48 protein-coding genes, 4 tRNA genes and 2 pseudogenes (1 of these 54 running past the window's edge) are annotated in these 49,180 nt (G+C 66.2%); 43 read left to right on the top strand and 11 right to left on the bottom strand.

The window, feature by feature from the left end:
• Positions 1 to 160: 160 nt before the first annotated feature.
• Positions 161 to 276, top strand: a pseudogene (locus tag ABIC66_RS24290) (hypothetical protein); the annotation flags it as partial.
• A 13-nt stretch (positions 277 to 289) separates the two neighbouring features.
• Here the strand turns inward: ABIC66_RS24290 and parE are convergent.
• The 3 genes from parE to ABIC66_RS20635 all read right to left on the bottom strand — a co-directional run bounded on the left by parE (position 290) and on the right by ABIC66_RS20635 (position 5,373).
• The gene (gene parE / locus ABIC66_RS20645; RefSeq protein WP_354072677.1) at positions 290 to 2,398 is read right to left on the bottom strand and encodes a DNA topoisomerase IV subunit B; all 2,109 of its coding nucleotides are present in this window, start codon (positions 2,396 to 2,398) and stop codon (positions 290 to 292) included.
• 108 nt (positions 2,399 to 2,506) lie between these two features.
• Complete coding sequence (locus tag ABIC66_RS20640; protein ID WP_354072675.1) at positions 2,507 to 3,874, bottom strand: amidohydrolase family protein; 1,368 nt, start codon at positions 3,872 to 3,874, stop codon at positions 2,507 to 2,509.
• Complete coding sequence (locus ABIC66_RS20635; RefSeq protein WP_354072673.1) at positions 3,874 to 5,373, bottom strand: amidohydrolase; 1,500 nt, start codon at positions 5,371 to 5,373, stop codon at positions 3,874 to 3,876. Before ABIC66_RS20635 ends, ABIC66_RS20640 begins: the two co-directional genes overlap by 1 nt.
• Before the next feature lie 162 nt (positions 5,374 to 5,535).
• On the opposite strand from ABIC66_RS20635, the gene ABIC66_RS20630 reads away from it, so the two are divergent.
• Positions 5,536 to 5,895 (top strand): Kazal-type serine protease inhibitor family protein, encoded by a 360-nt coding sequence (locus ABIC66_RS20630; protein WP_354072672.1) that lies wholly within the window; start codon positions 5,536 to 5,538, stop codon positions 5,893 to 5,895.
• Here ABIC66_RS20630 and ABIC66_RS20625 read toward each other — a convergent pair.
• Entirely contained in the window at positions 5,892 to 6,608 is a 717-nt protein-coding gene (locus ABIC66_RS20625) for a hypothetical protein (RefSeq protein ID WP_354072670.1), read from the bottom strand. The two genes, ABIC66_RS20630 and ABIC66_RS20625, sit on opposite strands and share 4 nt — an antisense overlap.
• A 96-nt stretch (positions 6,609 to 6,704) precedes the next feature.
• Between ABIC66_RS20625 and ABIC66_RS20620 the strand changes: the two genes are divergently transcribed.
• On the top strand, positions 6,705 to 7,601 hold the full coding sequence (locus tag ABIC66_RS20620) for a LysR family transcriptional regulator (RefSeq protein WP_354072668.1): 897 nt from the start codon (positions 6,705 to 6,707) through the stop codon (positions 7,599 to 7,601).
• On the top strand, positions 7,598 to 7,990 hold the full coding sequence (locus tag ABIC66_RS20615; protein ID WP_354072666.1) for a putative quinol monooxygenase: 393 nt from the start codon (positions 7,598 to 7,600) through the stop codon (positions 7,988 to 7,990). The genes ABIC66_RS20620 and ABIC66_RS20615 overlap by 4 nt, the downstream gene beginning before the upstream one ends.
• Positions 7,991 to 8,052: 62 nt before the next feature.
• Here the strand turns inward: ABIC66_RS20615 and ABIC66_RS20610 are convergent, their stop codons facing one another.
• The 3 genes from ABIC66_RS20610 to ABIC66_RS20600 all read right to left on the bottom strand — a co-directional run bounded on the left by ABIC66_RS20610 (position 8,053) and on the right by ABIC66_RS20600 (position 12,327).
• Positions 8,053 to 10,233 (bottom strand): TonB-dependent receptor, encoded by a 2,181-nt coding sequence (locus tag ABIC66_RS20610; RefSeq protein WP_354072664.1) that lies wholly within the window; start codon positions 10,231 to 10,233, stop codon positions 8,053 to 8,055.
• 300 nt (positions 10,234 to 10,533) lie between these two features.
• Positions 10,534 to 11,943 (bottom strand): type I glutamate--ammonia ligase, encoded by a 1,410-nt coding sequence (glnA, locus tag ABIC66_RS20605; RefSeq protein ID WP_354072662.1) that lies wholly within the window; start codon positions 11,941 to 11,943, stop codon positions 10,534 to 10,536.
• A gap of 45 nt (positions 11,944 to 11,988) precedes the next feature.
• Complete coding sequence (locus ABIC66_RS20600; RefSeq protein WP_099535744.1) at positions 11,989 to 12,327, bottom strand: P-II family nitrogen regulator; 339 nt, start codon at positions 12,325 to 12,327, stop codon at positions 11,989 to 11,991.
• 249 nt (positions 12,328 to 12,576) lie between these two features.
• On the opposite strand from ABIC66_RS20600, the gene ABIC66_RS20595 reads away from it, so the two are divergent.
• The 6 genes from ABIC66_RS20595 to ABIC66_RS20570 all read left to right on the top strand — a co-directional run bounded on the left by ABIC66_RS20595 (position 12,577) and on the right by ABIC66_RS20570 (position 18,652).
• The gene (locus ABIC66_RS20595; protein ID WP_354072660.1) at positions 12,577 to 14,115 is read left to right on the top strand and encodes an acetyl-CoA acetyltransferase; all 1,539 of its coding nucleotides are present in this window, start codon (positions 12,577 to 12,579) and stop codon (positions 14,113 to 14,115) included.
• A 5-nt stretch (positions 14,116 to 14,120) separates the two neighbouring features.
• Complete coding sequence (locus tag ABIC66_RS20590) at positions 14,121 to 14,690, top strand: histidine phosphatase family protein (protein ID WP_354072658.1); 570 nt, start codon at positions 14,121 to 14,123, stop codon at positions 14,688 to 14,690.
• A gap of 10 nt (positions 14,691 to 14,700) precedes the next feature.
• On the top strand, positions 14,701 to 16,152 hold the full coding sequence (locus tag ABIC66_RS20585; protein WP_354072656.1) for an NAD(P)H-hydrate dehydratase: 1,452 nt from the start codon (positions 14,701 to 14,703) through the stop codon (positions 16,150 to 16,152).
• Positions 16,153 to 16,196: 44 nt separating this feature from the next.
• Positions 16,197 to 16,281 (top strand) — tRNA-Leu (locus ABIC66_RS20580).
• 189 nt (positions 16,282 to 16,470) lie between these two features.
• Positions 16,471 to 17,829, top strand: coding sequence for a trigger factor (gene tig / locus ABIC66_RS20575; protein WP_354072654.1), 1,359 nt, complete (start codon positions 16,471 to 16,473; stop codon positions 17,827 to 17,829).
• A 184-nt stretch (positions 17,830 to 18,013) separates the two neighbouring features.
• Positions 18,014 to 18,652, top strand: a complete 639-nt coding sequence (locus ABIC66_RS20570; RefSeq protein ID WP_354072652.1) for an ATP-dependent Clp protease proteolytic subunit — start codon at positions 18,014 to 18,016, stop codon at positions 18,650 to 18,652.
• An 81-nt stretch (positions 18,653 to 18,733) separates the two neighbouring features.
• Here ABIC66_RS20570 and ABIC66_RS20565 read toward each other — a convergent pair whose 3' ends face one another.
• Positions 18,734 to 19,408 (bottom strand): HAD-IB family hydrolase, encoded by a 675-nt coding sequence (locus ABIC66_RS20565; protein ID WP_354072650.1) that lies wholly within the window; start codon positions 19,406 to 19,408, stop codon positions 18,734 to 18,736.
• A 338-nt stretch (positions 19,409 to 19,746) separates the two neighbouring features.
• Here ABIC66_RS20565 and clpX point away from each other — a divergent pair, with 338 nt between their 5' ends.
• The 7 genes from clpX (at position 19,747) to ABIC66_RS20530 (ending at position 27,429) form a co-directional block, all read left to right on the top strand.
• Positions 19,747 to 21,009 carry an ATP-dependent Clp protease ATP-binding subunit ClpX gene (clpX, locus tag ABIC66_RS20560; protein ID WP_354072648.1) on the top strand — a complete coding sequence of 421 codons (1,263 nt, stop codon included), beginning with the start codon at positions 19,747 to 19,749 and terminating at the stop codon, positions 21,007 to 21,009.
• A 395-nt stretch (positions 21,010 to 21,404) separates the two neighbouring features.
• On the top strand, positions 21,405 to 23,804 hold the full coding sequence (gene lon / locus ABIC66_RS20555) for an endopeptidase La (protein WP_354072646.1): 2,400 nt from the start codon (positions 21,405 to 21,407) through the stop codon (positions 23,802 to 23,804).
• Positions 23,805 to 23,948: 144 nt separating this feature from the next.
• Positions 23,949 to 24,227, top strand: coding sequence for an HU family DNA-binding protein (locus tag ABIC66_RS20550; protein WP_013079364.1), 279 nt, complete (start codon positions 23,949 to 23,951; stop codon positions 24,225 to 24,227).
• A 219-nt stretch (positions 24,228 to 24,446) separates the two neighbouring features.
• A tRNA-Val gene (locus tag ABIC66_RS20545) sits at positions 24,447 to 24,521 on the top strand.
• Positions 24,522 to 24,618: 97 nt separating this feature from the next.
• The gene (locus ABIC66_RS20540) at positions 24,619 to 24,987 is read left to right on the top strand and encodes a GFA family protein (RefSeq protein ID WP_354072644.1); all 369 of its coding nucleotides are present in this window, start codon (positions 24,619 to 24,621) and stop codon (positions 24,985 to 24,987) included.
• Between the two features lie 74 nt (positions 24,988 to 25,061).
• The gene (locus ABIC66_RS20535) at positions 25,062 to 25,949 is read left to right on the top strand and encodes an SPFH domain-containing protein (RefSeq protein ID WP_354072643.1); all 888 of its coding nucleotides are present in this window, start codon (positions 25,062 to 25,064) and stop codon (positions 25,947 to 25,949) included.
• Between the two features lie 268 nt (positions 25,950 to 26,217).
• Entirely contained in the window at positions 26,218 to 27,429 is a 1,212-nt protein-coding gene (locus ABIC66_RS20530) for a glycosyltransferase family 4 protein (protein WP_502910381.1), read from the top strand.
• On the opposite strand, the gene ABIC66_RS20525 is transcribed toward ABIC66_RS20530, so the two are convergent.
• From ABIC66_RS20525 to ABIC66_RS20515, 3 genes are all read right to left on the bottom strand, one after another.
• Entirely contained in the window at positions 27,426 to 28,418 is a 993-nt protein-coding gene (locus ABIC66_RS20525; RefSeq protein ID WP_354072641.1) for an LLM class flavin-dependent oxidoreductase, read from the bottom strand. The two genes, ABIC66_RS20530 and ABIC66_RS20525, sit on opposite strands and share 4 nt — an antisense overlap.
• An 82-nt stretch (positions 28,419 to 28,500) precedes the next feature.
• A tRNA-Asp gene (locus ABIC66_RS20520) sits at positions 28,501 to 28,577 on the bottom strand.
• Between the two features lie 65 nt (positions 28,578 to 28,642).
• Positions 28,643 to 28,719, bottom strand: a tRNA-Asp gene (locus ABIC66_RS20515).
• Between the two features lie 312 nt (positions 28,720 to 29,031).
• Here ABIC66_RS20515 and ABIC66_RS20510 point away from each other — a divergent pair.
• The 26 genes and pseudogenes from ABIC66_RS20510 to proS form a co-directional block, all read left to right on the top strand.
• Positions 29,032 to 29,409, top strand: a complete 378-nt coding sequence (locus tag ABIC66_RS20510) for an NADH-quinone oxidoreductase subunit A (RefSeq protein ID WP_354072640.1) — start codon at positions 29,032 to 29,034, stop codon at positions 29,407 to 29,409.
• Complete coding sequence (locus ABIC66_RS20505; protein ID WP_354072638.1) at positions 29,379 to 29,981, top strand: NuoB/complex I 20 kDa subunit family protein; 603 nt, start codon at positions 29,379 to 29,381, stop codon at positions 29,979 to 29,981. The genes ABIC66_RS20510 and ABIC66_RS20505 overlap by 31 nt, the downstream gene beginning before the upstream one ends.
• The gene (locus ABIC66_RS20500; RefSeq protein ID WP_354072637.1) at positions 29,978 to 30,592 is read left to right on the top strand and encodes an NADH-quinone oxidoreductase subunit C; all 615 of its coding nucleotides are present in this window, start codon (positions 29,978 to 29,980) and stop codon (positions 30,590 to 30,592) included. The genes ABIC66_RS20505 and ABIC66_RS20500 overlap by 4 nt, the downstream gene beginning before the upstream one ends.
• A gap of 1 nt (position 30,593) precedes the next feature.
• Positions 30,594 to 31,844 (top strand): NADH-quinone oxidoreductase subunit D, encoded by a 1,251-nt coding sequence (locus ABIC66_RS20495; RefSeq protein ID WP_354072636.1) that lies wholly within the window; start codon positions 30,594 to 30,596, stop codon positions 31,842 to 31,844.
• Positions 31,841 to 32,173 (top strand): nuclear transport factor 2 family protein, encoded by a 333-nt coding sequence (locus ABIC66_RS20490; RefSeq protein ID WP_354072634.1) that lies wholly within the window; start codon positions 31,841 to 31,843, stop codon positions 32,171 to 32,173. Before ABIC66_RS20495 ends, ABIC66_RS20490 begins: the two co-directional genes overlap by 4 nt.
• On the top strand, positions 32,170 to 32,859 hold the full coding sequence (nuoE, locus tag ABIC66_RS20485) for an NADH-quinone oxidoreductase subunit NuoE (RefSeq protein WP_354072632.1): 690 nt from the start codon (positions 32,170 to 32,172) through the stop codon (positions 32,857 to 32,859). The genes ABIC66_RS20490 and nuoE overlap by 4 nt, the downstream gene beginning before the upstream one ends.
• Before the next feature lies 1 nt (position 32,860).
• Entirely contained in the window at positions 32,861 to 33,085 is a 225-nt protein-coding gene (locus ABIC66_RS20480; protein ID WP_354072631.1) for a hypothetical protein, read from the top strand.
• Positions 33,082 to 33,348, top strand: a complete 267-nt coding sequence (locus tag ABIC66_RS20475) for a hypothetical protein (protein WP_354072629.1) — start codon at positions 33,082 to 33,084, stop codon at positions 33,346 to 33,348. The genes ABIC66_RS20480 and ABIC66_RS20475 overlap by 4 nt, the downstream gene beginning before the upstream one ends.
• A gap of 3 nt (positions 33,349 to 33,351) precedes the next feature.
• The gene (gene nuoF / locus ABIC66_RS20470; protein WP_125158561.1) at positions 33,352 to 34,671 is read left to right on the top strand and encodes an NADH-quinone oxidoreductase subunit NuoF; all 1,320 of its coding nucleotides are present in this window, start codon (positions 33,352 to 33,354) and stop codon (positions 34,669 to 34,671) included.
• 5 nt (positions 34,672 to 34,676) lie between these two features.
• Positions 34,677 to 36,737, top strand: coding sequence for an NADH-quinone oxidoreductase subunit NuoG (nuoG, locus tag ABIC66_RS20465; RefSeq protein WP_354072627.1), 2,061 nt, complete (start codon positions 34,677 to 34,679; stop codon positions 36,735 to 36,737).
• 3 nt (positions 36,738 to 36,740) lie between these two features.
• Entirely contained in the window at positions 36,741 to 37,799 is a 1,059-nt protein-coding gene (gene nuoH / locus ABIC66_RS20460) for an NADH-quinone oxidoreductase subunit NuoH (protein ID WP_502910380.1), read from the top strand.
• The gene (locus tag ABIC66_RS20455; RefSeq protein WP_354072625.1) at positions 37,799 to 38,035 is read left to right on the top strand and encodes a hypothetical protein; all 237 of its coding nucleotides are present in this window, start codon (positions 37,799 to 37,801) and stop codon (positions 38,033 to 38,035) included. The genes nuoH and ABIC66_RS20455 overlap by 1 nt, the downstream gene beginning before the upstream one ends.
• The gene (locus tag ABIC66_RS20450) at positions 38,032 to 38,256 is read left to right on the top strand and encodes a hypothetical protein (protein WP_354072623.1); all 225 of its coding nucleotides are present in this window, start codon (positions 38,032 to 38,034) and stop codon (positions 38,254 to 38,256) included. Before ABIC66_RS20455 ends, ABIC66_RS20450 begins: the two co-directional genes overlap by 4 nt.
• A gap of 10 nt (positions 38,257 to 38,266) precedes the next feature.
• Positions 38,267 to 38,758 carry an NADH-quinone oxidoreductase subunit NuoI gene (gene nuoI / locus ABIC66_RS20445; protein WP_354072622.1) on the top strand — a complete coding sequence of 164 codons (492 nt, stop codon included), beginning with the start codon at positions 38,267 to 38,269 and terminating at the stop codon, positions 38,756 to 38,758.
• Positions 38,759 to 38,841: 83 nt separating this feature from the next.
• Entirely contained in the window at positions 38,842 to 39,459 is a 618-nt protein-coding gene (locus tag ABIC66_RS20440) for an NADH-quinone oxidoreductase subunit J (RefSeq protein WP_354072620.1), read from the top strand.
• A complete protein-coding gene (gene nuoK / locus ABIC66_RS20435; protein ID WP_172271469.1) occupies positions 39,456 to 39,761 on the top strand; it encodes an NADH-quinone oxidoreductase subunit NuoK in 306 nt (101 codons plus the stop codon). Before ABIC66_RS20440 ends, nuoK begins: the two co-directional genes overlap by 4 nt.
• Positions 39,762 to 39,769: 8 nt before the next feature.
• Entirely contained in the window at positions 39,770 to 41,842 is a 2,073-nt protein-coding gene (gene nuoL, locus ABIC66_RS20430; RefSeq protein WP_354072618.1) for an NADH-quinone oxidoreductase subunit L, read from the top strand.
• Positions 41,839 to 43,341 carry an NADH-quinone oxidoreductase subunit M gene (locus tag ABIC66_RS20425; RefSeq protein ID WP_354072617.1) on the top strand — a complete coding sequence of 501 codons (1,503 nt, stop codon included), beginning with the start codon at positions 41,839 to 41,841 and terminating at the stop codon, positions 43,339 to 43,341. Before nuoL ends, ABIC66_RS20425 begins: the two co-directional genes overlap by 4 nt.
• A gap of 7 nt (positions 43,342 to 43,348) precedes the next feature.
• Positions 43,349 to 44,794 (top strand): NADH-quinone oxidoreductase subunit NuoN, encoded by a 1,446-nt coding sequence (gene nuoN, locus ABIC66_RS20420; RefSeq protein ID WP_354072615.1) that lies wholly within the window; start codon positions 43,349 to 43,351, stop codon positions 44,792 to 44,794.
• Position 44,795: 1 nt separating this feature from the next.
• Positions 44,796 to 45,551: a biotin--[acetyl-CoA-carboxylase] ligase gene (locus ABIC66_RS20415; protein WP_354072613.1), complete on the top strand. Its 756-nt coding sequence runs from the start codon at positions 44,796 to 44,798 to the stop codon at positions 45,549 to 45,551.
• The gene (locus tag ABIC66_RS20410; RefSeq protein ID WP_354072611.1) at positions 45,548 to 46,333 is read left to right on the top strand and encodes a type III pantothenate kinase; all 786 of its coding nucleotides are present in this window, start codon (positions 45,548 to 45,550) and stop codon (positions 46,331 to 46,333) included. The genes ABIC66_RS20415 and ABIC66_RS20410 overlap by 4 nt, the downstream gene beginning before the upstream one ends.
• Positions 46,333 to 48,012: a ribonuclease J gene (locus tag ABIC66_RS20405; protein WP_354072609.1), complete on the top strand. Its 1,680-nt coding sequence runs from the start codon at positions 46,333 to 46,335 to the stop codon at positions 48,010 to 48,012. The genes ABIC66_RS20410 and ABIC66_RS20405 overlap by 1 nt, the downstream gene beginning before the upstream one ends.
• A gap of 110 nt (positions 48,013 to 48,122) precedes the next feature.
• The gene (mce, locus tag ABIC66_RS20400; RefSeq protein ID WP_354072607.1) at positions 48,123 to 48,554 is read left to right on the top strand and encodes a methylmalonyl-CoA epimerase; all 432 of its coding nucleotides are present in this window, start codon (positions 48,123 to 48,125) and stop codon (positions 48,552 to 48,554) included.
• 1 nt (position 48,555) lies between these two features.
• Entirely contained in the window at positions 48,556 to 48,816 is a 261-nt protein-coding gene (locus ABIC66_RS20395) for a DUF1467 family protein (RefSeq protein WP_354072605.1), read from the top strand.
• Between the two features lie 75 nt (positions 48,817 to 48,891).
• A pseudogene (locus ABIC66_RS24285) lies at positions 48,892 to 49,043 on the top strand (hypothetical protein); the annotation flags it as partial.
• Between the two features lie 98 nt (positions 49,044 to 49,141).
• A protein-coding gene (proS, locus tag ABIC66_RS20390; protein WP_354072603.1) for a proline--tRNA ligase crosses the window boundary here: on the top strand, positions 49,142 to 49,180 show its 5' end (the start). 1,290 nt of this gene lie beyond the right edge of the window; only the first 39 of its 1,329 coding nucleotides appear in the window; the start codon lies at positions 49,142 to 49,144; its stop codon lies beyond the right edge, outside the window.

Here is a 49,180-nt window from a genome sequence, read left to right as displayed (position 1 = left end):
TGGGGTCCCGAGCTGAAATACGCTCACGCCCCCCATCCTCACGGGCAAGAACAGCCTGGCGGAGCGGTCGTCCGAGCCGAAACGTAAAATCAAACCCACGGTCTCCGGGTTCGCCCGGCCGCTCCGTCGCCTCCCCACACACCTTCAGCGGCCAGGCCGCGTGAAGCCGATGTCCCTTGCCCCCACCTGGCCGCTTCGCGGCCGTCCGCCCCCGGAGGGGGCGGAAGGAACGACCGTCTTCCCCCTCCGGGGGAGGAGCGCGCAGCGCGGAGGGGGCCAGTGGCCGGACCTACAGATCCAGATCCGCCGACGCGAACTCGGCGTTTTCCTGGATGAAGCGGAAGCGCAGCTCGGGTTTGCGGCCCATCAGGGTCTCGACCAGGTTTTCCACCGCCTCTTCCGAGCGCGGCAGGGTCACGCGGGCCAGGGTGCGCTTCTTGGGGTCCATGGTGGTCTCCTTCAGCTGGGAGGCCATCATCTCGCCCAGGCCCTTGAAGCGGCCGATCTCGGGCTTCTTGCCCTTGAACACCGTGGCCAGCAGCTCGTCCTTGTGGGCGTCGTCGCGGGCGTATTCGCTCTTGCCGCCGTGGGCGATGCGGTACAGCGGCGGCAGGGCCAGATAGAGGTGACCCTGGCGGATCACGTCCGGCATGGTCCGGTAGAAGAAGGTGATCAGCAGGCTGGCGATGTGGGCGCCGTCGACGTCGGCGTCGGTCATGATGATGATGCGGTCGTAGCGGAGGTCTTCCTCGCGATACTTGTTCCCGCCCTGGGCCCCCAGGGCCAGCATCAGGTCCGACAGCTCCTTGTTGGCGGTGAACTTCTCGCCGCTGGCCGAGGCCACGTTCAGGATCTTGCCGCGCAGGGGCAGGATGGCCTGGTACTTGCGGTCGCGGGCCTGCTTGGCCGAGCCGCCGGCGCTGTCGCCTTCGACGATGAACAGCTCGGCGCCGTCGACCGCGCCGCCGGCGCAGTCGGCCAGCTTGCCGGGCAGGCGCAGCTTGCGGGTCGCGGAAGCCCGGGTGACTTCCTTGTCCTTGCGGCGCTTGAGGCGCTCCTCGGCCCGCTCGATGACGAATTCCAGCAGGGCCTGGGCGTTCTTCGGGCTGGAGCTGAGCCACAGATCGAACGGGTCGCGCAGCGAGGCCTCGACGAAGCGCTGGGCCTCGGAGGTCGAGAGCTTTTCCTTGGTCTGGCCCTGGAATTCCGGGTTCTTGATGAACACCGAGATCAGGGCCCCAGCCTGGGCGACGACGTCGTCGGCGGTGATGATCGTCCCGCGCTTCTCGCCCTTCAGCTCGGCATAGGCCTTGAGGCCGCGGGTCAGGGCGGCGCGGAAGCCGCTCTCGTGGGTGCCGCCTTCGGGGGTGGGCACGGTGTTGCAGTACGACTGCATGAAGCCGTCGTGCTCGCCGAAGCCCTGCGGCGTCCAGGTCACGGCCCACTCCACGGCGCCCGCCTCGCCCTGGCGCTCGATGCGGCCGGAGAAGCTCTCGGGCGTGATCGTGGTCAGGCCCTTGGTGCGCTCGGCCAGGAAGTCGGCCAGGCCGTTGGGGAAGTGGAACGTGGCCTCGGGCGGGGTCTGGTCATGGATGCGGGACGGGTCGCAGGACCATTTGATCTGCACGCCGCGGAACAGATAGGCCTTGGAGCGGGCCATGCGGTACAGGCGCGCCGGCTTGAAGCCGACGCCCTCGCCGAAGATCTCGTCGTCGGGCTTGAAGCGCACCATGGTGCCCTTCTTGCGCGACGGGCCGACCTGCTGGATCGGGCCCAGCGGCTTGCCGCGCGAAAAGACCTGCAGGTGCTCGAAGCCGTCGCGCCAGACGGTGACCTCGACGCGCTCCGAGAGGGCGTTGACGACGCTGGCGCCGACGCCGTGCAGGCCGCCGGAGGTCTCATAGGCCTTGCCGGTGAACTTACCGCCGGCGTGCAGGACGGTCATGATGACCTCCAGAGCCGACTTGCCGGGATATTTCGGGTGCGGGTCCACGGGCATGCCGCGGCCGTCGTCCTTGACCGACAGGAAGCCGTCGGCGTCCAGCTTGACCTCGATGGTCTTGGCGAAGCCGGCCACGGCCTCGTCCATCGAGTTGTCGAGGACTTCGGCGAACAGGTGGTGCAGGGCCCGCTCGTCGGTGCCGCCGATGTACATACCCGGCCGCTTACGGACCGGCTCCAGGCCTTCCAGCACCTCGATGTCGGCGGCCGAGTACTCGCCGGGCGCGCTGGCTTTGGCGGGCGCCGGCGGCGGGGCGGCCTTGCTGGACGGCGGCGGCGGCGGGATCGGACGCGGCGTCGGTTCGACGTGCGGCTCCACGCTGGCCTGGAACGGCGCGGCGGGGACGGGCGCCAGGGCGTCGTCGTCGAACAGGGAGGGGGTCTTATCGGAGGACATCGGGGAGAGTCTTAGGCGATTCGAACGCGGGGGCCTCGTATGGCCTCGCGCGCTTCCCCTGAAAAGCGAAATCCGCCCCCAGCGAACTGGGGGCGGAGGCCGTGAAGCTTAGCGATAGGCCGGCGGATAGCCGCCGCCGTCGGTCTTGGCGTAGCGGTCGCGCAGCTGGGTCTGGCGGCTGTCCTGCGGCTGCTCGACGCCGCCGACGAAGACGTTCAGCGGCCAGCTGGTCGTCTCTAGCGGGTCGCCGTTCCAGACCACGACGTCGGCGATCTTGCCCACGTCCAGCGAGCCGATCTTGCCATCCTGGCCCCAGATCTTGGCCGGGACCAGGGTCACGGACGCCAGGCCGGCCGCGTAGGGCAGGCCGTTGGCGACCGCGAGGCCGGCGTTGAGACGCTCCTGGCGCAGGTTGTTGAAGTCCCGCGCCCCGTTGATCGCCACCGAAACCCCGGCGGCGTTCAGGCGGGCGGCGTTGTCGAGGCGCGAGCCCAGGGTCTCGAAGCTGCCCGGCAGGTCGTCCTGCGGATCGACGATGACCGGGACGCCGGCCTTCGCGATCTCGGGCGCGACCAGCCAGCCTTCCTCGACGCCTTCGAGGATGATCCTGACCTTCTCCTCGGCCGCCAGCTTCAGGGCCTGGCGGATGTCGGCGGCGCGGGAGACCCGGATCAGCAGGGGCGTCCTGCCCTGCACGACCGGGATCAGGGCCGCCAGGTCCAGGCGCGAGAGGCCGAAGTCGCGGGTCGCGCCCTGCTCGAAGGCGGCGCGGCGGCTGGCGAAGGCGCGGGCGTCCTCGAGGGCCGAGCGGATCAGGACCAGGTCCGCGCCGCGCGAGCCGCCGGCCGCCCGCGCGCCGCTCTCGCCCAGCGAGACGGTGACGGCCAGCTTGGAGGCCTCGACGATGTCGGTCGCCCCGGCCTTCAGGCGAATGAACGCCGCCTGGCCGCCGAACAGCGGCGGGTCGCCGTCGCCGCTCTTGCCGGCGGTCATCTCCTCGACCACGCCGTCGTCGGCGTGCTCGCTGGCCCCGCCGCCGGTCCCGGACAGGACAGGCGTGACGGCCGAGCTGGTGACGCCGCCGTCGCGAGCCAGGCCCAGGAAGGTCGAGGCCGGGTTGACGGCATAGCTGATGTCGAAAGCGGCGCTGAGCGCGCTGCCGGTGCCGTCGTCACGGGTCTCGCGGACGCCGCTGACCTCCGACGCGCCGAGGTTCGAGGACGGGGCCACGAGGCCGGGCGTGACGACGCCGCCCTTGGCGTCGACGACACGGGCGCCGGCCGGGACCGCGACGCTGGCGCCGACGGCGGCGATCTTGCCGTCCTTTATCACCAGGGTCCCGTTCGGGATCGCGGCGCTGGAGACGGGCTCGATGCGGGCGTTGACGATAGCGATCGTTTGCGATGCGCCCATTTGGGCCGCGGCGGGAAGGGCCAGCGCGCAGGCGGCGCTGGCGAGAAGCAGAGACCGGATCATCAGTTGAACGCTCCCTGGCCTGGCTGGCCGAGCTCGAAATCGGACTTGGGCTGGAAGCGCTTGTCCTGGCGGTCATAGATCAGCGCGCCGTCGATGAAGACCTTCTCGGCCTGGGCGTAGACGCTGAACGGGTCGCGGCTCCAGATCACCAGGTCGGCGGCCTTGCCGGGCTCGAGCGAGCCGGTCTTGTCGCCGATGCCCATGGCCTTGGCCGGGTTGGCGGTGATCCACTTGATCGCCTCGGCGCGAGGAATGACGTAGCCGAGCTTGGCGCCCGCCGTCATGGCGATGGCGGCTTCCTGGTTCAATCGCTGGGTCATGATCGGATCGTCGGAATGGATCACGACGCAGGCGCCGTTCTTCCACAGGATGGCGGCGTTGGCGTCGATGCCGTCCAGGCTTTCCATCTTGAAGCCGGTCCACGAGGCCCAAGTGGCCGAGCAGATGCCTTCCTTGGCCAGCAGGGGCGCGATCTTGTAGCTCTCGATCGCGTGGTGGAACATCGTGATCTTGTAGCCAAACTCCTTGGCGATATCGATCATCGTGGCTTCTTCGTCGGCCCGATAGCAGTGGTTCTGCACCAGGATCTCGCCCTTCAGGACGCCGGCCAGGGTCTCCAACTGCAGGTCGCGCTTGGGCGGATCAGCCTTCTCGCCCTTCTGCTGCTTGGCGCGGAAGTCGTCCCACTTGCGGGCGTAGTCGGCCGCGTCGATCCAGGCCTTGCGGTAGCCGAACACATTGCCCATCGCGGTCGAGGGCGAACGGCTCTTGCCGCCGTAAACGCGCTTGGGGTTCTCGCCGCAGGCCATCTTCAGGCCGTAAGGGGCGTCGGGGAACTTCATGCCCTGCGTGGTCAGGGCCGGCACGTTCTTCAAGGTCACCGAGCGACCGCCGAATAGGTTGGCCGAGCCGGGGAGGATCTGCAGCGTGGTGACGCCGCCGGCCCGGGCCCGGTTGAAGCCGGGATCCTGCGGCCAGACCGAGTGTTCGGCCCAGACCTGCGCGGTGTTCGGATCGGTGGCCTCGTTGCCGTCCGAGCGCGCCGAGACGCCGGGCGAGGGATAAACGCCGAGGTGGCTGTGGGCGTCGATGATGCCGGGGGTGATCCACTTGCCCTTGGCGTCGATCACCGCGACGTCGGCCGGGATCGGCGTGTCGGCGCCGCCGACGGCGGTGATCTTGCCGCCCGAGACGAAGACCACACCGTTCTCGATTTGCTGGCCGGTGGCGGTCAGGACCGTGGCGCCGACAAAGGCCGTGGGGCGCGACGGGAACGGCTGGTAGGTCGACGGGAAGCCCGTCGAGGCCTGGCCGTCCAGGCCCTTGGGCAGCGGCTTGGCCTCGGCCTTTTCCGCTGGCTTGCCGTCCTTTTGAGCCGGCGCGGCCGCCGTCTTGGCGGGACCGCCGGCCCCAGTCGTCGCGCAGGCCGAAAGCCCCAGCGCGAGCAGGCTCGCTGCCAATAGGGTAGGGGCAGCCGCCGCGTTACGCCATCTGATCATGAAAAACCCCGACTCTCGAAGAGGCGGGAAGGACAGACGAAAAGAACCGCGTTATCAAGTTAAACGGCGCGGCTTCGGCGCATTTGTCCGCAACTTCGTTGCGCGGCGCCGCGAACGCGGCCCGTGCGTTCAAAAGTCAGCCCTGCCTATCGGAGATCGTCCATGCGCCGTCTGCTCGCCTGCTTCGCCGTGATCCTGCTGACCGCGTGTAGCGCGCCGGGATCGACCGCGCCGGGACAGGGAACGCCGCCCGCTCAATCGCCGCGCACGCCGGTCGCCGAGGGCGGCATGTGCGGCGGCTTCGCGGGCTTCCAGTGCCAGGCGGGCCTGACCTGCCAGATGGAGGCGGGCGTCTGCGGCCGCGTCGCCGACGCCGCCGGCGTCTGCCGGAAGAAGCCCCAGGTCTGCCCGATGATCTACCAGCCGGTCTGCGGCTGCGACGGCAAGACCTACGGCAACGCCTGCCAGGCGGCGGGGGCCGGGGTCAGCGTCACCGCGCAAGGCGAATGCAAATCCCGCTAGGGCAGGCGGCTAAGCTTGGGTCGGTATGACCAAGTCTCGACCTCGGCGCTGTCGATCAGGGCGACGGCCTTTACAGCGCCAGGGCCGTAGGTCGCCGTCAGCAGGCCCGCGAGATCGCGCGGTCGGCCGGCGAGGTCCGCCCAGCCCTGGCGCGGAACCAGCAGCAGATAGCCGCCCGCCGGACCGCCGCTGACCAGCCGATACCAGGCGAGCGAAAGACGTCCTCGTTCTCCGCGCGTCAGAACAGCCTCGAACGCGGCGACCCTCGCAGGCGCGATCTGGACCGTATAGGCGTCGAGCATGGCGCTGGGCTCGCGCGCCTCCAACGTGCGGGCCGTGCTGACTTCGGGCCACAGTTCGAGCGTCGAATAGGTCCGCGCCTTGGCGAACGGCAGAACCTTGGCCTCCATGTCGGCGCCATCGCCGGCCGGATCGACGCGATGGTCCATGGCGGGGAACGGGATCCCGAAGGTTCCATCGACGAACACGCCCGTGCGCGGCCCACTGGTCACGTACCAGCCGTACCAGGGCAAGGTGTCGCCATGGGCGGCGTGCCAGCCCAGGTGCGCCATGTAGCCGGCCTCGAAGGCCTCCTGCTTTCCGCGATCCACGTCGTAGGCGAACAGGAAGGCGGCGGTCGGGCTTTGGGCGTGAACGGCGCCGGCCAGAGAAACGGCGCCGGCCAGGACGGTCCAGAAATGGCGATGCGACATGGGGTCCTCCTGGGGGCCTGCCATGGAAGAGCTAGCCGCGAACCGCGTTCGACGATATTTCGAACAAAGGGCTTCATCGTTCCGGATTTCGAAATCATGCGGCACGCGGATCTGCGTCGGGCGGCGGTGTTCCACGCGGTGGCCGCGGCGGGCGGCATCGCGGCCGCCAGTCCGCGCCTGGGCAAGTCGCCGCCGGCCATCCACCACGACCTCAAGCGTTTCGAAGCCGAGATCGGCCGGCCGCTGTTCGAACGGGCGGGCAGGGCGCTTCGCCTGACGCCGGCGGGCCAAGCCCTGTTCGAGTCTGTCGGACGGGCGCTGGACGAACTGGAGCGCACTCGCTGGCGGCTCAGCCAGGAAGATCCGACCCTTCGGCCGCTGCGGATCGCCACGGTCTCGGCCTTCGGGCGCTACCGGCTAGCGCCGGCGCTGCTGGCCGGGCTGCCGGCCGACCGCCCGCTGGAACTGACCTTCGGCACGCACGAGGCCGTGCTGGCGGCGGTGTCGAGCGGCGCGGCCGACCTGGGCGTCACCTACCGGCCGGTCACCGCCGCGCCGGTGCAGTCCAGACCGCTGGCGCAGGAGGAGATCGTCCTCGCGGTGGCCAAGCAAGCACGCGCGCCGGAGAACCTGGACGTGATCACGGCCACGGCCTTCGCCACCTACGACGAATACGAGTTCGTCTTCGGCCACTGGTTCGAGACCGTCTTTGGCCGTCAGCCCGACAGCTTACGTCGCCTGGATCACACCGGCGAGATCGAGGAGGCGATGGAAAGCTGCGCGGCGGGGCGCGGGGCGATCATCGCGCCGCTGGACCTCGTCGCGGCCCCGTCCTGGCGGGAGCGCGTGCGGGTCATCCGGCCGCTCGGCCTGCCGCTCTGTGTCAACACCCTGCACCTGCTGGGGCTTGGCGCGGCGCTGGCCTCGGCGGATGCTGACATGATCCGGTCGGCGCTTGGCGACAGTGCTCGACCAGAAGGAACCGGCCGATGACGGATACGATGATCGACCGACGCAACGCGCTGGCTGGCGGCATAGCGCTCGCCGCCGTCGCGTCCACGGTCCGAGCCCAGGAGAAGAGACCCATGTATGGACTGATCGGCCAAATGCTCGCCGCGCCCGGCAAGCGCGATGACCTGCTGGCGATCCTCGGCGAGGGCACGGAGGATATGCCGGGCTGCCTCAGTTACGTAATCGCCAAGGATCCGGCCAACGCCGACGCGCTGTGGATCACCGAGGTTTGGACCGACAAGGACGCCCATGCCGCGTCGCTGAAACTGCCGTCGGTTCAGGCGGCGATCGCCAAGGCCAGGCCGATCATCGCCGGTTTTCCTCAACACTTCGAGACCATCCCGGTCGGCGGTCACGGGCTGAAGAGCTAGGGCAAAAGAAAAGGCCGCGGATCGCTCCGCGGCCTTTCCCAGTCTTGGGATCCCGAAGGGTCTTAGAAGCGAGCGTCCAGCGAGACGCCGATGACGCGCGGTTCGTTGACGAAGGCGGTCAGGTTGTTGAAGTCGATCGCGCCCTTGATGTTGCTCTCGTTGGTGATGTTGCGAGCAAAGGCCGCGACTTCCCAGCCGCCTTCCTTGTTGGCGTAGCCCAGCTTCAGGCCGCCTTCGAAATCACCCTTCGAGTAGAACTCCTTCGACTGGTACAGGAACAGGTTCGTATAGCCCTGAACCTTCCAGTCGGTGAAGGCGAACAGCTCGCCCGAGGCCACCGGATAGGCGTAGCGCGCGGTGAAGTCGAAGGTGTACTTCGGCGCGTTCGGGAACGGGTTGCCGTCCACGAGGGCCTGGCCGGCGGCGTTCAGCTTGTCGGTGACGGTGCAGGCTGCGCAAGGCGCGACGGCCAGCGAGCTGTCCTTGATCTTGGTGTGGGCATAGCTGTAGCCGGCCGTGACGACGAAGTTCGGGGTGACCACGAACTCGCTGTCCAGTTCCAGGCCGTAGGCCTCGCCCTTCTTGGCGTTGATCAGGCGGTTGGAGTTGCTGCCGCCGCCGACGGCGCTGAACTGCGGATCGTCGATCGTATAGGCGAAGACCGCGCCGTTCAGACGGACGCGACGGTCCATCAGCTCGCTCTTCAGGCCCAGCTCATACGACATGATCGTCTCCGACTTGGCGGCCGAGGCCGGCGAGAAGAAGGCGATGTCGCGACCCTGGATCGACGGACCGCGGAAGCCCGAGGCGACCTTGGCGTAGACGCTGACGTCCTCGTCGACCTTGTAGAAGGCCGACAGGTCCCAGCTGACCTTGGAGTCCGAGACCGAGACGGGCGCCGCTGGGTTCGGGCCCGACACGACGTTCATGTCCTTGTCGTCGTCGGTATAGCGCAGGCCGCCGGTCAGGGTCAGCTGGTCGGTGACCTTGTACGAAGCCTGGCCGAACGCGGCCCACGCCTTGTTCTTCTGGCGCAGGGTGGTGGCCGGGGCGAAGAACGGGTTGGTGCGGATGTCATACTTGGTGTCGAAGTAGAAACCGCCGATCTGCCAGCTCAGCGGGCCGTCGGTGTCGCTGGCCAGGCGGACTTCCTGAGTCCACTGGAACAGGTTCTTGATGCCGTCCTGGGTGTCCGACTGGAACGGGATGAAGCCCGGACCGGTCGGGTTGCCGCCGTCGATGTCGCCGCGGCTGAAGCCGTGGGTGTTCTCGTAGGCGGTGATCGAGGTCAGCTTAGCGGCGCCGAAATCGTACTGAACGTTGGCCGACGCGCCGTAGCCCTTGTAGTTCTGCGGATTGTTGTCGCCGGCGTCGAAGTAGACGGTGTCGCGGTCGTAGTTGCCGTTGAGCTTGTTCGAGCCCTTGGTCAGGATGTTGGCGCGGAACACCGCGGCCGTGCCGTCCAGGTCGCGGCCGTGGACATTGAACAGGGCGCTCAGTTCGTCGGTCGGAGTGAACAGCACCTGCAGCCGGGCGGCGCGCTCGTCGAAGCCGCCCAGGGCGTCGTTCTTCTTGGTGTAGGCGTTGTCGATCCAGTTGTCGCGATGCTGGATCAGGAGCGAGGCGCGGGCGGCGACCTTGCCGGGGACGATGGCGCCGCCGACGCCGCCGTCGAAGGTCATCGTATTGTAGCTGCCGTAGGTGGCGCTGGCGCGACCCTTGAACTCTTCGCTCGGCTTGGCGGTGTCGAACTTGACGATGCCGGCCGTGGTGTTGCGGCCGAACAGCGTGCCTTGCGGGCCGCGCAGGACTTCGACGTGATCGAGGTCGTAGATCGGCGAGCTCTTCAGGACGACGTTCTCGAGGACGACTTCGTCCTGGATGATCGACACGGGCTGCGAGGCGGCCAGATCGAAGTCGGCGTTGCCCAGGCCGCGGATGTAGAAGCGCGGGGCGACGCGGCCGTTCGAGGATTCCGCGTACAGGCCCGGAGCCTTGGCCGAAAGGGCCAGGATGTCGTCGCCGGCGGCGAAGGTCGACTGCAAGCGCTCGCCGCTGATGGCGGCGACCGAGACCGGGACGTCCTGCAGGTTTTCACTGCGCTTCTGGGCGGTGATGATCACTTCGCCGACCTTGGTTTCCTGGGCGAAGGCGGCCGGCGCGACGGCCATGGCCGAGGCGAGGGCGGTCAGGCCGCACGAAACCGTGAGGGCGCGACGAAGGGAGCGGTTGAACTGGGGCATGGAGAGATCCTGTTGTGATCTAAAGCACCGCGTCGCCGAGTTCTGAGCAGGGGCGTTGGCGGCGATTCCGTTTGCGCTGCGATAGGCCAAGTTTCGGGCCCGCGGATATCTCGCGCCACGCGATTTCAGCCGGAGTGGGTCGATTACGTCGGTTATGTTGCGAACTTGCGACATTTTTGTTCAGTCGCTGCTCTTAAGTAATAAGTCATTCCCCAGTTTCGCGCTGGCTCTCTTGTGCGGTGCAACGAAAAAGGGCCGGAGATTGCTCTCCGGCCCTCGTCCTCACCTGAGATCAGGCGTTTAGCACTTGTAGTACATCTCGAATTCGACCGGGTGCGGGTGCAGCTGCAGGCGCATCACTTCTTCCATCTTCAGCTCGATGTAGCTGTCGATGAAGTCGTCGTCCATGACGCCACCGGCCTTCAGGAAGGCGCGGTCCTTGTCCAGGTTCTCCAGGGCTTCGCGCAGCGAGCCGCAGACTTCCGGGATCTTCTTCTGCTCGCGGGGCGGCAGGTCGTAGAGGTTCTTGTCGGCCGGACCGCCCGGGTCGATCTTGTTGATGATGCCGTCCAGGCCGGCCATCAACAGGGCGACGAAAGTCAGATAGGGGTTGCCCATCGGATCGGGGAAGCGGGCTTCCAGGCGCTTGGCCTTGGGCGAATCGACGTGCGGGATGCGGATCGAGGCCGAGCGGTTCCGCGAGCTGTAGGCCAGCTTCACCGGGGCTTCGTAGCCAGGCACCAGGCGCTTGTACGAGTTCGTCGTCGAGTTCGAGAACGCGTTGATCGCCTTGGCGTGCTTGATGATGCCGCCGATGTACCACAGGCACTCTTGCGACAGGCCGGCGTACTTGTCGCCGGCGAACAGCGGCTTGCCGTCCTGCCAGATCGACTGGTGCACGTGCATGCCCGAGCCGTTGTCGGCGAACATCGGCTTGGCCATGAAGGTGGCCGTCTTGCCGTAGGCCGCGGCGACGTTGTGGATGACGTACTTATACAGCTGCATCCGGTCGGCCATGGTGACCATGGTGTCGAACTTCAGGCCGAGTTCGTGCTGGGCCGGGGCCACCTCGTGGTGGTGCTTTTCCGGCTTCATGCCCAGCTCGCCCATGACGGCCAGCATTTCGCCGCGCAGGTCCTGGCAGCTGTCGACCGGGTTCACCGGGAAGTAGCCGCCCTTCGGGCCCGGACGGTGGCCCATGTTGCCTTCCGGATATTCCTTGGCCGAGTTCACCGGCAGTTCGCTGGAGTCGTACGAATAGCCGGTGTTGTTCGGCGCGGTCGACCAGCGGACGTCGTCGAAGATGAAGAACTCGGCTTCCGGACCGAAATAGACGGTGTCGCCCACGCCCGCCGACTTGAGATAGTTCAGCGCGGCCTTGGCGATCGAGCGCGGGTCGCGGTTGTAGGGGGTGCCGCTGTCGGGGTTCACGACGTCGCAGAACAGGGCCAGCGTGGTCTGCTGATAGAACGGATCGATGATCGCGCTCGACAGGTCCGGACGCAGCTTCATGTCCGACTCGTTGATGGCCTTCCAGCCGGCGATCGACGAGCCGTCGAACATCGTGCCGTCGTTCAGGAAGTCATCGTCGACCAGGTCGATGTCGAAGGTGACGTGCTGCATCTTACCGCGCACGTCGGTGAAGCGGACGTCGACGTACTTGACGTCCTTTTCCTTGATCAGGTTCAGGATATCTTTGGCGGTGGTCATTCCGTATCCCCTTTGTAGGCTCTCTTAAGTGTTAGACGAACCGGCCTAGACAGCGGCCGGGCCGTTTTCTCCGGTTCGGATGCGGATCACTTCCGCGATCTCCGAGACGAAAATCTTGCCGTCGCCGATGCGGCCCGTGCGGGCGGCGCGGGTGATGGCTTCCAGCGCGGGTTCCAGCTGGCTGTCCTCGACGACCACCTCCACCTTGATCTTGGGGAGGAAGTCCACGACGTACTCGGCGCCGCGATAGAGCTCGGTATGGCCCTTCTGGCGGCCATAACCCTTGGCTTCGAGCACGGTCATGCCCTGGACGCCCATGTCCTGCAGGGCCTCCTTCACCTCATCCAGCTTGAATGGCTTGATGATGGCTTCGATCTTCTTCATCGGTTCCACTTTCGGGCCCGTCGGCGGCGAACCGCCTTCACTGAGCGCGCAACCATCACGCCCTCCAAAGCGTCGCAAGCGAGGGCCTGCGACAAACCTGACCGAACGATTGAGTTCCGGGCATGTGTTCAAATTTTGAGCATCTGGCGCCCTTCAATCGTGCATTTTCGGAATGGCCGCCAAATGGCCTTGCGACGCGCCGTTTCGCGCCTACGATCGCGCCCAACGATCGTTTGAACGGGGGTGGATATGCGCGACGACACGCCGGTTTTGATCGGCGCGGGCCAATTCACGTATCGGGGTGAGACGGCGAATTCACCCTCTCCGCTGGAACTGCTGAAAGTTGCGGCGGAACGCGCGGCTCTAGATGCGGGCCTGAAGGGGGCGGTTCTTGCCGATCTCGACGCTTTGGCGGTCGTGGCGTTCAGCATCGACGCTCCGGGCGGGCTTTCGAAACTGCCGCTGCCCCGGCTGGCGGATCCGCCGGCCTCCCTGGCCAGGGCTGTTTCGGCCGCGCCGCGCTGGAATGTCTACACCGAAACCGGCGGCAACAGCCCGCAGCAGGCGGTGAACATCGTCTGCGAACGGATCGCCCACGGCGAGTCGGACCTGGCCCTGGTAGCAGGCGCGGAATTCCTGGGCTCGTTGATGAAGCGGCTGAAAGGCGGCCTGGGCTTCGACGGTTGGGGCGACGACCTGGACAGCACGCCAAAGCGTATCGGCGATCCACGCCCAGGCGTGACGCCGCAGGAGGCCACCCACGGGCTGGGCTACCCCGTCAACACCTATCCGCTGTTCGAGAACGCGTTGCGGGCGCGCGACGGGCGGTCGATCGAGGATCACCAGCGGCAATTGGGCCAACTCTTCGCGCCCTTTACCCGGATCGCCGCCGCCAACCCTTATGCCTGGTTTCCGATCGCGCGCTCGGCCGAAGACCTGGTCACGGTAACCGACCGCAATCGGATGGTCGGGTTTCCGTACCCGAAGTACCTCAACGCCATCATGGAGGTCGATCAATCGGCAGCCGTCCTGATCGCCAGCGTGCGCAAGGCGCGTGAGTTGGGCGTGCCGGAGGATCGCTGGGTGTTCCTGCACGGCTGCGCCGACGCCTCGGATCTCTGGTATCCCCTGGAGCGCCAGGACTATCACTCAAGCCCGGCCATGCGCCTGACCGGCGAGCGAGCGCTCACGATGGCCGGGATCGGTCTCGAGGACCTCGACCTGATCGACCTCTATTCGTGCTTCCCGTCGGCGGTGCGGATCGGGGCCGAAGAACTGGGCCTGGCGCTCGACGATCCGCGCGGCCTGACGGTGACCGGCGGCCTGCCGTATTTCGGCGGGCCAGGAAACAACTACGCCCTGCACGCCATCGCCGAGATGGTCGCGAGGTTGCGCGAGCGGCCAGACGCCTACGGTCTCTCGACCGCCAACGGCTGGTTCCTGACCAAGCAGTCGGTCGGGATCTATTCGACCAAGCCGATCGAAGGGAAATGGGAGCGGGAGCCGCCCTCGGTCATCCAGGCGAAGATCGACGCCCTGCCGCATCCCGAGATCGTCGAGCGACCGGGGGGCAGGGCGACGATCGAGACCTACACCGTCGTTCACGGCCGCGAAGGCGCGCGGATGGGAATCGTCATCGGTCGCGACGACCAGGGCCGCCGCTTCGTCGCCCAGACACCGGACGATCCCGCCGTGTTGCAAGACCTGGAAAGCCGCGAGGGCGTCGGACGGGTCGGCTCGGTCGGGCCGCATCCCGACGGCGTCCGCAACCTCTTCATCCCGGATTGAGCGCCATGAATAGAGTTCACGTCATCCGTCATGGCCGACCGGCCGCGACGTGGGGCGGCGAGGACGAGGATCCCGGCCTCGACGGTCTGGGGCTGGCCCAGGCGATGACGGTGGCTCGGGAGATCCTGGCGCTGCCTCAGGAGCAGCGGCCCACGCGGGTCGTCTCATCGCCTCTGCGCCGCTGCCGCGAGACGGCGGAGCCTCTGGCCGACGCCCTGGGCGTGACGATCGAGATCGATCCGCGGGTCGGCGAAATCCCGACACCCGCGGCGCTGTCCGCCGAGCAGCGACCCGAATGGCTGCGCCAGGCCTTCGGCGGTCGCTGGGACCAGGTGGTCGGCGATCTGGACTACGTCGCCTGGACGAACGCCGTGGCCGCGGCCCTACGAGAGCACGCCGGCGCGGCGGTGTTCAGCCATTTCGTGGCGCTGAACGCGGCGGTGTCCGTGGCCACGGGCGTGGCCGAGGTCATGGCCTTCCGGCCCGACCATTGCTCGCGCACCGTCTTCGAGGTCGACGACGACCGCTTGATCCTGATCGGCAAAGGACGCGAAGCTCAAAGCCAGGTGCTTTGAGAGAAACCCCGTGGCCCGAGAAATTCTGACCGTCGCCGAAATGGCCGCCGCCGATCGCGCCGCCGTCCTGCGCGGAACGCCGACGCCGGTCCTGATGGAGCGGGCCGGGGAGGCCGTGGCTCAAGCCGTGCGGGCGCGCTACGCGCGCCGTTCCGTGGTGATCTGGTGCGGGCCGGGTGACAACGGCGGCGACGGCTATGTCGCGGCGCGTCACCTACGCCGGCGCGGATGGCAGGTCGTGGTCGAGGCGGCCGCGCCGCCCGCCACGGACGCGGCCAAGTGGGCTGCGTCGCGGTGGAAGGGCGGGATCCAACCGCTATCGCAAGACCTATCGCCCAGCACACTCTATATAGATGCATTGTTTGGCGCGGGTCTGTCACGGCCTCTCGAAGGTGACGTCGCGCGCCTGGCCAAGGCTTGCCAGGCGCTGGCCCTGACCATCGTGGCGGTCGATACGCCGTCGGGTGTCCACGGCGATACCGGCCGAGCATTGGGCGACGCGGCCTTTGGGGCCGAGCTCACCGTGACCTTTCATCGCCGCAAGCGGGCCCATGTCCTGGCCGAAGGCCGTAAGGCCTGCGGCGAGATCGTTGTCGCCGACATCGGCCTGTGGCCCATCGACGGCGCGGATCTGTTCGAGAACGGTCCTGAGCTCTGGGGGCGACGCTTTCCTTGGCCAGCGTTCGACGCTCACAAGCACAGCCGGGGCCGGCTGAAGGTGGTCAGCGGCGAGGCTTGGAACACCGGCGCGGCGCGACTGTCCGCGCGAGGCGCGCTGCGGATCGGGGCGGGCGCGGTCACCGTGCTGTCGCCGCCGAACGCTCTGGCGGTGAATGCCGCCCACCTGGAGGCGGTGATGCTGGCGCCGTTCGAGTCGGACGCCGATCTGGCCACGGCCGCCGAACAGGCCGACGCCGTGATCATCGGACCGGCCGCTGGCGTGGGGGAGGGGACGGCCCGCAACCTGCAGGCCTTGGCGCGCACCGGAGCGGCCCTGGTCGTCGACGCCGACGCCCTGACCAGCTTTCGACACGATCCGGCGGCGCTGTTCGGCTGCCTCGACCGAGATGACGTACTGACGCCGCATCCGGGCGAGTTCGAGCGGATCTTTCCGGGCCTGCTGGCCCGCTCGCCAGAACGCATCGCCGCCGCGCGCGAGGCGGCCAGGCTGGCCGGCGCCGTTGTTTTGTTGAAGGGACCCGACACCGTGATCGCCGCGCCCGACGGCCGCGCCGCGGTGTCGTTGAATGGAACGCCATGGCTGGCCACGGCCGGCTCCGGCGACGTGTTGGCGGGCTTCATCGGCGGCCTGATCGCTCAGGGCATGGAAAGCTTCGAGGCCGCCTGCGCCGGGGCCTGGATCCACGCCGAGTGTGGCGCTCGCCACGGCCCCGGCCTGATCGCCGAGGATCTGCCAGGCCTGGCCCCGGCGGTGCTAGCGGAACTGCACGCGCGGCGCTGAGCGGACTTGCGCGACGGGATCGAAGTCCGTAAGCCCCGTCGCACGCGGATGTGGCGGAATTGGTAGACGCACTGGATTTAGGTTCCAGCGCCGCGAGGCGTGGAGGTTCGAGTCCTCTCATCCGCACCAGACAGCTCGTGACGGCCAGCCGAAGACTGGCCGTCACGAGTTTTACTTATCCCGCTCTTGGATGCTCGCGCACGTCGTGACATAAGGGCGCTCTTTCGCCGCCCCGGCCTCGCGGGCGGCGTCGATCTTTTGGACCCCAGGGCGGAGATCGGGCGCTTGGCGCCTCGACCCGAGAATTTAAGAATGTCGATGCAGATCGTTGAAAAGTCGGGCGAAGGCCTCAGCCGCGTTTTTGGCGTCACGGTGCCCGCGAGTGAACTGGCCACGCGCCTTGATGCGCGGATCGCCGAAGTCGCGCCGCAGATGAACGTGAAGGGCTTCCGCCCCGGCAAGGTGCCGACCGCCCACGTCCGTCGCCTGTACGGCAAGGCCCTGATGGGCGAAGTCGTCGAGCAGGCGCTCAACGAGACCACCCAGAAGGTCCTCGAGGAAAACAAGCTGCGTCCGGCCGGTCAGCCCGAGCTGAACCCGTCGTCGGACATGGACAAGGTCATCGCCGGCGGTGAAGACCTCGCCTTCGAACTGGCCGTCGAGGTGATGCCGGAATTCGAGCCGATCGACCCGACGTCGATCGAGCTGATCAAGCCGGTCTACAAGGTCACCGACGCCGAAGTCGACGAGTCGCTGGACGAGCTGGCCAAGCAGGCCCGCACTTACGAGCCGCGCACCGGCAAGAGCCTGAAGGCCAAGGACGGCGACCAGCTGCTGATCGACTTCGTCGGCACGATCGACGGCGTCGAGTTCGCCGGCGGCAAGGCCGAGGGCGCCGAATTGGTCCTGGGTTCGGGTCAGTTCATCCCGGGCTTCGAGGAACAGCTGGTCGGCGCCAAGCCGGGCGACGAGATCGTCGTCAAGGTGAAGTTCCCGGAAGAGTATCAAGCCAAGGATCTGGCCGGTAAGGACGCCGAGTTCGCCACCAAGGTGACCGAAGTCCGCGCGCCGGTCGACGGCAAGGCCGATGACGAGCTGGCCAAGCGTCTGGGTCTGTCGGACCTGGCCGCGCTGAAGGACCTGCTGCGTTCGAACCTGTCGGGCCGCTACGACAACAGCTCGCGCTTCAAGCTGAAGCGCGCTCTGCTGGACGTGCTGGACACCAAGCACGACTTCCCGCTGCCGCCGCGCATGGTCGACGCCGAGTTCGCCGGCATCTGGCAGCAGGTCGAGGCCGACAAGGCCCGTGGCGGCCTGCCGGCGGAAGACGCCGACAAGTCGGAAGACCAACTGAAGGACGAGTACCGCAAGATCGCCGAGCGCCGCGTGCGCCTGGGCCTGGTGCTCGCCGAGATCGGCCGCAAGAACGACGTGGTCGTGACCGACCAGGAACTGACCGACGCCATCATGCGCGAAGCTCGCCAATACGGCGCGCAAGCCCAGCAGGTGTTCGACATGTACCGCCAGCGCGCCGACCTGCAGGCCGCCCTGCGCGCCCCGATCTACGAAGACAAGGTCGTCGACCTGATCTTCGGCAAGGCCAAGGTCGAGGAAAAGGAAGTCTCCAAGGACGAGCTCCTGGAAGAAGACGACCTGCCGGAAGGCTACGGCGGCTAAGCGCGCTGAGGCCCTGACGAAACGAGGCGCGGTCCGAGAGGGCCGCGCCTTTTTCGTATCGCCACGAAACCGCCGGCTCCTTGCAACCTGTTAAGCGCCACGCGATATGCGAGAGCGACGGCGCGCCGGGGGCTGATTCGTTTTCGCGCGCCAAATACGCAAAGTGTCTAGGCACACGAAAAGGGTGATCCCCATGATGTACGATCCGATGGCGACCGCGATGAACCTGGTTCCGATGGTGGTCGAGCAGACCAGCCGCGGCGAGCGGGCCTTCGACATCTTCTCGCGCTTGCTGAAGGAGCGGATCATCTTCCTGACCGGTCCCGTCGAGGACGGCATGGCCAGCCTGATCTGCGCCCAGCTGCTGTTCCTGGAGTCGGAGAACCCCAAGAAAGAGATCGCCATGTACATCAACTCGCCGGGCGGCGTGGTGACGGCCGGTCTCGCGATCTACGACACCATGCAATACATCAAGAGCCCGGTCTCGACGGTGTGCATGGGCATGGCCGCTTCGATGGGCAGCCTGCTGCTGTGCGCCGGCGCCGCCGGCCAGCGCATCAGCCTGCCCAACTCGCGCATCATGGTGCACCAGCCGTCGGGCGGCTTCCGCGGCCAGGCCTCGGACATCGAGCGTCACGCCGAGGACATCATCAAGACCAAGCGCCGCCTGAACGAGATCTATGTCAAGCATTGCGGCCGCACCTATGAAGAGGTCGAGCGCACGCTCGACCGCGACCACTTCATGAGCGCCGAAGAGGCCAAGGCCTGGGGTCTGATCGACCACATCAACGAAAGCCGTGACGGTCCGGACATCGCCGAATAAGGCGAAGCTTCGCTAAACGAGAAAGCCGCCGATCTGGAATCGGCGGCTTTTTTCTTGCCTGTTCGCGTGCGGCAAATCGACTCAGGTCGCCGGCTTGCCCCGGAAGATGCGATAGCCCTTCTCGTCAGCTATCGCGAGCATCTCGGTGTCCCCCGAGGTGTCGCCATAGGCGGCCGTCAGGTGGACATCGGGGCCGAACACCTCGCGCAAGCGCGCGACCTTTTCCTTGGCCCGGCAGTTGTTTCCGTCGAGGCCGCCTAGGATGCGGCCGTCCTCCGAGCACATCAGACGCGTGCCGATCAGCAGGTCCGCGCCCAGCCCGCGCGCGAACGGCGCGACGGTGATCTCAGGCGAGGCCGTGACGATGACCAGCTTGGCGCCCTTGGCCCGCCAACCGCGCCAGACGGCTAGGGCGTCGGGCCGCAGCAGGGACGGGGCGAAAGCCTCGGCGAAGGCCCGGGCGTCGGTCTCGATCTGGCTGACGCTGGCGCCCTTCATGAACTCGCGAACCGCGGCGGCCTTGAGTTTCGCGCGGTTGCGATCGAACACGTAGGTGATCAGGGCGGGGGTCAGGCGGATGACGCCGCGCGTCCATTTGCGGGGCCCCGCGCGCCACTTCAGGAACGCGTTGAAGCTGTCCTTGACGGTCAGGGTGCCGTCGAAATCGAAGGCCACCAGGGCGGGTTCATGGCCCATGTCGCCGGTCATCGGACGCGACGCGCTCAAACCCATCGCCATCAACGAACGCTTCGCCATAGACCTTCCATGCGAGCCGCGCGACGCGTGCTCTTTCCCTACGAATCTCCGTTCGGTAATACGGTCTTCCCGCCGTCGCCGTAAGGGCCAAGACGTCCAGCGCTTGCGCCCGAGCGCCAATCGCCCAATTTAGATGACGAGGTCATGACACGATCGGGCGCGTTCGAGCGTTTGAGGCGGGAAAGGCGCCGCCAAGGCTTGTGAACCGAGCCCGGATCGGGGAATGTCAAGGATTAGACAACTCCCGGCGTATATCCTGTCTGCTTCGGTGGCGGTGTATGCGCTCGGAGGGGCGTCGCGGCGTTAAGCCGTAAGTCGCCATAGTGTGAGAAGCGATCATGACGAAAGCCGCGAGCGGCGACACGAAAAGCACTCTCTACTGTTCTTTCTGCGGAAAGAGCCAACATGAGGTGCGCAAGCTCATCGCGGGACCGACGGTGTTCATTTGTGATGAATGCGTCGAGCTCTGCATGGATATCATTCGCGAAGAGCACAAGATCGCTTTCGTGAAGTCCAAGGACGGCGTCCCGACGCCGCGCGAGATCTGCGAAGTTCTGGACGATTACGTGATCGGCCAAGGTCACGCCAAGAAGGTGCTCGCGGTCGCGGTGCACAATCACTACAAGCGCCTGAACCACGCCTCGAAGAACAACGACGTCGAGCTGGCCAAGTCGAACATCCTGCTGGTCGGTCCGACCGGCACCGGCAAGACGCTGCTGGCCCAGACGCTGGCTCGAATCATCGACGTGCCGTTCACGATGGCCGACGCCACGACCCTGACCGAAGCCGGTTACGTCGGCGAAGATGTCGAGAACATCGTGCTGAAGCTGCTGCAAGCCGCCGACTACAACGTCGAGCGCGCCCAGCGCGGCATCGTCTACATCGACGAAATCGACAAGATCAGCCGCAAGTCCGACAACCCGTCGATCACCCGCGACGTGTCGGGCGAAGGCGTGCAGCAGGCCCTGCTGAAGATCATGGAGGGCACGGTCGCCTCCGTGCCGCCGCAGGGCGGGCGCAAGCATCCGCAACAGGAGTTTCTGCAGGTCGACACGACGAACATCCTGTTCATCTGCGGTGGCGCGTTCGCCGGCCTCGAGAAAATCATCTCGGCGCGCGGCGCGGCCAAGTCGATCGGCTTCGGCGCCAAGGTCACCGATCCGGAGGAGCGCCGCACTGGCGAGATCTTGCGGAACGTCGAGCCCGACGACCTGCAGCGCTTCGGTCTGATCCCGGAATTCATCGGCCGTCTGCCGGTGGTCGCGACCCTGGAGGATCTTGACGAGACCGCCCTGGTGAAGATCCTGACCGAGCCGAAGAACGCCTTCGTCAAGCAGTACCAGCGCCTGTTCGAGATGGAGAACATCGGCCTGACCTTCACCGAGGACGCCCTGCACCAAGTCGCAAAGAAGGCCATCGCCCGCAAGACCGGCGCGCGGGGTCTGCGGTCGATCATGGAAGGCATCCTGCTGGAGACCATGTTCGAACTGCCCAACTACGAGGGCGTCGAGGAAGTGGTGGTCAATGCCGAGGTCGTCGAAGGCCGGGCTCAACCTCTGCTGATCTATGCCGAAAAGAAGGGCGGGGCGGCTTCGGCCTAAACCGGAGCTACACCGCGAAAATCGGGGCGCGCCTTTGAACGAAGGCGCGCCTTTTTCGTGGATAAGCCGGTTTCGTAAAGCCGCGAGACGACCAGTGAGGCTTCGGCGCCACGGCCAGCTTGAGCGAGCGAAAGGCCTGGAAAGCCCGGGGCTTGGATGAACCTGCCCTAGCTTCGGCATTCGGGGGCATATCCACTTCAGCTTTACCGGCCACGCGCGACTTGTCGCCGCTGTGAGGCGAGCGCGCTTGAACCGTGTTGTAAAACGTCCACATAAATAACGACCATTCGCCCAGTCCCGGGCGGACGGGTCGTTCGACTCAGGCGCATCGTCTGATGTTACGGCGGCCCGCATGGCCGAGCGTCTGAGGCGCTCAGGCCGGGAGTATTGAGCACATGTCCGAACTACGTACGCTTCCTGTCTTGCCGCTGCGGGATATTGTTGTGTTCCCGCACATGGTGGTGCCGCTCTTCGTCGGTCGCGACAAATCCGTGCGCGCCCTTGAAGAGGTCATGCGCGGCGACAAGCAGATCCTGCTCGTGACCCAGAAGAATTCGGCGGATGATGACCCGGCGCCGGGCGATATCTTCGACGTCGGCGTCCTGGCCACCGTCCTGCAGCTGCTGAAGCTGCCCGACGGCACCGTCAAGGTGCTGGTCGAGGGCAAGGGCCGCGCGGCGGTCGTGGCCTTCACCGACCAGGAATCCTTCTACGAAGCCCAGATCGGCGAAGTCAGCGAAGACGAAGGCGTCGGCCCGGAGGCCGAGGCCCTGTCGCGCGCGGTCGTCGAGCAATTCGAAAACTACGTCAAACTGAACAAGAAGGTGCCGCCGGAGGCCCTGGCGTCGATCCCCCAGATCGCCGAGCCGGGCAAGCTGGCCGACAGCATCGCGGCCCACCTGTCGGTGAAGATCGGCGACAAGCAGCACCTGCTGGAAATCTTTGACGTCGTGAAGCGCCTGGAAAAGGTCTTCGCCCTGATGGAGGGCGAGATCTCGGTGCTGCAGGTCGAGAAGAAGATCCGCTCGCGCGTGAAGCGCCAGATGGAGAAGACCCAGCGCGAATATTATCTGAACGAACAGATGAAGGCGATCCAGCGCGAGCTGGGCGACCCAGACGACGCGCGCGACGAGCTGATCGATCTCGAGAAGCGCATCAAGAAGGCCAAGCTTTCAAAGGAAGCCCGCACCAAGGCCGAGAGCGAGCTGAAGAAGCTGCGCAACATGAGCCCGATGTCGGCCGAGAGCACCGTCGTCCGCAACTATCTGGACTGGCTGCTGTCGATCCCCTGGGGCAAGGCCAAGACCAAGAAGATCGACCTGCCGGAAGCCGAGGAAATCCTCGACGCCGACCACTACGGCCTGGAGAAGGTCAAGGAACGGATTCTCGAGTACCTGGCCGTCCAGGCCCGGACCAACTCGCTGAAGGGGCCGATCCTGTGCCTCGTCGGCCCTCCCGGCGTCGGCAAGACGTCGCTGGGCAAGTCGCTGGCCAAGGCCACCGGCCGCGAGTTCGTGCGCATGAGCCTTGGCGGCGTGCGTGACGAGGCCGAGATCCGCGGTCACCGCCGCACCTACATCGGCTCGATGCCCGGCAAGGTCATCCAGTCGATGAAGAAGGCCAAGACCACCAACGCCTTCGTCCTGCTGGACGAAATCGACAAGATGGGCAGCGACTACCGCGGCGACCCCGCCTCGGCGCTGCTGGAAGTGCTGGATCCGTCGCAGAACTCGACCTTCGGCGACCACTACCTGGAAGTCGACTACGACCTCTCCCAGGTGATGTTCGTCACGACGGCCAACAGCCTGAACATGCCCCAGCCGCTGCTGGACCGCATGGAGATCATCCGCATCCCCGGCTACACCGAGGACGAGAAGCTGGAGATCGCCAAGCGGCATATCCTGCCGAAGCTGGCCAAGGACCACGGCCTGAAGCCGGCCGAGTTCGTCGTTCCGGACAAGGCGATCCGCGACCTGATCCGTTACTACACCCGGGAAGCCGGCGTGCGGTCGCTGGAGCGGGAGCTGGGCGCCCTGGCGCGCAAGACGGTGCGTGATCTGGTCCGTGAAAAGGTCGCTTCGATCACCATCGATGACGAGCGCCTGGCCAAATATTCGGGCGTCAAGAAATACCGCTACGGCGAGACCGACGAGGTCGATCAGGTCGGCATTGTCACCGGCCTGGCCTGGACGGAATTCGGCGGCGACATCCTGACCATCGAAGCCGTGAAGATGCCGGGCAAGGGTCGCATGTCGATCACCGGCAACCTCAAGGAGGTGATGAAGGAGTCGATCTCGGCGGCCAACAGCTACGTCCGTTCGCGGTCGCTGCAGTTTGGCATCAAGCCGCCGATCTTCGAGAAGACTGACGTCCACATCCACGTGCCGGACGGCGCGACTCCGAAGGACGGTCCTTCGGCCGGCGCCGCCATGGGGCTGGCCATCGTCTCGGTGCTGACCGGCATCCCGATCCGTAAGGATATCGCCATGACCGGCGAGATCACCCTGCGGGGCCGGGTTACCGCCATCGGCGGCCTGAAGGAAAAGCTGCTTGCGGCCTTGCGCTCGGGCGTGAAGACCGTGCTGATCCCGCAGGAGAACGAGAAGGACCTCGTCGACGTGCCCCAAAGCGTCAAGGACGGGCTGGAAATCATCCCGGTCTCGACGATGGATGAAGTGCTCAAACACGCCCTCACGGGCCCCCTGACTCCGGTCGAGTGGAACGAAGCCGAGGAGCCGATTGTTGCGAGTGCGAAGAAAGACGAGGGTGACAGCGACGCTGTCTTGACCCACTAGACGTAAGTTATCGTTGGTAACTTAGGCGGCGCGGGAGATTCCCGCGCCGCTCGCGTTTGACGAGGCATTTTCAACCGCCATAATCCCCGCCGAGCGAGCGCCGTAAGCACAAGAACGCGTCGCCGCTCAGGCTGGGAGAAAAACATGACCACAAAAGCCGAACTCGTTACGGCGATCGCCGAGAAGGCGGGCATCAACAAGAACCAAGCCAAGGACGCTCTAGAAGCCTTTATCGACGCCGTCACCGACTCGCTGAAGTCGGGTCAGGACGTTCGCCTGGTCGGCTTCGGCACGTTCAAGGCCGTGACCCGAGCCGCTGGCACCGCCCGAAATCCGCGCACCGGCGAGACGGTCAACCGTCCCGCATCGAAGACCGCGCGCTTCCAGGTCGGCGAAGGCCTGAAGTCCTCGCTGAACGGCTAATCAGTTTTCCGCTTAACGGGAGGCGGGGCGTCAGGGGGGCTGACGCTCCGTCTTTTCGTTTTCGCGCTATGCGCGGCGGCTCGCGACGGCTAGAAGCGCCGGCCTAGAGCGCGATAGCCGAAAGTGTCAGCGGTTTCGGCGACCAGCGCGCTCTAGATGTTAGAGGTCGAGCCTGTTCATCCGTTTCGAATGGCTATTCGAGACGGACAGGCCCGGAGAGGGCAGTTAGCTCAGCGGTAGAGCGTCTCGTTTACACCGAGAGGGTCGGGGGTTCGATCCCCTCACTGCCCACCATCCCTTCGATGACCAATCGGTCGGTCCCGCGTTCTGCTGACACAGGGGTGACCACAGGCCAGGACTAGGCTCGCCCCGAACCAAGCGGGAGAGGGTCATGAGCCTGAAGGGACGATGCCATTGCGGGGCGACCCAGTTCGCGGTCGAGACGCCGCCGGCCGACGTGACCAGCTGCAACTGCTCGTTCTGCTCCAAGCGGGGCGGACTGTGGGCCTATTATACGCCCAAGACCTTCAAGCTTCTGACGGCGCGCGACCGGGTTTCGACCTATCAGTGGGGCCACTATGTCGGCCAGCATCACCACTGCGCGATCTGTGGCTGCGGGACCTACAGCGAATTTCCCGACTTCAGCACCGGTCAGCCGGACTTCGACAATCCGCGGGTCAGCGTCAACGCGCGGCTGTTCGAGGATTTCGACCTGGGCGCCGTGCCGGTTAAATACATCAACGGACGGGACGACTGGTAAGCGTTACGGCGCCGCTTTTCCTTGCGAGTTGCTACCAAAGTGATATCACTTTGGTAGCAACGCTGGAGACGCTCATGACCGAGATCCGCACGATCAACCCGACCGCCGAGCGGCCGCATGGCGGCATGGGCGGCGGCTTGCCGCTGCTGTCCTTGCCGCTCCTGCTGGGCGCCGGGATCTGGGCGCTCACGCAAGCTGAGTACGGCGTGGCCTATCCGGTGATGGCCGGTCTGCTCGTGTTCCTGTTCGCGATGGTCGCCTGCGGCTTCTACGCGCTGCAGCCGAACGAGGCCTATGTGATCACGCTGTTCGGATCCTACATCGGTACTGATCGCAGGACCGGTCTGCGCTGGATCCTGCCCTGGTACGGCCGCAAGAAGATCAGCCTACGGGTCCGCAACGTCACCAGCGAGATGCTGAAGGTCAATGACAAGCGCGGCAACCCGATCGAGATCGCCGCGAACATCGTCTGGCGGGTCCAGGACTCGGCCCAGGCCTTGTTCGACGTGGATGACTACGTCGCCTTCGTGAACATCCAAATCGAGACCGGCCTTCGGGAGGTCGCCTCGCACTACGCCTATGATCACGCGGAGGAGGGCGAGCCGACCCTGCGCGCCCACGCAGAGGAGGTCGGCGATCGGCTACAGAAGGATCTGCAGCAGCGGATCGCCGTGGCCGGCGTCGCCATCGACGAGGCTCACCTGATGCACTTGGCCTACGCCCCCGAGATCGCGGGCTCCATGCTGAAGCGCCAGCAGGCTGAAGCCGTCCTGGCCGCGCGCCGGACGATCGTCGCCGGGGCCGTTGACATGGTCGAAAGCGCCCTGGCTCAGCTCAGCGAGCGCGGTGTTGTCACCCTGGACGACGAGCGTCGCGCCTCGATGGTGTCCAACCTGCTGGTGGTGCTGTGCGCGGATCGCGAGGCCCAGCCCGTGGTCAACACTGGCACGCTGTACGGCTGACGTGGCGGGCGATCCGAATGAAGCCAAAGGGGGGCGGCGCGCGTTCCTGATGCGTGTCCGCCCCGAGGTGTTGGCCGCCGTCGAAAGGCTGGCCGGCGCCGAGTTGCGTAGCGTGAATGCTCAAGTCGAGGTATTGCTACGCGAGGCTTTGGGCCGACGCGGCGTGACCATAAAATCGTCCGGGAACGGCGAGGAACCGTGAGTGTCGCAAAAGCTTTATCGTTCCAAGGCCGAATGGGGCGGCTTGGGGTATCGATGAGGAATCGGCGTGACGGACACGAGATCGGACCGGCGACTTGGCCTGCGTGGTTTTTCTCGCGAGATCGCTCCGCCGACTGACGACACCGTACGCCTCGTCGACACGACCATGCTGTACGCCCCGCGCAGCGGTGGCGTCCGTCGCTATCTCTCTTCCAAACGGGCCTGGCTGGCCGCCAATCGTCCGGACGTCCGCCACACGCTGGTGGTGCCGGGCGCGCGCGATTCGTATGATGGGCGTGGGCGGGTCTCGATCTACGCCGCGCCATTGCCGTTCGGAGCCGGCTATCGCTGGCCCGTGGTCAAGCAGGCCTGGATGGAGCGGCTGATCCGCCAGCGGCCCGACATCATCGAGGCCGGCGATCCCTACACCCCGGGCCTGGCCGCGCTGCGAGCGGGAGACGCCCTGGGCGTGCCGGTCGTCGGCTTCTGCCACACCGACCTCGGCGCCCTGGCCGCGCTGCACATCGGCGAGTGGGCCGAAAAACCCGTCCAGAAGCGTTGGGCGGCGATCTACCGTCAGTTCGACCAGGCCGTGGCCCCCAGCCGCTTCATCGCCGGCCGCCTGATCGAGGCTGGCGTCCACAACGCCATTGGTCTGCCGCTGGGCGTCGACACCGAGCTCTTCCACCCTTCGCGCGCCGACCGCGACGCCTTGCGCCGCCGCCTTGGCGTCTCGCCGCATGAGCGCCTGCTGGTCTTCGCCGGCCGTCCCGCGCGGGAGAAGAAGCTGGAAGTGCTGGTCGGCGCGGTCGAGCGACTGGGCGCGCCCTATAGGCTGCTGTTCGTTGGGGCCGGCGGCGGGGCGCCGGTCAGCGACCGGGCGATCTGCCTGGACTATGTCCGCGACCCGGCCGAGCTGGCCGGGGTCCTGGCCAGCTGCGACGCCTTCGTCCACGCCAATGACGCCGAACCGTTCGGCTTGATCGTGCTGGAAGCCATGGCTTGTGGCCTGCCCGTGGTCGGCGTCGCCGCCGGCGGCGTGGCCGAGTCGGTCGACGAGGAAGTCGGGCAGCTGGCCACGGAATCGGACCCCGCCGCCTTCGCCGAGGCGATCGAGGCTCTGTTCGCGCGCGATCTCGCGGTGATCGGCGCGGCCGCTCGTCGTCGCGCGGTCGAGCGGCACGGCTGGGACGCGGTGTTCCGCCAGCTCTGCGCCATCTATGGCGGCCTGAGCGGCCACCGCGCGTTCGGCGGCCTGGCCCAGGCCCGCGATCACTAAGCCTTTCTGATATCCGCCAGGATTTCGTAGCTGCGCTTGCGGGCGGCGTGGTCGTACATCTGCGAGGCGGCCATCAGCTCATCGGCCTGGGTCATCTCCAGCACCTGGTCGATCTTGCGCCGCACCGTCTCGGGGGAGCCAATCGCCGAGTACTGGAAGGTATGGTCCAGGCCGGCCAGCTCGGCCGGCGAGGCGTGCTCGCGGATGTCGTCGACCGGCGGCGGCAGCAGGCCTGGTCTACCGCGCCGCAGGGCCAGGAACTGCTGCTGGGTCGAGGTCGACAGACGGGTCGCTTCGGCGTCGGTGTCCGCCGCGCACACGCCGATGCAGACCATGGCGTACGGCTTGTCCAGGACCTCCGATGGCTTGAAATGCCGGCGATAGAGAAGAAGCGCGTCCAGCAGCGAGTCGGGCGCGAAGTGAGCGGCGAAGGCGAACGGCAGGCCCAGGGCCGCGGCCAACTGGGCGCTCCAGGTCGAGGAGCCCAGCAGCCAGATCGGCACGTCCTGGCCTTCGCCCGGCACGGCGCGCACGCTCTGGTCCGGCTCGGCCGGCTTGAACCAGTGTTGCAGCTCGACGACGTCCTGGGCGAACGAATCGACCGCGCCGGCGTAGCGGCGCAACGCCCGCATCGTGGCTTGGTCGGTGCCCGGCGCGCGGCCCAGGCCCAGGTCGATGCGGCCGGGATAGAGGGCGGCCAGGGTGCCGAACTGCTCGGCGACCATCAGCGGCGCGTGATTGGGCAGCATGACGCCGCCCGAACCGACCCGAATCGTCTTCGTCCCGCCGGCCACATGGCCGATGACCACGGCCGTCGCGGCGCTGGCGATCCCCGGCATGTTGTGGTGCTCGGCCAGCCAATAGCGGTGGAAACCGAGGGCCTCGGCGTGGCGGGCCAGGTCAAGGCTGTTGTGAAGAGCCTGGCCGACCGTGGTTCCCTGCGGAACAGGCGCGAGGTCGAGGACGGAGAAGGGCGGGTAAGCGGTCATCCTCGGAAGATGGCGCGCGAAATCGGCAACTCAAGGCGTTGCGGAAACCATTCTCGATTTGAGGAGAAGTACCACTGGACGGTGGCGCGAATGACGGGGCTCGAACCCGCGACCTCCGGCGTGACAGGCCGGCGCTCTAACCAACTGAGCTACATCCGCGTCGTGCGCCAAGGCGCGACGGTCGTCCGTAGACCGAGAGGGGGAGGCTACCACCTTTGAAGGGGTGGCGCGAATGACGGGGCTCGAACCCGCGACCTCCGGCGTGACAGGCCGGCGCTCTAACCAACTGAGCTACATCCGCATACCCTTCGCCGAAGCGAAAGTGCGACCCGCCGATCGGCGAGGGGCGTCTGATATGTCGGGCGAAGACTCGTGTCAACGGACATCTCGAAGAAGCGACGAATAGCCCGCCAGGCATGGCCCGTTTCGTTCTCGCCAGACCAAATGCAGTCGCTGGACTGGCCTCGCCAAGCAAAGGTGTGGTGGTCCGTCCGCGACAGATCGCCGTTCTCGGGAACAGGTCTAGTTGCGATCGTTTCTCAATGTGTTCCGGGGTGTTTGAAGCGGCTGCGACAGTGGGCTACAACCCGCTCGATTCAAGCCAAGGGCTGTCATGACCGCCTTCCTTCTCCAGTATCTGCCGATCGTGATCTTTCTCGGGATCGCGGCGGCCATCGGCATCGTCTTCTTGCTGGCCGCCGCCGTGCTCGCGCCGAAGGCGCCGGACCCGGAAAAGCTGTCCGCGTACGAATGCGGCTTCAACGCTTTCGACGACGCGCGCATGAAGTTCGACGTCCGGTTCTACCTGGTGTCGATCCTGTTCATCATCTTCGACCTGGAAGTCGCGTTCCTGTTCCCCTGGGCGGTCACGCTGATGAAGCTGCCGCACGATGTGGCGCAGTTCGCCTTCTGGTCGATGATGGCCTTCCTGGGCGTCCTGACCGTCGGCTTTGTCTATGAATGGAAGAAGGGCGCCCTCGAATGGGAGTGATCGTTCCCGCCAATTCGTCTTCGGTCCCGGCGTTGTCTGGCGGCCGTTCGACGGTCGAGGGCTATGACCCCAAGCTGCATGACCCGTTCTTCGACGGCGTCTCGCAGCAACTGGCCGACAAGGGCTTCATCACCGCGGCCGCCGACGACCTGATCACCTGGGCCCGCACCGGCTCGCTGATGTGGATGACGTTCGGCCTGGCGTGTTGCGCCGTCGAAATGATGCACTCGGCCATGCCGCGGTACGACCTGGAGCGCTACGGTTTCGCGCCGCGCGCCAGCCCGCGTCAGTCGGACGTCATGATCGTCGCCGGCACCCTGACCAACAAGATGGCCCCGGCCTTGCGCAAGGTCTACGACCAGATGCCGGAGCCCCGCTACGTCATCTCGATGGGCAGCTGCGCGAACGGCGGCGGCTATTACTATTACAGCTACAGCGTCGTGCGCGGCTGCGACCGGATCGTGCCGATCGACATCTATGTGCCGGGCTGCCCGCCCACGGCCGAGGCGCTGGTCTACGGCGTGCTGCAGCTGCAGAAGAAGATCCGTCGCACGGGGACGATCGAGCGATGAGCCAAGACCTCGAAGCCCTGGGCCAGGCGATCGTCGCCAACTCGGCCGGCGCGATCTCGACCTATCGCGTGGCGTTCGGCGAGCTGACCTTGAACGGCTCGGCGCCGCGCATCGTCCAGGCGCTGACCTTCCTACGCGACCATCCCGACTATCGCTTCCATCAGTTGGTGGACCTGACGGCGGTCGACTACCCCGAGCGCGCCGCGCGCTTCGACGTGGTCTACCACCTGCTGTCGATGGTGAAGAACACCCGCGTCCGTCTGAAGATCCAGACCGATGAAGACACCGCGGTGCCCAGCGCCACGCCGGTGTTCCCGGTCGCCGACTGGTTCGAGCGCGAGGCGTTCGACATGTACGGCGTCTTCTTCGAAGGCCATCCGGACCTGCGCCGGATCCTGACCGACTACGGCTTCCACGGCCATCCGCTGCGGAAGGACTTCCCCATGACGGGCTATGTGGAAGTGCGCTACGACGACGAGCTCAAGCGCGTCGTCTACGAACCCGTCAAGATTACCGAGTTCCGCGCCTTCGACTTCCTCTCTCCGTGGGAGGGCGCCAAGTACGCCCTGCCGGGCGACGAAAAGGCCGAGAAGCGCGCAGGGGACGCCTAACATGACCGGCACGAACTCGCCCGCCGCGGCGACCGACTTCTTCCGTGACGCACCGACGACTCCGGCCATCCCGGAAACCCCCGTCCGCAAGTTCAACATCAACTTCGGCCCGCAACACCCGGCCGCGCACGGCGTGCTGCGTCTGGTGCTGGAGCTGGACGGCGAAATCGTCGAACGTGTCGATCCGCACATCGGCCTGCTGCATCGCGGCACCGAGAAGCTGATGGAAGCGCGCACCTATCTGCAGAACATCCCGTACTTCGACCGCCTCGACTATGTGGCGCCGATGAACCAGGAGCATGCGTTCTGCCTGGCCATCGAGAAGCTGCTGGGCGTCGAAGTGCCCAAGCGTGGCCAGATCGTGCGCGTGCTGTTCTGCGAGATCGGCCGGATCCTCAATCACCTGCTGAACGTGACGACCCAGGCCATGGACGTCGGCGCCCTGACGCCACCGCTCTGGGGCTTCGAGGAGCGCGAGAAGCTGATGGTGTTCTACGAGCGCGCCTGCGGCGCTCGCCTGCACGCCAATTATTTCCGTCCCGGCGGCGTCCACCAGGACCTGACCCCGAGCCTGATCGACGACATCGAGACCTGGGCGAAGGCCTTCCCGAAGATCTGCGACGACATCGAAGGTCTGATCACCGACAACCGCATCTTCAAGCAGCGTAACGTCGATATCGGCGTCGTGAGCAAGGAAGACGCCTGGGCGTGGGGCTTCTCGGGGGTGATGGTGCGCGGTTCGGGCATCGCCTGGGACTTGCGCCGCAACCAGCCGTACGAGAACTACAACGAGTTCGAGTTCGACATCCCGCTGGGCAAGAACGGCGACTGCTACGACCGCTATCTCTGCCGAATGCAGGAGATGCGCGAGTCGACGAAGATCATCCTGCAGGCCGTCGCCATGCTGCGCGCCACGCCGGGCCCGGTGCTGACCGAGGACAACAAGGTCAGCCCGCCGCGCCGCGCTGAGATGAAGCGTTCGATGGAAGCCCTGATCCACCACTTCAAGCTCTACACCGAGGGCTTCAAGACGCCGGAAGGCGAGGTCTACGCGGCCGTCGAGGCGCCTAAGGGCGAGTTCGGCGTCTACGTCGTCAGCGACGGCACCAACAAGCCGTATCGCTGCAAGATCAAGGCCCCGGGCTTCTCGCACCTGGCGGCGATGGACTGGATGAACCGCGGCCACCAGCTGGCCGACGTCTCGGCCATCCTGGGCTCGCTCGATATCGTGTTCGGCGAGGTCGACCGGTGAGTCTGGAAGCCATCGCCCAGGCGCAACTGGACGCCTACAACGCTCAGGACCTGGACGCCCACTGCGCCCACTTCGCCGATGACGTGGTCGTCAGCGGCTTGAACGGCGAGGTGGCGCGTACCGGTATCGAAGCCTATCGGGCCTGGTACGAGGCCGCCTTCGCGCAGTTCCCGAAGAACAAGGCCCAGCTGCTGAACCGCATCGTGGTCGGCTCGAACGTGATCGATCACGAGCGCGTCGACCGCGGCAACGGCGACCCGGTATTCGAAGTCGCCGCCATCTACACTTTCAAAGGCGACAAGATCGCCCGCGTGGATTTCGCCCGATGAGCGTACGTCGTCTCGCCAAGGAACAGCCCGCCAGCTTCGCCTTCTCGAAGGACAGCCAGGCCAAGGCCGACTGGTGGAAAGCCAAGTATCCCGCCGCCCGCAAGCAGTCGGCGGTGATCCCGATGCTGTGGCTGGCCCAGAAGCAGGAAGGCTGGGTCTCCGAGCCGGCGATCCAGGAGATCGCCAAGCAGCTCGAGATGCCGGTCATCCGCGTGCTGGAAGTGGCCACCTTCTACGTGATGTTCCAGCTGCAGCCGGTCGGTAAGGTCGCCTTCGTGCAGCTGTGCGGCACCACGCCATGCCAGCTGCGCGGCGCGCTTGACCTGAAGGCGGTGCTGAAGGCGAAGATCGGCGACGCAAACCACGTCTCGGCCGACGGCAAGTTCAGCTGGGAAGAGGTCGAGTGCCTGGGCGCGTGCTGCAACGCCCCGATGGCCGCGATCAACGATTACTATTACGAGGACCTGACGCCGGAGAGCCTGGCCCAGATCCTGGACGACTTCGCCGCCGGCAAGTCGCCCAAGCCGGGCAGCTACGAGGGGCGCGGGGCGTCGGAGCCGAAGGGCGCGATCCACACCCTGACCGATCCGAAGCTGTACGACGGCTCGTACGCCAAGAAGATCAAAATCCCGAACCTGCCCGAGAAGCCGAAGGCTACGAAGACGAAGCCGGAACCGACCGCCTAACATGACCGCCGACGCCGCCCTGCAAAAGAAGCGCCTGACCGCGATGCTCGCCATCGACGCGGTCTGCTTCGTGCTGGCCGGCGTGGCGATCTATGCCGCGGTGTCGCTGGGTCTGGGGTGGGCCAAGCCGGTCTTTATCCTGGCCATCGCCGCGGGCGTGGCCGCGCAGATCTGGTTCATTTTGGGCTGGATGCGCGCGACCAAGGGGGAGGGGGCCGCGTCATGATCGACGACAGCGCCCTCAACATGCGCCGCGCGGCCTATGCCGACACCATCCGGGGCCTGTATCGCCGTGAACGCGGCGTGGGCTTCGTGGCGTGCCTGGTGGGCGCGATCCTGTTGATCTGGGGTCGCACCGTCGAAGGCGCGCCGTTCTGGGCGGTCGTCGCCGGCCTCGTCACGATCGGCGTGGGCTGGCTGCTTTTCGCCTATGTCATCATTCGTCGGACGCGCTATGTGCGCGCCCATCCATTCGATCCGCAAAGCTGAGTCATGGTCGGTATCCTCGAAGACAAGGACCGCATCTTCACCAACCTCTACGGCCTCCACGACTGGGGCCTCGAGGGCGCGAAGAAGCGCGGCTGCTGGAATGGCACCAAGGACATCCTGGACGCCGGGCGCGACTGGATCATCGACAACATGAAGAACTCCGGCCTGCGCGGCCGGGGCGGCGCGGGCTTCGGCACCGGCCTGAAGTGGTCGTTCATGCCCAAGGAAGTGAAGGACGGTCGTCCTCACTACCTGGTGGTCAACGCCGACGAATCCGAGCCGGGCACCTGCAAGGACCGGGAGATCATGCGGCATGACCCGCACCTCCTGATCGAAGGCTGCCTGATCGCCTCGCGCGCCATGCTGGCCCACGCCTGCTACATCTACATCCGCGGTGAATACGTCCGCGAGCGCGAAGTCCTGGAAGAAGCCATCAAGCAGGCCTACGAGGCCAAGCTGATCGGCAAGAACAACGTCCACGGCTGGGATTTCGACCTCTACGTCCACCACGGCGCCGGCGCCTATATCTGCGGCGAAGAGACGGCCCTGCTGGAAAGCCTGGAAGGCAAGAAGGGCCAGCCGCGCCTGAAGCCGCCGTTCCCGGCGGGCGCGGGCCTCTACGGCATGCCGACCACGGTCAACAACGTCGAGAGCATCGCCGTCGCGGGCACGATCCTGCGCCGCGGCGCGGCCTGGTTCGCCGGCTTCGGCCGTCCGAACAACGCCGGCACCAAGCTGTTCTGCGTCTCGGGCCACGTGAACCTGCCCTGCAACGTCGAAGAAGCCATGAGCATCCCCTTCCGTCAGCTGATGGAAGACCACTGCGGCGGCATCCGCGGCGGCTGGGGCAATCTGAAGGCCGTCATCCCGGGCGGCTCGTCGGTGCCGATGATCCCGGCCGAGCAGTGCGAAGACCTGCCGATGGACTTCGACGCCCTGCGGAACCTGAAGTCGGGTCTCGGCACGGCCGCTGTCATCGTGATGGACAAGTCGACCGACCTGGTCCGCGCCATCGCCCGCCTGAGCTACTTCTACAAGCACGAGAGCTGCGGCCAGTGCACGCCCTGCCGCGAAGGCACCGGCTGGATGTGGCGCGTCATGGAGCGCATGGCGACCGGCGAGGCCGATCCGAAGGAGATCGACACCCTGCTGGACGTCACGACCCAGGTCGAGGGTCACACCATCTGCGCCCTGGGCGATGCGGCCGCCTGGCCGATCCAGGGCCTGTTCCGCCACTTCCGCCACGAGGTGGAGGAGCGGATCGCTTCCTATCGTAGCGGTCGCCTGCACGTGCAGGGCGCCAAGCTGATCGCGGCGGAGTAACAAGAATGGCTATCGCCAAGGTCAACGGCGTCGAAGTCGAGTTCGAGCCCGGCATGACGGTTCTGCAGGTCGCGGAACTGGCCGGGGAGGAGATCCCGCGCTTCTGCTATCACGAGCGTCTATCCATCGCCGGCAACTGCCGCATGTGCCTGGTCGAGGTGAAGCCCGGCCCGCCGAAGCCGCAGGCCTCGTGCGCCCTGCCGGCCGCCGAGGGCCAGGAGATCTTCACCAAGACCCCGATGGTCAAGAAGGCGCGCGAAGGGGTGATGGAGTTCCTGCTCATCAACCACCCGCTGGATTGCCCGATCTGCGACCAGGGTGGCGAGTGCGACCTGCAGGACCAGGCGGTCGGCTACGGCCGCGACGACAGCCGCTACGAAGAGAACAAGCGCGCGGTCGAAGAAAAGGCCATGGGCCCGCTCATCAAGACCGTGATGACGCGCTGCATCCAGTGCACCCGCTGCGTCCGCTTCATCACCGAAGTCGCCGGCTCGCCGGAGATCGGCCTGATCTCTCGCGGCGAAGACGTTGAAATCACGACCTATCTGGGTGCGGCGGTGACGTCCGAGCTCAGCGCCAACGTGATCGACCTTTGCCCGGTCGGCGCCTTGACCTCCAAGCCCTACGCCTTCGAAGCCCGCCCGTGGGAACTGAAGAAGACCGAGAGCGTCGACGTCATGGACGCCCTGGGCTCGTCGATCCGGGTCGACAGCCGCGCCGCCGCCGTGCTGCGCGTGCTGCCGCGTGTCAACGACGACGTCAACGAAGAGTGGATCTCGGACAAGACCCGCTACGCGGTCGACGGCCTGGGCCGTCAACGTCTGGATCGTCCGTACGTTCGTGTCGGCGGTAAGTTGCAGCCGGCGACCTGGGCGCAAGCCTTCGCCGCTATCGCCGCGAAGATCCAGACGACCGCGCCGGATCGCATTGGCGTCATCGCCGGCGATCTGCAGGACGCCGAGAGCCTGAAGGCCACCAAGGACCTCTTCACCGCCCTGGGCGTGAAGAACCTCGACAGCCGCCAGGACGGGACGGCGCTGGGCGTCGGTCCGCGCGAAAGCTGGCTGTTCAATTCGACCTTGGCCGGCATCGAGAACGCCGACGTCGTGCTGTTCGTCGGTACGAACCCCCGCCTCGAGGCGCCGGTGCTCAACGCTCGCTTCCGCAAGCAGTGGATCGCCGGCAAGACCCGCTTCGGCGTCATCGGCGAGCAAGCCGACCTGACGTTCGACTACGACTACCTGGGCGCCGGCGCCAAGACCTTGTCGGGTCTGGCCAAGAGCAAAGGCGACTTCGTCGACGCGCTGAAGGCCGCCGAGCGTCCCGCGATCATCGTTGGTCAGGGCGCCCTGGCTCGCGCCGACGGCGCGGCGATCCTCAAGGCCGCCGCCGGCCTGGCCAAGACCATGAAGGTCGTGCGCGACGGCTGGAACGGCTGGAACGTCCTGCACACCGCCGCCGCCCGCGTGGCCGGCCTCGACATGGGCTTCGTCCCGACCGACGGCGGTCTGGCCACGGCCGACATGCTGAAGCCCGGCGCCGTCGATGTCCTGTTCCTGCTGGGCGCCGACGAATGCGAGGCCTCGGCCTCGAGCGCGTTCAAGATCTATCTCGGCACGCACGGCGACGCCGGCGCGCACAAGGCCGACGTGATCCTGCCGGGCGCGGCCTATACCGAGAAGAACGGGCTTTATGTGAACACCGAAGGCCGCGTCCAACAGGGCAGGCGGGCCGTGTTCCCGAAGGGCGAAGCCAAGGAAGATTGGTCGATCCTGCGAGCGCTTTCCGAAGTGCTGGGCCACAAGCTGCCGTACGACAGCCTGGACCAGCTGCGCGCCAAGCTGTTCGCCGACCATCCGACCTTCGGCCAGATCGACTACGCGCCGGGCTCGATCCCGACCGTGTTCGATGTCGGTGCGCTGGGCGCCGCCGGCGAGGTCTCGGACGCGCCGTTCGAGAGCCCGATCAAGGCCTTCCACCTGACCAACCCCGTCGCGCGCGCCAGCGTGACCATGGCCGAATGCGCGGCCGTGGCCTCCGGCGCCGCCAAGATCGCCGCGGAGTAAATCGTGGACTCGAACTCTCCGCTTCTCTGGTTCGGCCTGACGACCGGCGGCATCCTGCTGGTCGTGATCTGGGTTCTGTTGAGCCTGGCCTTCCTGCTGCTGGCCGACCGCAAGATCTGGGCCGGCGTTCAGATGCGCAAAGGGCCCAACGTCGTTGGTCCCTTCGGTTTGCTGCAGTCCTTCGCCGACTTCTTCAAGTTCGTGCTGAAGGAGATCGTGATCCCGGCCGGCGCCGACAAGATCATCTTCATCCTGGCCCCGCTGATCAGCCTCGTCCTTGGCTTCGTCGGCTGGGCCGTGGTGCCGTTCGCGCCGGGCTGGGTCGTCTCCAACCTGAACGTCGGCATCCTCTACCTGCTGGCGATGAGCTCGCTGGGCGTCTACGGCATCATCATGGGCGGCTGGGCTTCGAACTCGAAGTATCCGTTCCTTGGAGCTCTTCGTTCAGCGGCGCAGATGGTGTCGTACGAAGTCTCGATCGGCCTGATCATCATCACGGTGATCCTGCTGGCCGGCTCGATGAACCTTTCGACCATCGTCGAGAAGCAGACGGGCTGGTTCTGGAACTGGAACGTGTTCGGCGGCGGCCTCAAGAACATCGTCCTCATCCCGGTGATGGTCGTGGCCATGGGCATGTTCTACATCTCGGCCCTGGCCGAGACGAACCGCCCGCCGTTCGATCTGCCCGAAGCCGAATCCGAGCTCGTGGCCGGTTACCAGGTCGAGTACAGCTCGACTCCGTACCTGCTGTTCATGGTGGCCGAGTATTCGAACATCGTCCTGATGTGCGCCATGATCAGCGTGCTGTTCTTCGGCGGTTGGAACCCCGGTTTCCCGACCGACTTCCTCAAGAGCTGGGGCTGGTGGGGCAATCTGTTCCTGGCTCTGGTGTTCTACGCGAAGATCGTCTTCTGGTTCTTCATGTTCGCCATGGCGAAGGCCATCGTGCCTCGCTACCGCTACGATCAGCTGATGCGCCTGGGTTGGAAGGTGTTCCTGCCGACCTCGCTGGTGCTGGTCGCCGCGGTCGCCGGCTGGCGCGTGTTCGGTCCGGGGGCCTGATGCGCCGGATCGCTCTCTTCGCTCTGGGGCTGACCGGCCTGGCCCTGACGGCTTGCGCCGTCGCGGCGCAGGACCGGTCCTATTCCCTGGGCGACGGGATCGTCAGCTACGACGATCTCCGGCGCGAGGGCGATAAGTGCAAGGCCTCGGGTGGGACGATCCGGGCAAAGCAGGACGGGGGAGATCCCGCCCAGCTGTCGAACTACACCTGCGTCATTCCCCGAGCCGGGAAATGAAGCGGGCTCTCCTGGGGATCGCGGCGGTTGGCCTGTTGGCCGGCTGTGGTTCTTGGGGACGGAATGTTCAGCATCCGCCGCAGCGGACGCTCGAGGACCAGGTCGAGGCGCGCCGCAAGGAAGACGCCAAGATCAAGAAGTGCGTCCTGGAGCAGCAGGTGCGGCGGCAGCAGAAAGAGCAGGGAAGGTCTGTAAAGCCCTTCCCCAAGGAAACGTGTTAGGAGAGCTCTGGTGTTCCAGCGCATCACTCAAGCGGTCAAGGGCGCGGCCCTTCTGGACTTCGCCGGCGCGTTCGGCCTGGCCATGAAGTACATGCTCGCGCCGAAGAAGACCGTGATCTACCCGAACGAGCGCGGCCCGCAGTCGCCGCGTTTCCGGGGTGAGCACGCTCTGCGACGCTATCCGTCGGGCGAGGAGCGCTGCATCGCATGCAAGCTTTGTGAAGCCATCTGCCCGGCCCAGGCCATCACCATCGAGGCCGAACCGCGGGAGGACGGCAGCCGCCGCACGACCCGCTATGACATCGACATGGTCAAGTGCATCTACTGCGGCCTGTGCCAGGAGGCCTGCCCGGTGGACGCCATCGTGGAAGGTCCGAACATCGAGTTCGCGACCGAGACCCGCGAAGAGCTCTACTACGACAAGGAACGCCTTCTCGATAACGGCGACCGCTGGGAGCGCCTGATCGCGAAGAATCTGGAGTTGGACGCGCCCTACCGTTAAAGACGGGCGCGAATCCGAGTGAGGCGGCGCGTCGTCCGGCGGGCCGCGATTGGACTTTTGTTTTCAGGGGAGCACCTGGGCCAATGGCCTTGCAGGCGATCGCTTTCTATCTGCTGGCTTTCACGACCATCGCGGCGGGCTTGCTCGTCGTGTCGGCGCGGAATCCCGTGCACTCGGTGCTCTTCCTGATCACCGCCTTCTTCTCGGCCGCCGGCCTCTTCGTCCTCCTGGGCGCGGAGTTCCTGGCGATGCTGCTGATCGTCGTTTACGTGGGCGCGGTCGCGGTGCTGTTCCTGTTCGTCGTCATGATGCTGGACGTGGACTTCGCCGAGCTGCGCCAGGGCTTCGCTCAGTACCTGCCGATCGGCGGCCTGGTCGGCGGCGTCCTGACGCTGGAGATGGTGTTCGTCGCCGCCACGGTCGCGACCAATGGCGCGGCCTCCAAGAACCCGCTGCCGAACGCCTCGCCGGGCGGCGTCCCCAACACCGAAGCGATCGGTCGGGTGCTCTACACCGACTACGTCTTCTTCTTCCAACTGGCGGGCTTGGTGCTGCTGGTCGCCATGATCGGCGCCATCGTGCTCACCCTGCGCCACAAGCCGGGCGTCAAGCGCCAGGACATTGGCAAGCAGATCGCCCGCACCCCCAAGACCGGCATGGAGCTGGTTCAGATCAAACCGGGTGAGGGGATCTCCGAATGATCGGCCTGCCGCACTATCTCGTCGTCGCCGCGATCCTGTTCACGATCGGCGTCTTCGGCATCTTCGTGAACCGCAAGAACATCATCGTCATCCTGATGTCGATCGAGCTGATCCTGCTGGCGGTGAACATCAATCTCGTGGCGTTCTCGGCCTTCCTGCACGATGTGGCGGGGCAGATCTTCGCCATGTTCGTCCTGACCGTCGCCGCCGCCGAGGCGGCCGTGGGCCTGGCCATTCTCGTCACCTTCTTCCGCAACCGCGGCGACATCGCGGTTGACGACGCCAGCATGATGAAGGGCTAAGCGACGTCATGCAGACGCTTGTCACCATTATCCTCTTCGCACCGATCATCGCCGCGGCCATCGCCGGGCTGTTCGGTCGCCGCATCGGCAACGTGGCGTCGCAGTCGGTCACCACCGGCGCGCTGATCCTGGCTTGCGGCCTTAGCTGGTACACGTTCAGCCAGTGGACCTGGGGGCACATGGAGGCCTTCACCGTCCATCTGCTGCCGTTCATCCACATCGGCGACTTCCAGGCCAACTGGTCGATCCGCATCGACGCCCTGTCGGCGACCATGCTGATCGTGGTCACGACGGTATCGGCCCTCGTGCATATCTACTCCTGGGGCTACATGGCCGAGGACGACAGCAAGCCGCGCTTCTTCGCGTACCTGTCGCTGTTCACCTTCGCCATGCTGTCGCTGGTCACCGCCGCCGATTTCATGCAGCTGTTCTTCGGCTGGGAAGGCGTGGGCCTGGCCTCGTATTTGCTGATCGGCTTCTGGTTCAAGAAACCCTCGGCCAGCGCCGCGGCCATCAAGGCCTTCGTTGTCAACCGGGTTGGCGACTTCGGCTTCGCGCTCGGCATCATGACCACCTTCTGGGCGTTCGGCACGATCCAGTTCGCCGAGCTGTTCCCGCAGATCGCGGCGCACGCCGGCAAGACCTGGGTGTTCGCGGGCCACACGTTCCCGCTGATGGATATCGCCTGCTTCCTGCTGTTCATCGGCGCGATGGGCAAGTCGGCGCAGTTCTTCCTGCACACCTGGCTGCCGGACGCCATGGAGGGCCCGACCCCGGTCTCGGCCCTGATCCACGCGGCCACCATGGTCACCGCCGGCGTCTACATGCTGTGCCTGCTGTCGCCGATGTTCGAGTACGCCCCGGTGGCCAAGAACATCGTCACGGTGATCGGCGCGGTGACGGCCCTGTTCGCCGCGACCGTCGGTCTGACCCAGAACGACATCAAGCGCGTGATCGCCTACTCGACCTGTTCGCAGTTGGGCTACATGTTCTTCGCGGCCGGCGTCGGCGCTTATCAGGCGGCGATGTTCCACCTGTTCACCCACGCCTTCTTCAAGGCCCTGCTGTTCCTGGGCGCCGGTTCGGTGATCCATGGCATGCACCACGAGCAGGACATGCGCCGCTACGGCGCCCTGGCCAAGCTGCTGCCGGTGACCTTCATCGCCATGACCATCGGCACGATCGCCATCACGGGCCTCGGCTTCCCGCCGCTGCACCTGGGCTTCGCCGGCTTCTATTCGAAGGACACCATCATCGAGGCGGCCTTCGCCGCCGGCGGCCACAATTCGATCGCCATGTTCGCCTGGGTGATCGGCGTGCTGGTGGCGGGCCTGACCTCGTTCTATTCGTGGCGCCTGGCCTTCTTCACCTTCAACGGCCACGCGCGCTGGGGTCATGCCGACCATCACGCGCACGACGCTCACGGTCATGACGACCACGCCCACGGCGCGGCGCACGAGACCCATGACGAGCCGCTGCCGGACGCCCACGACGATCACGCCCATGGCCACGACCACAAGCCGCACGAAAGCCCGTGGGTGATGCTGTTCCCGCTGGTCGCGCTGTCGATCGGCGCCGTCGCGGCCGGCTTCGTGTTCGTCGACTACTTCGTGGGTCACCACCAGGAAGAGTTCTGGCGCGGCGCGATCTACAACGCCCCGACGAACCACGTGCTGCACCAGGCGCACGAAGTGGCCGAGTGGGTGAAGTGGAGCCCGCTGATCGCCTCGATCATCGGCCTGTTCGTCGCCTTCTACGTCTATATCCTGAAGGAAGGCCTGGGCGCCAAGCTCGCCGCCCGCCAGGGCCCGCTGTACGTCTTCTTCTACAACAAGTGGTTCTTCGACGAGCTCTATGACGCGACCTTCGTGCGCGCCGCCAAGTTCCTCGGCGACCTGTTCTGGAAGGGCGGCGACCAGAAAATCATCGACGGCCTGGGTCCCGATGGCGTCAGCGCGGTCTCGTACGAGGTCGGCAAGCGCACCGGCAAGCTGCAGTCCGGCTATCTCTACCACTACGCGTTTGTCATGCTGCTCGGCGTCGCCGGCCTGCTGACCTTCGCCCTGTACGCTTTCCGTTGAGGGGGACGGAGCTCATGACCGGCCTTCTCAGCCTCACGACCTTCGCGCCCCTGGTGGGCGTCGCGGTGATCCTCGCCGCGCGCGCTTTCAACGGGGCCAGCGAAAAGACCGACACCCTGGCCAAGTGGATCGCCCTAGCGACCACCCTGGTCACCTTCGGCCTGTCGATCGTCCTCACGCTCGAATTCGACCCAAAGAATCCTGGCTTCCAGTTCGTGGAAGACTTCGCCTGGTTCGCGGGCCTGCATTACCGCATGGGCATCGACGGCATCTCGGTGCTGTTCGTCCTGCTCACGGCGTTCCTGCTGCCGATCTGCATCATCGCCAGCTGGAAGTCGGTCGAGAAGCGCGTCGTCGAATATCTGATCGCCTTCCTGGTCCTGGAGACCCTGGTGATCGGCGTGTTCTGCGCGCTGGACCTGATCCTGTTCTACCTCTTCTTCGAGGGCGGCCTGGTTCCGATGTTCCTGATCATCGGCATCTGGGGCGGCAAGCGCCGGGTCTACGCGGCCTACAAGTTCTTCCTCTACACGCTGCTCGGCTCGGTGCTGATGCTGGCGGCCATCCTGGCCATGATCGGCATCGCCCACACCTCGTCGATCCCGGACCTGATGACCTTCAAGTTCGCGCCGTGGCTGCAGACCTGGCTGTGGCTGGCCTTCTTCGCCTCGTTCGCGGTGAAGATGCCGATGTGGCCGGTCCACACCTGGCTGCCCGACGCCCACGTCGAGGCGCCGACGGCCGGTTCGGTCATCCTGGCGGGCATCCTGCTGAAGATGGGCGGTTACGGCTTCATGCGCTTCAGCCTGCCGATGTTCCCCAACGCCTCGGCGCTTTTCCAGCCGCTGGTGTTCGCGATGTCGGTGATCGCCATCGTCTACACCTCGCTGGTCGCCTTCCGTCAGACCGACATCAAGAAGCTGATCGCCTATTCGTCAGTCGCCCACATGGGCTTCGTGACCATGGGCATCTTCTCCGGCAACGCGGCCGGCGAGCAGGGCGCCTTGTTCCAGATGCTGAGCCACGGGGTGATTTCCGGCGCGCTCTTCCTCTGTGTCGGCGTCGTCTATGACCGCATGCATACCCGTGAGATCGCCTTCTATGGCGGCCTGACCAACCGCATGCCGTGGTACGCGGCGACCTTCATGCTGTTCACCATGGGCAATGTCGGCCTGCCGGGCACCTCGGGCTTCGTCGGGGAAATCCTGACCATGACCGGCGCCTACAAGGCCTCGACCTGGACCGCGATCGTCGCCGCCTCGGGCGTGATCTTCTCGGCCATGTACGCCCTGACCCTGTACCGCCGCGTGATGTTCGGCGAGATCACCAACCCGCAACTGGCCACGATCACCGATCTGGACAAGCGCGAGATCCTGATCTTCGCCCCGCTGATCGTGTCGACCCTGGTGCTCGGCATCTATCCGAATTTCGTGTTCAACCTGACCGCGACTTCCGTCGACGCGCTCGTCGGCGCCTGGCGCGCCGCCGTGGGCGGGTGAGGAGCCTATGACCTTTTCCGCCAACTTCTCGCTCGTCCTGCCTGAGGTCCTTCTCGCGATCGCGGCGCTGGTTCTGCTGGTCGCCGGCGCCTTCCGGGGCAAGGTCGGGGCTATCTTCACCCTGGCCGCCGTCGCTGCGCTGATCGCGGCCGCCGCCACAGCGGTGTTCGGCCCGCATGGCCACGCCTTCAACGGGGTCTACGCGGCCGACGCCGCGGCGACCTACGCCAAGGTGGCCATCTATCTTTCGAGCGCCATCGCCGTGGTGCTGGGCGACCGCTGGCTGGCCCAGCGCGGCGACCAGAAATTCGAATATGCCGTCCTGGTCGTGCTGGCCGCGCTCGGCATGGGCGTCACCGCCTCGGCGGGTGACCTGATCAGCCTCTATGTCGGCGTCGAGCTGCAGTCGCTGGCCCTGTACGTCCTCGCCGCCATGCGCCGCGACGACGCCAAGTCGTCGGAAGCGGGCCTGAAGTACTTCGTGCTGGGCGCGCTGTCGTCGGGTCTGCTGCTGTATGGCAGCTCGCTGATCTACGGCTTCACCGGTTCGACCCACTTCAGCCAGATCGCCCTGGCCGCGGCCCATGGCGGTTCGCACGGCGTCGGTCTGCTGTTCGGGCTGGTGTTCCTGATCTGCGGCCTGGCGTTCAAGGTCTCGGCCGCGCCGTTCCACATGTGGACGCCGGACGTCTACGAAGGCGCTCCGACCCCGGTTGTCGGCTTCTTCGCCGCCGCGCCGAAGCTGGCCGCCATGATGATGTTCGCCCGCGTGCTGGGCGACGCCTTCCCAGGCGCGACCGAGCAATGGCGGCAGATCCTGGTGATCGCGGCCCTGCTGTCGGTGTTCGTCGGCGCCTTCGCGGGCCTGGCCCAGACCAACCTGAAGCGCCTGTGGGCCTATTCCTCGATCGCCAATGTCGGCTACGCCCTGCTGGGCGTCGCGGCGGGCGGCGAGGTCGGCCTGCACTCGATGCTGGTCTTCATGACCCTCTACATGGTCGACGTCACCGGTTTCTTCGCCTGCCTCCAGGCGCTGAACCGCGGCGGCAAGCCGATGGAGACGATCGAGGACATGGCGGGCCTGATCAAGGAACGTCCGGGCGTCGCCCTAGCCATGACCGCGTTCTCGCTGTCGGCCCTGGGTCTGCCGCCGTTCTCGGGCTTCTGGTCGAAGTTCTACGTCTTCAAGGCGGCCATTGGCACGGGCGACGTGATGATGCAGTGGGCCGCCGTGCTCGGCCTGGTCGGCTCGGTTGTCGCGGCGTTCTATTACCTGCGCCTGATCAAGGCCATGTGGTTCGACGCCTCTACCGGTTCGGTCGACGCTCCGTCGCCGTCGGCGCGCGCCGTCGGCTTCGCCGCCGCCATCTTCTCGTTCCCGATCGTGCTGGTGGCCCTGATCTGGCTCGATCCCGCCGCCAAGGCCGCCGCAGCGGCCTTTGGTCACGCGTGACGTGACGGGCTTACCGCCCGTCGTCGTCCCACCCGTCGTCATTCTGGGCGAGATCGACTCCACCAACGCCGAGGCCCGACGCCGGGCCGAGGCGGGCGAGGGTGGGCCGCTGTGGCTGCTGGGCCTTCGCCAGACCGCCGGGCGCGGCCGTCGCGGTCGCGCCTGGGAGACCGGCGAGGGCAACCTCGCGGCGACGTATCTTTTCCGCACCGACAAGCCGCCCGCCGAGGCCGCTCAGGTCTCGTTTGTCGCCGCCCTGGCCGTGGCCGACATGTTGGCCGAGTACGTGCCGGCCTCTCGGGTCAGCCTGAAATGGCCCAACGATCCGCTGCTGGGCGGGCTCAAGGTCAGCGGCATCCTGGTCGAGTCCGGCGCCTTCCCGTTGGGCGGTCTCTGGATTGCCGTCGGCATCGGCGTGAACTTGGCTCGCAAGCCGATCGACGCCGAGCGTCCGGCCACGTCCGTCGCCACCTATCGCGACATCCCCCCGCCGCATCCGACCGAGGCCATCGAGGTGTTGGCCGGCGCGTTCGAGCGCTGGTGTCGAACCTGGACCACCCTGGGCTTTCCCGCCATCGCCGACGCTTGGACCGCGCGCGCCCACGGCCTGGGCGAGCCCTGTGTCGCGCGGCTAGGGACCGAGACGGTCGAAGGGGTCGCCGAGGGGCTCGACGGGGATGGCGCGTTGCGGCTTCGTCTCGATGACGGTCAAGTCCGCCGGATCACCGCCGGCGACGTGTTTTTCGGAGGCGCGTGATGCTGCTCGCCATTGAACAGGGCAACACCAACACCATGTTCGCCATTCACGACGGCCAGTCGTGGGTGGCGCAGTGGCGCTCGGCCACCGAGAGCACTCGCACCGCCGACGAGTACGTGGTCTGGCTCTCGCAATTGCTGTCGATGCAGGGCCTTGGCTTTCGAGCCATCGACGCGGTGATCATTTCCAGCGTCGTGCCGCAGTCGATCTTCAACCTGCGCAACCTCTCGCGCCGCTATTTCGGCGTTGAGCCGCTGGTGATCGGCGAGAACGCCAATCTCGGCATCGACGTCCGTATCGAGAAACCTTCCGAAGCCGGCGCCGACCGCCTGGTCAATGCGATCGGCGCCGCCATGATCTATCCAGGACCGCTGATCGTGATCGACAGCGGCACGGCGACCACCTTCGACATCGTGGCCGCCGACGGCGCCTTCGAGGGTGGGATCATCGCTCCCGGCATCAATCTGTCGATGCAGGCGCTGCACGAGGCGGCGGCGAAGCTGCCCCGGATCGCCATCCAGCGGCCCGCCGGTAACAGGATCGTGGGAACCGACACGGTGTCGGCCATGCAGTCCGGCGTCTTTTGGGGCTATATCTCCCTGATCGAGGGCCTCGTCACGCGCATCAAGGCCGAGCGCGGCCAGCCCATGACCGTTATCGCCACCGGCGGCGTCGCCTCATTGTTCGAGGGCGCCACCGAAAGCATCGACCACTTCGACTCCGATCTGACGATCCGGGGTCTCCTCGAAATCTACCGACGAAACACCATTTCCGAGACCTGATGAAAAAATCCAAGAACGACGAGCTCGTCTTCCTGCCGTTAGGCGGGTCGAACGAGATCGGCATGAACTTCAACCTGTACGGCTTCGGCCCGGCCCACGATCGCAAGTGGATCGTGGTCGACCTTGGCGTGACCTTCGGCGACCAGACGACGCCGGGCGTCGAGATCATCCTGCCGGATCCGTCGTACATCGAGCCCTACGCCGACGACATCGTCGGCATTGTCCTGACCCACGCGCATGAAGATCACCTTGGCGCGGTGCACTGGTTGTGGCCGCGCCTGAAGGCGCCGGTCTACGCCACGCCGTTCACCGCCTTCCTGCTGCGCGAGAAGCTGCGCGACGCCGATCTGCTGGACGAGGTCGACATCACCGAGGTGCCGCTGGGCGGCAAGTTCACGCTTGGTCCGTTCGAGCTGGAGCTGATCACCCTGACGCACTCGATCCCCGAGCCGAACGGCCTGGCGATCAAGACGCCATTGGGTACGATCCTGCACACGGGCGACTGGAAGATCGATCCCGAGCCCCAACTGGGCGCCCCAACCGACGAAGCCGCCATCCGCCGCCTCGGCGACGAGGGCGTGCTGGCCATGGTCTGCGACAGCACCAATGTCTTTGTGGAAGGCTCTGCCGGGTCCGAAGCCGACGTGCGCGAGGCGCTCGGGAGCCTGATCAGGAGCCTGAGCGGCAAGATCGCCGTGGCCTGCTTCGCCTCGAACGTGGCGCGCATGGACACCGTGATCCGCGCCGCCCAGGCCTGCGGCCGCAAGGTCTGCCTGGCCGGTCGCTCGATGCACCGCATGGCCGCCGCGGCGCGGTCGGTCGGTCTGCTGACTGGGATCGAGCCGTTCATCAACGACGACCAGGCCAAGCACCTGCCCGAGAACGAGATCCTGTTCCTGTGCACGGGCAGTCAGGGCGAGGCCCGCGCGGCGCTGTCGCGGATCGCCGACGGCAGCCATCCGCACGTGAAGCTGGGCTCTGGCGACCACGTCGTCTTCAGCTCGCGGGTCATCCCGGGCAACGAGATCCCGATCCGCAACTTGCAGAACAAGCTGGCCGACCGCGGCGTGCGCCTGCACACCGAGCGCGATACGCCCGGCATCCACGTTTCGGGTCACCCGTGCCGTGAAGAGCTGCGCCAGATGTACTCGTGGGTGCGTCCGCAGATCGCCGTGCCGACCCACGGCGAGCGCCGCCACCTGATCGAGCACGCCGCCTTCGCCAAGGACCTGCAGGTTCCGCACGCCGTCTCGCCGCGCAACGGCGACATGGTGCGCCTGGCGCCGGGCGTGCCCGAGATCATCGACGAGGTTCCGGCCGGCCGTCTGTATGTCGACGGCGGCGTGGTCACGCCCGAGAACGGCGACGCGCTGCGCGAGCGGCGCCACGCGGCGTTCAACGGCATGCTGGCCGTCTCCATCGTCCTGGACGGCCGCAACAAGATCGTCTCGGGCCCGCAGGTGCGCGGCATCGGCCTGACCGGCGACGAGGAGTACACGCTGGACGATGCGCTGGACGATCTCGCCGAGGAAGCCGAGGGCGCCTACAAGAAGCTCCAGGGCGACGCCCGCGAGCTGGACGAGGCGATCGAAAGCGCCATCTCCCGCGCCGTGAAGAAGGCCGCGTTCCGGATCTGGGAGCGCAAGCCGGTCGTCGAGACCACGGTCCTACGCATCTGATCATGGATGGGCGGCCGCGAAAACGCCGCGGTCGCCCTATCTTCCCGCGCTGCAGCCCTGGTGCTAGGCCAATCGCCAACAACCAGAAAAGCAGCGGGAGTTCTTGAAGGATGATCGGCAAGCTCAACCACGTCGGCGTCGCCACGCCGTCGATTGACGACTCGGTGAAGATGTATCGCGACCTCTTGGGCGCCACCTCGGTGACCGAGAAATGGGCGATGCCGGAGCAGGGGGTCTGGGTCTGCTTCGTCAACCTGCCCAACAGCCAGATCGAGCTGATCGAACCCTATGGCGAAAGCTCGCCGATTCACGGCTTCCTGGCCAAGAACCCCAAGGGCGGCCAGCACCACATCTGCTTCGAGGTCGAGAACATCTACGAGGCCCGCGACGATCTGGTGGCCAAGGGCGCGACCGTGCTGGGCGAGCCTCGCATCGGCGCCCACGGCACCCTGATTATCTTTGTTCACCCCAAGGACATGGGCGGCCTGCTGGTCGAACTCATGGAAACACCCCAAAAAACCCTAGAAGGGGAAGCTCACTGACATGAGCCCGATCACCTGGTTCGCGATCTACCTGACCATCTGGTGGACGGTGCTGTTCGCCGTGCTGCCGCTGGGCTCGCGCAGCTTTCACGAGGCGGGGATCGCGCCGCCGCCGGGCGCGGATCCTGGAGCGCCGGTCAATCCGAACCTGAAACGCAAGTTCATCACCACGACCTGGGTCTCGGCCATCGTGTTCGCGGTGTTCTTCGCGGTGATCCACTTCCATCTCGTGACCCTGCCGGACCTGCCGACGGGCGCCTGACGGACGAATGCTCAAGGCTTGGGCGCGGGGCGAGCGATTTGCCCCTAATCGCCCAAGGCTTGGGCGAACGGCCTCATTGTCAGCGCTTCCCATGGATGGGCGTGCCCCAACACCTGTTCGGTCGGTAAGGTGTCTTCAGGAGATCGGCCTGGCCGGTCTCGCTCTGTGGCGTCTTCCCCGACGATGACTTGATGAGGCCGCGCGGCGATCCGCGCGGCCTCTCTTTTATTCGGATCGGGAGCCTTACTTTAGTCACGCGCGTTGCCAAGCTGTCGGACGAGAGGCTATCTCAGGCCTCCTCGAATTCCCCGGAGTTTCCACGCGCATGCGCTTGTCGCGCTATTTCCTGCCGGTGCTGAAGGAA

Origin of the sequence: Caulobacter sp. 1776 (assembly GCF_040545685.1) — a bacterium.
Taxonomy (GTDB): Bacteria; Pseudomonadota; Alphaproteobacteria; order Caulobacterales; family Caulobacteraceae; genus Caulobacter.
Note: the sequence above shows the minus strand (reverse complement) of the source record. Positions and strands in the feature narration are given on the sequence as shown.

Excerpts from the sequence above, each read along its gene's own strand:
- parE (WP_354072677.1), bottom strand. The coding sequence starts at position 2,398 with ATGTCCTCCGATAAGACCCCCTCCCTGTTCGACGACGACGCCCTGGCG.
- ABIC66_RS20640 (WP_354072675.1), bottom strand. The coding sequence starts at position 3,874 with ATGATCCGGTCTCTGCTTCTCGCCAGCGCCGCCTGCGCGCTGGCCCTT.
- ABIC66_RS20635 (WP_354072673.1), bottom strand. The coding sequence starts at position 5,373 with ATGATCAGATGGCGTAACGCGGCGGCTGCCCCTACCCTATTGGCAGCG.
- ABIC66_RS20630 (WP_354072672.1), top strand. The coding sequence starts at position 5,536 with ATGCGCCGTCTGCTCGCCTGCTTCGCCGTGATCCTGCTGACCGCGTGT.
- ABIC66_RS20625 (WP_354072670.1), bottom strand. The coding sequence starts at position 6,608 with ATGTCGCATCGCCATTTCTGGACCGTCCTGGCCGGCGCCGTTTCTCTG.
- ABIC66_RS20620 (WP_354072668.1), top strand. The coding sequence starts at position 6,705 with ATGCGGCACGCGGATCTGCGTCGGGCGGCGGTGTTCCACGCGGTGGCC.
- ABIC66_RS20615 (WP_354072666.1), top strand. The coding sequence starts at position 7,598 with ATGACGGATACGATGATCGACCGACGCAACGCGCTGGCTGGCGGCATA.
- ABIC66_RS20610 (WP_354072664.1), bottom strand. The coding sequence starts at position 10,233 with ATGCCCCAGTTCAACCGCTCCCTTCGTCGCGCCCTCACGGTTTCGTGC.
- glnA (WP_354072662.1), bottom strand. The coding sequence starts at position 11,943 with ATGACCACCGCCAAAGATATCCTGAACCTGATCAAGGAAAAGGACGTC.
- ABIC66_RS20600 (WP_099535744.1), bottom strand. The coding sequence starts at position 12,327 with ATGAAGAAGATCGAAGCCATCATCAAGCCATTCAAGCTGGATGAGGTG.
- ABIC66_RS20595 (WP_354072660.1), top strand. The coding sequence starts at position 12,577 with ATGCGCGACGACACGCCGGTTTTGATCGGCGCGGGCCAATTCACGTAT.
- ABIC66_RS20590 (WP_354072658.1), top strand. The coding sequence starts at position 14,121 with ATGAATAGAGTTCACGTCATCCGTCATGGCCGACCGGCCGCGACGTGG.
- tig (WP_354072654.1), top strand. The coding sequence starts at position 16,471 with ATGCAGATCGTTGAAAAGTCGGGCGAAGGCCTCAGCCGCGTTTTTGGC.
- ABIC66_RS20565 (WP_354072650.1), bottom strand. The coding sequence starts at position 19,408 with ATGGCGAAGCGTTCGTTGATGGCGATGGGTTTGAGCGCGTCGCGTCCG.
- clpX (WP_354072648.1), top strand. The coding sequence starts at position 19,747 with ATGACGAAAGCCGCGAGCGGCGACACGAAAAGCACTCTCTACTGTTCT.
- lon (WP_354072646.1), top strand. The coding sequence starts at position 21,405 with ATGTCCGAACTACGTACGCTTCCTGTCTTGCCGCTGCGGGATATTGTT.
- ABIC66_RS20550 (WP_013079364.1), top strand. The coding sequence starts at position 23,949 with ATGACCACAAAAGCCGAACTCGTTACGGCGATCGCCGAGAAGGCGGGC.
- ABIC66_RS20540 (WP_354072644.1), top strand. The coding sequence starts at position 24,619 with ATGAGCCTGAAGGGACGATGCCATTGCGGGGCGACCCAGTTCGCGGTC.
- ABIC66_RS20535 (WP_354072643.1), top strand. The coding sequence starts at position 25,062 with ATGACCGAGATCCGCACGATCAACCCGACCGCCGAGCGGCCGCATGGC.
- ABIC66_RS20525 (WP_354072641.1), bottom strand. The coding sequence starts at position 28,418 with ATGACCGCTTACCCGCCCTTCTCCGTCCTCGACCTCGCGCCTGTTCCG.
- ABIC66_RS20510 (WP_354072640.1), top strand. The coding sequence starts at position 29,032 with ATGACCGCCTTCCTTCTCCAGTATCTGCCGATCGTGATCTTTCTCGGG.
- ABIC66_RS20505 (WP_354072638.1), top strand. The coding sequence starts at position 29,379 with ATGGAAGAAGGGCGCCCTCGAATGGGAGTGATCGTTCCCGCCAATTCG.
- ABIC66_RS20500 (WP_354072637.1), top strand. The coding sequence starts at position 29,978 with ATGAGCCAAGACCTCGAAGCCCTGGGCCAGGCGATCGTCGCCAACTCG.
- ABIC66_RS20495 (WP_354072636.1), top strand. The coding sequence starts at position 30,594 with ATGACCGGCACGAACTCGCCCGCCGCGGCGACCGACTTCTTCCGTGAC.
- nuoE (WP_354072632.1), top strand. The coding sequence starts at position 32,170 with ATGAGCGTACGTCGTCTCGCCAAGGAACAGCCCGCCAGCTTCGCCTTC.
- ABIC66_RS20480 (WP_354072631.1), top strand. The coding sequence starts at position 32,861 with ATGACCGCCGACGCCGCCCTGCAAAAGAAGCGCCTGACCGCGATGCTC.
- ABIC66_RS20475 (WP_354072629.1), top strand. The coding sequence starts at position 33,082 with ATGATCGACGACAGCGCCCTCAACATGCGCCGCGCGGCCTATGCCGAC.
- nuoF (WP_125158561.1), top strand. The coding sequence starts at position 33,352 with ATGGTCGGTATCCTCGAAGACAAGGACCGCATCTTCACCAACCTCTAC.
- nuoG (WP_354072627.1), top strand. The coding sequence starts at position 34,677 with ATGGCTATCGCCAAGGTCAACGGCGTCGAAGTCGAGTTCGAGCCCGGC.
- ABIC66_RS20455 (WP_354072625.1), top strand. The coding sequence starts at position 37,799 with ATGCGCCGGATCGCTCTCTTCGCTCTGGGGCTGACCGGCCTGGCCCTG.
- ABIC66_RS20450 (WP_354072623.1), top strand. The coding sequence starts at position 38,032 with ATGAAGCGGGCTCTCCTGGGGATCGCGGCGGTTGGCCTGTTGGCCGGC.
- ABIC66_RS20440 (WP_354072620.1), top strand. The coding sequence starts at position 38,842 with ATGGCCTTGCAGGCGATCGCTTTCTATCTGCTGGCTTTCACGACCATC.
- nuoK (WP_172271469.1), top strand. The coding sequence starts at position 39,456 with ATGATCGGCCTGCCGCACTATCTCGTCGTCGCCGCGATCCTGTTCACG.
- nuoL (WP_354072618.1), top strand. The coding sequence starts at position 39,770 with ATGCAGACGCTTGTCACCATTATCCTCTTCGCACCGATCATCGCCGCG.
- nuoN (WP_354072615.1), top strand. The coding sequence starts at position 43,349 with ATGACCTTTTCCGCCAACTTCTCGCTCGTCCTGCCTGAGGTCCTTCTC.
- ABIC66_RS20405 (WP_354072609.1), top strand. The coding sequence starts at position 46,333 with ATGAAAAAATCCAAGAACGACGAGCTCGTCTTCCTGCCGTTAGGCGGG.
- mce (WP_354072607.1), top strand. The coding sequence starts at position 48,123 with ATGATCGGCAAGCTCAACCACGTCGGCGTCGCCACGCCGTCGATTGAC.
- ABIC66_RS20395 (WP_354072605.1), top strand. The coding sequence starts at position 48,556 with ATGAGCCCGATCACCTGGTTCGCGATCTACCTGACCATCTGGTGGACG.